This window comes from Acidocella sp. (genome assembly GCF_050253495.1).
Classification (GTDB): domain Bacteria; phylum Pseudomonadota; class Alphaproteobacteria; order Acetobacterales; family Acetobacteraceae; genus Acidocella.
The window spans coordinates 285,329-340,431 of the sequence record NZ_JBFWIX010000001.1; the positions used below are offsets into that span (position 1 = coordinate 285,329).

The following is a 55,103-nucleotide window of genomic DNA, read 5'->3' on the forward strand; positions in this document are numbered from 1 at the left end:
AGGCGCCATGACCGTGAAAGGCTGGTGCCCGGGCGCGTGGCGGCCCATGCGGGCGGAAGATGGGCTGATCCTGCGCATCCGCCCGCCCGGGGGGCGGTTGAACGCGGACCAGGCCTTGGGGCTGGCGGCGCTGGCGCGGGCCCATGGGCTGGCGCGGTTCAGCCTGACCTCGCGCGCGAATTTGCAACTGCGCGGCGTGGCGCTGGAACAGCATGCGCCGCTGCTGGACGGGCTGGCCGCGCTGGAATTGCTGGACGCGGATGAACGGCGCGAGCGCGCGCGGAATATAATCGTCACGCCCTTCTGGCGGGCGGGGGAGGGCACGCTGGAACTGGCCGGGGCGCTGGCGGACGCGTTGCCGGAGTTTCCGCCCCTGCCTGGAAAGTTCGGTTTTGCCGTCGATACCGGAGCGCGGCCCGTGCTGGGGGAGGTTTCCGCCGATATCAGGCTGGAACGCGATGCGGCGGGGCGGCTGCTGGTCCGGGCGGATGGCGCGGCGGCGGGCGAGATCGTGACGGAGGCGAGCGCCATTCCGGCCCTGCTGCGGCTGGCGCGCTGGTTTCTGGAGAGCGGCGGCGCGCCGGGCGGGCGCGGGCGGATGCGCGGGCACCTGGCCGCCGGGCACGGGCCACCCAGGGCGCAGGCGGCACCGGCCGAAGCGGCGGCGCCGGCTGTGCCGGGGCGTTGTGAAGGGGGAATGCTGGTGGGCTTCGCCTTCGGGGAGATGGATGGGAAGGCGCTGGCCAGGCTGGCGGAAATGGCGCCGGAGATCCGGCTGACACCCTGGCGGGCGGTGTTTCTGCCGGGCATGGAAACGCCGCCGGAAATGGCCGGGGCGATTCTGGACCCGGACGACCCGATGCGCCGGGTGTTCGCCTGCACGGGCGCGCCGCGTTGCGCCCAGGCCCATGCGCCGGTGCGGGGCTTGGCGGCGGGCCTGGCGGCGCATCTGCCCGCCGGGGCCAGCCTGCATGTATCCGGCTGCGGAAAAGGCTGCGCGCACCCGGCCCCCGCCGATTTCACGCTGGTGGCCGGGAGGGACGGCTTCACCCTGAACGGTGCCTCGACGGGACTTGACCCGGCGGAGCTGCTCCGCCACCCCGGCGAAATATTTGGAACCAAGTGATGCCGCATATCTATGAGACCGATGGCGCCGCCATCTACCGCCAGTCCTTCGCCACCATTCGGGCGGAGGCGGATCTGGCCCGTTTCACGCCGAACGAGGAAGGCGTGGTGGTGCGGATGATTCACGCGCTGGGGCTGGTGGGGCTGGAGGCGCATGTGCGCTTCACCCCCGGCATGGTGGACCAGGCACGCGCCGCCCTGGCGGAGGGGGCGCCAATTCTCTGCGATGCGCGGATGGTGAGCGAGGGCATTACCCGCCCGCGTTTGCCCGCCGCCAACCGCATCATCTGCACGCTGCACGAGGACTGCGTGCCGGAACTGGCGAAGCGGCGGGGCACCACGCGCAGCGCGGCGGCGCTGGAGCTGTGGCGGGCGCATCTAGGCGGGGCGGTGGTGGCCATCGGCAATGCGCCGACGGCTCTGTTTCATCTGCTGAATATGCTGGAAGACCCCGCCTGCCCGCGCCCGGCGGCGATTATCGGCTGCCCGGTGGGGTTTGTGGGGGCGGCTGAGTCCAAGGCGGCGTTGATGGCGGCTCCACCCTGCCCCGCCTTGGCGGTGGCGGGGCGGCTCGGCGGCTCGGCGGTGACGGTGGCGGCGGTGAATGCCATCGCCAGTGCGGCGGAATGAGCATGGGGCGGATTATCTGTGCCGGGCTGGGGCCGGGCGACCCGGAGCTGATGAGCCTGCGCGCCGCGCGGGCGGTGCGAGAAGCACGGCATGTGGCCTATTTCCGCAAGGCCGGACGGCGGGGGCAGGCCAGGCGGATCGTGGAGGGCATGCTGCACCCGGCTTGCGTGGAATATGCGATGGAATATCCCGTGACCACGGAACTGCCGGCCGACAGCGCTGAATATATTTCCGCGCTGAACGGGTTTTACGATGAGTGGGCGGCGCGGCTGAAGGCCCTGGCCGCGACCGAGGAGGTGGTGGTGCTGTGCGAGGGGGACCCGTTTTTCTACGGCTCGTTCATGCATCTGCATGTGCGCCTGCAAGGCCTGGTGGAGATGGAGGTGGTGCCGGGGATTACCGGCATGTCCGGCTGCTGGACGGCCACGGGCAAACCCATCACCTGGGGAAACGATATTCTGACCATTCTGCCGGGCACGCTGCCGGAGGATGAGCTGGCCAGGCGGATGCGCGAGAGCGATGCCTTCGTGGTGATGAAGACCGGGCGGAATCTGCCGAAGATCAAGCGCGCCCTGGCGAAGGCCGGGCGGCTGGAGCAGGCGATGCTGGTGGCCCACGGCACCACCCGCCAGGAGAGAGTTGCGCGCGTGACGGAGATCGCGGACGGCGACTGCCCCTATTTCGCGGTGGTGATGGCGCATGGCGGGGCCGGGCGGGCATGAGTGGCTGGCTGGCCATTGCCGGGCTGGGGCCGGGGGATGCGGCGCTGATCACGCCCGAGGTGAGCGCCGCGCTGGCCACCGCCACCGATGTGCTGGGCTATGCGCCCTATGTGGCGCGGGTGGCCGCACGGGAGGGGCTGAGCCTGCATGGCTCGGACAACCGGGAAGAGCTGGACCGCGCCCGCCATGCGCTGCGGCTGGCGGCGCGAGGGCGGCGGGCGGTGATTGTGTCCTCCGGCGACCCTGGCGTGTTCGCCATGGCGGCGGCTGTGTTCGAGGTGCTGGAAGAGCAGCCGGAATGGCTGGCGCTGGAGGTCCGGGTGCTGCCGGGGATCACCGCCATGCTGGCCGCGGCGGCGAAGGCGGGCGCGCCGCTGGGGCATGATTTCTGCGCGATCAATCTCTCCGACAATCTGAAGCCCTGGGCGGTGATCGAAAAACGGTTGCGGCTGGCGGCAAAAGCGGATTTCGCGATGGCGTTTTACAATCCGCGCTCCAGGGCCAGGCCGGATGGGTTCGCGAGGGTGCTGGATGTGCTGCGCGAAGAATGCGGGCCGGAGCGGCTGGTGATGTTCGCCCGGGCGGTGAGCACGAAGGATGAGCGGATGACCGCCGTGACGCTGGCCGAGGCGGTGCCGGAGATGGCGGATATGCGGACCGTCGTGCTGGTGGGAAACAGCCAGACCAGGGCAGCGGGACGGTTTATTTACACACCGCGCGCGGCGCCATGATGCAGCCAGCGCAACACCTCCTCCGGCGTGGCGGCGATCGGGCGGGCGGGCAAGGCCGGGCGGTCGATGAGGAACACGGGCAAATGCAGGGCACGGGCGGCGTCCAGCTTGGCGCGCGCGCCGTCTCCGCCCGCGTTCTTGGCAATGACGAGGGTGATGCGGTGCCGGCGCAGCAAGGCGCGGTCGCTCTCCAGGCTGAAGGGGCCGCGATCCAGCACATGCGCCGCATTGGGAAAGGGCAAGGGGGCGGTGGGCGCGTCGACCAGGCGGAGCAGGTAGAAAGGCTCTGGGCGGTGGGCGAAGACATCGAGATTTTGCTTGCCGATGGCGAGGAAGATGCGTTCGGGCTTTTCGGGCAAGGCGGCGGCGGCGTGTTCCAGGCTGGGAAAATTTCGCCAATGATCGCCAGGGCCGGGCGCCCAGGCGGGACGTTCGAGGGCGATGAGGGCGGTTGCGGTTTCAGCGCAGGCGGAGATGGCGTTGCGGCTGATTTGCGCGGCGAAAGGGTGCGTGGCGTCGATGAGATGGGTGATGGCGTTTGCACGCAGATACGCCGCCAGACCGGAGACGCCGCCAAAGCCGCCGATGCGGGTGGGCAAAGGCTGTGCCACCGGGGTTTGCGTGCGGCCCGCATAGGAGAAGATGGCGTCGATCCCGGCGGCGGCCAGGGCGCGCGCCATGCGGCTGGCTTCCGTGGTGCCGCCGAGCAACAGCACGCAAGGCGGTTGGGTTTGCATGTCTGGCGTTGTGGCGCGGCACGGGCGCGGGAGGCAAGGGCGTGACGCGCTGGCTGACGATCATCGGCATTGGCGAGGATGGGCTGGCGGGGCTTTCAGACGAGGCGAAGACGACCCTGGCGGAGGCTGAATTCATATTTGGCGGGGCGCGGCATCTGGCGCTGGCGCGGGTGGGCGCGCGCGGGCGGGCCTGGCCGGTGCCGTTTGACGTGGCGCCCTTGCTGGCCCGCAAGCCAGCACGGGTGGTGGCGCTGTGCTCGGGCGATCCGTTCTGGTTCGGGGCGGGGAGCGTGCTGGCCGAGGCGCTGGACGCGGCGGAATGGACGGCCCTGCCCTCGCCATCCAGCGTCTCCCTGGCCGCCGCGCGGCTGGGCTGGCGGCTGGAGCAGGTGGTGTGTTTGGGGCTGCATGCCGCGCCCTTCGCGCGGGCCAGGCGGCATCTGACCCACGGGGCGCGATTGATCTGCCTGCTGCGCGGGGCGGAGAGCGTGGCGCCGTTCGCGGCCTGGCTGGAGGCGATGGGGTTTGGCGCCTCGCGGCTTTGGCGGCTGGAGGCGCTGGGCGGCGCGCGCGAGCGGGTGCTGGCGGGGAGCGTGGCGGAATTCGCGAAGCTGGAGGAAGGCGCCGCGCCGGTGGCCGTGGCTGTGGAAGTGGCCGGGGCCTTGGGCCTGCCGCGCGCGCCGGGCCTGCCGGATGCGTTGTTCGCGCATGACGGGCAGATCACCAAACGGGCGGTGCGGGCGCTGACGGTCTCGGCATTGGGACCAAGGCCGGGCGAGCATCTCTGGGATATCGGGCTGGGGGCTGGCTCTGTTTCCATCGAGTGGCTGCTGGCAAGCGGCACCGGCCGGGCGAGCGGGGTTGAGGCGGAGGCGGCACGGGCGACACGGGCGCGAGACAATGCCGAGGCGTTTGGGGTGGAGGAGCGGTTTCATATTCTGCAAACGCGCGCGCCGGAAGGATTGGAGAGGCTGGACAGGCCGGATGCGATCTTCATCGGCGGCGGGGCCAGCCCGGCGGTACTGGAGCGGCTTTGGACCCTGGCCCCCGCCGGCACGCGGCTGGTGGCGAATGGGGTGACGCTGGAAAGCGAGGCGCTGTTCACGCATTGGGCGGCGCGGAAGGGCGGGGCGCTGCTGCGTCTGGAGATGGCCGAGGCGGCGCCGCTGGGGCGGATGCGCGGCTGGGTGCCGGCACGGCCGGTCATGCAATGGAGCGTGGTGCTGTGAGGGTGGCCGGGTTCGGGTTTCGCAACGGGGCGGGGGTGGAGTCACTGCGCGCGGCCCTGGCGGGAGCCAAGGTGGATGCCCTGGCCACGGCGGCGGACAAGGCGGCGTTTCCGGCCTTGCGGGAACTGGCGGCGGCGCTGGGGGTGGAGATTATCCCGGTGCCCATGGAAGAATTGACCTGGGTGGAAACATTGACGCAATCCGCGCGGGCCCTGGCGCGCTACGGGACAGGGAGCTTGGCCGAAGCCGCGGCTTTGTGCGCGGCGGGGCCGGGCGCCAGGCTGGTGGGGGCGCGCGGGGCCTCGCCCGACAGAATGGCCATGGTGGCGATTGCGGAAAGGAGCGGGGCATGACGGTGCATTTTATTGGCGCGGGACCGGGCGCGGCGGATCTTCTGACACTGCGCGGGCGGGATCTGATCGCCGCCTCGCCCGTGTGCCTGTATGCGGGCTCGCTGGTACCCGAGGGGGTGCTGGCGCATTGCCCGGCGGGGGCAAAAATCGTGAATACGGCGCCGCTGTCCCTGGATGAGATCATCGCCGAGATGATGGCGGCGAACGCACAAGGGCTGGATGTGGCGCGGCTGCATTCGGGGGATCTTTCCGTATGGTCCGCGATGGGAGAGCAGTTGCGGCGGCTGCGGGCGCTGGGCATCGGTTATGACGTGACGCCGGGCGTGCCCTCTTTCGCCGCCGCCGCCGCGCGCCTCGGGGCGGAGCTGACGCTTCCCGGCGTGGCGCAATCCTTGGTGCTGACGAGATTGGGCGGGCGCGCCTCGCCCATGCCGGAAGGGGAAAGCCTGGCCGCCTTCGCGGCAACGGGGGCGACATTGGCGCTGCATCTTTCCATTCATCGGCTGGCGGAGGTGGTGGCGGAACTCACGCCGTTTTATGGCGCGGACTGCCCGGTGGCGGTGATCTGGCGGGCCTCCTGGCCAGATGAGCTTGTGCTGCGCGGCACGCTGGAGACCATCGAGACGATGATGACGCCGGCGATTGACCGCACGGCGCTGATTCTGGTGGGGCGGGTGCTGGGGGCGGAAGAGTTCGAGCGCTCACGGCTTTATGCGGCGGATTACGACCGGCGCTACCGGCCCAGCGGCGCCAGCCCGCGTTTTCCCGCATGAAGGGATTGCTGGTGGCGGCCCCGGCCTCGGGAGCGGGGAAAACGACGGTGACGCTGGGGCTGGCGCGCGCCTGGACCAGACGGGGCGTGGCAGTGCGGCCGTTTAAATCCGGACCGGATTATATCGACCCGGCTTTTCTGGCGGCGGCGGCGCGGCGGAGCTGCTTCAATCTGGATAGCTGGGCGATGGGGCGGGCGGAGATCACGGCGCTGGTGGGGCACGGCCAGGGCGAGCTGGCGCTGGCGGAGGGCTCCATGGGATTGTTCGACGGCGTGGCGAAACAGGGCGCCACTGGCAGCGGCGCCTCGGCGGACATCGCGGCGCTGATGGGCTGGCCCGTGCTGCTGGTGCTGGATGTGCGCGGCCAGGCGCAAAGCGCGGCGGCGGTGGCCGCGGGCATGGCGAAGTTCCGCGCCGGCGTGGAGATTGCCGGGGTGGTGCTCAACCGGGTGGCGAGCGCCCGGCATGAGGCGCTATTGCGGGCAGGCATGGCAGAGGCGGGCCTGCCGGTGTTTGGCGCGTTGCCCAGGCAGGAGAGCGTGACCGTGCCGGAGCGGCATCTGGGACTGGTGCAGGCGGCGGAATTGCCCAGGCTGGAGGCGTTGTTGGAGAACGCGGCCGATCTGGCCAGCCGGTATTGCGACATTGAGGGGCTGCGCGCGGTGGCGGCGGGGCGCACGCTGGCGGCCACGATGGAGCATGCCAGACCGCCGGGACAGAGAATCGCGCTGGCGAAGGATGAAGCTTTTTCCTTCCTCTATCCGCATCTGCTCGCGGGCTGGCGCGCGGCGGGGGCGGAGATTTTGCCCTTCTCGCCGCTGGCGGATGAAGCGCCCGCGGGCGATGCGGACATATGCTGGCTGCCGGGGGGATACCCGGAACTACATGCCGGACGGCTGGCGGCGTCTCGAAACTTTCTGACGGGGCTTCGGGATTTTGCAAAGCTCAAGCCGGTGCATGGGGAATGCGGCGGCTATATGGTGCTGGGCGAAAGGCTGGTGGACGCGGCGGGCGCTGGCCATGAGATGGCGGGGTTGCTGCGGCTCAGCACATCTTTTGCGAAGCGCAGGATGCATCTGGGCTATCGGCGGGCCAGGCTGCTGGCCCCCATGCCAGGACATGAAGCCGCAAGCGTGCTGGCGGGACATGAATTTCATTATGCCACCATCCTGGAACAACGAGATACGCCCCTGGCCGAGGTATGGGATGCGGAAGGCCGTTTGGTGGCGGAGACGGGGTCGCGGCGCGCAAGCGTGACGGGGAGTTTTTTTCATCTGATCTCAGCGAGGCTGCCATGACGGCGCGGCTTTGCCTGATCGGGATGGGTACGGGGAATCCCGAGCATCTGACATTGGAAGCCGTGACGGCGATCAAAACGGCGGATGTGATCCTGATCCCCCGCAAGGGGGAGGACAAGGCGGAGCTGGCGGAGCTGCGGCAACGCATCTGCGCGGATATTCTGGGCGACGACACCGCAAGGCTGGTGGAGTTCGATGTGCCGGCGCGCGATACCGCCAACCCGGATTATCACGCCGGGGTGGAGGAATGGCACGACGCCATCGCCTCTTGCTGGAAACAAATTCTGGACCGGGACATGCCGCGCGGCGGCGTGGCGGCATTGCTGGTATGGGGCGATCCCTCGCTCTATGACAGCACCTTGCGGATCGCGGCGAGGCTGGAGCTGCCCGTGCGGGTGGTGCCTGGAATCACTTCGATCCAGGCGCTGACGGCGGCGCATGCAATGGTGCTGAACGAGATCGGCGCGCCGTTTCTGGTGACCACGGGACGGCGACTGCGCGAGGAAGGCTGGCCTCAAGGGGTGGAGACGCTGGTGGTGATGCTGGATGGCGGCTGCGCCTTCCAGACCCTGCCCCCGGAAGGCGTGGAGATTTGGTGGGGGGCGTATCTTGGCATGCGCGAGCAGATGGTTTTCGCCGGCCCATTGGCGGTGACGGGGCCTGAGATCGTGCAAGCGCGCGCGCAAGCGCGCGCGGCGCGGGGGTGGCTCATGGATATTTATATCCTGCGCCGTCCCCATGCTTCCGGAGACTGACCGCCCCGTCAACGCAGATATTTTTATCTCGCCAGAGTGGCGGCTCGGTAAACTTCACCGATCAGAGGACAGCACCTGATCGGGCCAAGGTTCATCCGCCTAGATTTCGAACTGTTCCGGCGGAGGCGGCCGTTTCACGCTCATCGCGCTGCCGGCGGAGGCGCTCATGATGCAGAGCATCGCCAGCCATTGCAGCCAGCTTAGACGTTCGCCCAGCACCGCGAACCCCGCGAGGGCGGCAATGGCGGGCGCGCCGCTGAGCAGGATTGAAAAAGCGCGCGAGGATAGACGCTTCATCGCCTCCATCTCTAGCGAATACGGCACAACGCTGGAAAGCAGCGCCACCGCCAGCGCAAGGCCCAGCACCCAGGGCCGCAGGGCGGCAAGATGCAGGGCGGACAAACCGGCCGGAAGCACCAGCAAGGCCGCCACCACCATGCCCCAACTCACCGCATCCGCCCCCAACACGCCGGAAACACGCTTACCGAAGACGATGTAAAGCGCCCAGCAGGCGGCCGCCGCGCAGGCGAACGCGACACCGAGAGGGTTCAACGGGGCCGAAACATGCAAGGGCAACAGCAGCAGCAACCCCACGACCAGCACGACCAGCCAAAGAAAATCCCGCGGGCGGCGTGAGGTCAGCAACACGATGAAAAGCGGGCCGGTGACCTCGATCCCCACGGCGATGCCAATGGGAATCCGCGCGAAAGCCTGGTAGATGGACAGGTTCATCAACCCCAGCATGGCGCCGTAAACCAGCAGGGCCGGGCGGGCGGAAGCGGGCGGCACACGGCGCCAGGGGCGGTGCAGAAAAGCCAGCAGGCAGGCGGCCAGCACCACGCGCAACACGGTAACACCGACCGGGCTGACGGCAATAAACAAGGATTTGGCACAAGCCGCGCCGAGATTGACCGAAATCTGCGAGGCCAGCACGGCTCCCACCCCCAATGGCAGGGGGCCTGGCTGTTTCATGCGGGCATCATCCGGCTTCGCGCATCGATCCGAAAGACAGGCCCCGGCCAGCGAGGATCCCGCGAACGGGCCAGCCAGACATGCCCTGAGGCCGTTTTATAAATCGGCTTCGAAGACGCGGTAGGTCTTGTAGGGCTTGGCGTCCAGGCTTTCGATCATCCGGCGCATTGGCATATTGTCTTCGAGAATCCATGACAGCTCGATATGGGTGTAGCCCATCTTCACCCCTTCCCGGCGGACCATGTCGATCATCAGATAGGGCATCAGGCTCCCGATCATGTCCTTGGCGGCGGAACGGCGCACGCCCATCAGCGGCACGCGCGCGGTTTTCACGCCTGAGACTTTCAGCCGCCAAAGCAGCTTGGCCCAGCCGAAAGGCAGGATCTTGCCGTCGAGCCCCTCGATCGCCTCGTTCAGATTGGGCAGGGCGATCATGAAGGCCACCGGCTCGCCGTCGCGCTCCACCAGGCTGGTCATGCGCGGGTCGAGCAGAGGCTTCAGCGATTTGGCGAGATAATCCGTCTCGGCCTCGGTCAGCGGCACGAAGCCCCAGTTCCGCGACCAGGCATCGTTGAAGATGGAGGTGACGTTCTTGATCTCCTCCTTGATGCGCTTCATGTCGAGCCGACGGACAGTCAGGCCCGGCGGCAAGGGGCGGGCGAGCAGGCGGCGCACGCTGTCGGGCAGCTCCACGCGCATATCGTAAAGATACGCGATGACATCCTTGGCCTTACGCATGCCCAGCGCCTCGAGCTGCTGGGCGACATAAGGCAGGTCATGCGGCATCAGCAGCATGGGCGGCGTGCCGAACCCGTCGATCAGCGCGCCGGTTTCCTCGTTGATGTTCAGGTTGAACGGGCCCAGCACGCGCTTCATGCCCCGGGCGCGCAGCCAGTTGGCGGCGGTTTCCAGCAGGAGCAGGAAAATATCGGGATCGTTCTCGGCGGCCAGCATGCCGAACATGCCCGGCTCATCGGGCCGCAGGGACTGGGCCAGCGTGTCGATCTGCGCGGAGATACGGCCGACATCGCGCCCATCGCGCACCGCCAGCCAGAACTGCGCTTGCGCATGACCGAAGAGAGGGTTCTTCGGACCGAGCGCTTCCTCACGCTCCATATGCAGGGGCGCGATATAGGCGGGATCGTCCTTATGCAGACGCTCAGGCAGCAGGATGAAACGCTTGAGGAGTTTCTTGTCCGTGACAGGGACGATCTGGATATTGCTCATCAATGGGCCTGCCTTGCTTGATCTTCCATCGCCGTGGGGGGCTTGTCGCGCGGGGGGGCGCCGGTGAGATCCATCACCCAGGGGTAACGTTTCGCCTCCTCCATGTCATAGCCGAGATTGAACACGCTCGGGCTTTTCGGGCAATCGCGCGAATGGGGAATGTAGGAATGAAAGAACCGGTCCGGCAGGAAGGAGACGATGCCGTAATTCACGTTCTCATTCTGGAAATGATGCAGCAGATGGTCGCGCTTGAGCGCCTGCACGAAACGGTTGCGCGGCTTGTAGTTCAGATGCTGGATGCAATGGAAAAACTCATACACACAGGTGGTGATCAACGCCACGCAGAAGCCGGCGGCGGCCCCCGTCCAGCCCGCCAGGGCGTAGCCGACGGGCGCGGTGATGATCAACATGGTGGGAACGGTGTTCAGCGGCGAGCCGAACAGCACCTCCAGCTTGTGCGGATCCTGGTGATGGTCGAAATGGATGCGTTTCCAGAGCGCGGCGCTCCAGCGCATGCGATAGAGCCAGCGGCCATGCAGGACAAAACGGTGCAGGCCATACCAGACCAGCGGGTAGATGATCAGCACCGCCAGGAAGGGCAGCGCGATCTGCGACCAGCGCCGCGCGGTGAACAACGCATAGGCGCCCGAAAGCAGGGCCAGCACAACATAAAGATTGATGGCCGGGTAGGTGAGATATGCCGCCCAGAGTTCGGGCAAGGTCATCCGCCCGAGATCGTAGGAACGGCCATGCCAGGCACGGCCCCAAACCAATTTTTTCGCCATGCCCTGTACCGCTCACGCTCCGGGAAATGATTGAAAACCTAGGAAAACAGCCGGTTTCCAGCAGTCTCCGGTGCATAGCATGGGGTGTCAGGCGCTGGCAAACAAGGACCGTTGGCAAACCAGGACGGGACGGGCCGGGCCTTCGCCCCTGCGTTTCGCCGCGCGCATGCCAGCCAAACGCCGGATCCTCGCGTGAGGGTACCCCCGACGACGAACAAACCGGCGCAAGCCGGCATGGGTGCATTTCAGGAACAGGACGCTAGCCGCGATGGACACGCGGCCAGCCCCACCCTTTCTTGCCCTTGCCCCGCATGAGCGCCAGCACGGCGTGATGGCCCCGCACGGCGATGGCGTGCGGCATCGGGGTGCCTCTTTGCCGCTCGCGCATCAGGGTCAGCAGGCCGGAGCCGATGATCAGCACCACCCCGGCCAGGGTCAGCGGGGTCACGCCGTCGTGGAACAGCAGATAGCCCAGCAGGATGGCCCACAGCATCTGGCTATATTGAATCGGGCCGACATAGGCCGCGGGAACACGGGTGGTGGCCGCCATCAGCAACAGATTGGCGAGTGCCGCCAGCAGCCCATAACCGGCCAGCAGCAGCCATTGACGGGTGTCCGGCCAGACGAAATGGGGCAGCATGACAATGCCGGGAATGACGATTCCCCCCAGCATGCCAGCCCCGAACAGGGAAATACGCTTCTCGCGCCCGCCCATGGCGCGGAAGGAAATGACGGAAACCGCCCCCCCGAACCCCGCGAACAACGCCCCCAGATGGCCGATCGATAAAGGCGTATAGCCTGGGCGCAATACCACCATCACGCCGATGAACCCTATGACGACAGCCCCCCAGCGCCAGACGCCGATTTGTTCCTTCAGGAAACATAGCGACATGACCGTCACGAAGGCGGGTTGCAGGAACATCAGCGCGAAGGCATTGGCCATTGGCAAATGCGTGAAGGCCGTCACGCTGCCAATGACCCCAAGCGCAAAGGCCACGAACCGCAGCAGCCACAGCTTGCGGTTCGCCGTGGCGAAAATATCCCGTAGCCGGTCGCCCGGCTGCAAGAGCCAGGGCAGCGCCACCAGCGCGCACAACGCGCCGAAGAAGGCCGATTCATAGGGCGGCAACGCGCCATCGATGAGCTTCACGCTGGCATCGCTGAAGGAAAAGGCGGTAAAGGCCGCGAAGGCGAACAAGATACCCTTGAGGCCTTCATCACGCCCGGCTTGGGGCAAGGAGACCGAAGGGGAAGATGCCTGCGCCATGTTCTGATGCCTCTCAGCTCCTGCGGCGGTACGGTTGAGGCTGGCGGAGGTCAGCCTCGTCACCGTCCCCGGCGCTGCTCTCTGAGAGCATCCCGCCCTACGGGCAAGATGGCAATCCCGCATGGCTGCATCGAGATCCAAGCACCCATCGCCCCCGTCCGCGCCCCGCGGTGGCCTTGGCGGCTAGTCGGCCGCGAACGATGCGGGCTTGCCCCTGGCAGCCGCCCATCGCGATTGCCCGGCGCCGAACACGCCGCCAAACGCCAAGCGCCGTTCGAGCATGACCGGCAAGATCACGGACGCCAGGATAACCGCTTGGATATAGTCCGGATGGGCCAGGGACCAAGGCGCCAGCCTGATGATCGCGCACCAAAGCAGCAGCAGGCCACCGCCCGTGCCGAACGCCACCAGCCGCGCCCTGACCGGCCGGGACGATGTGAGCGCGCGAATCAACAGCACCAGCGGCAAGGCCACGACCCAATCCAGCAGATAATGATACCCCATTCCGATCGTGATCATGAAGGTCACGGCGACATAAAGCGCGCCAAGGCACCGGTGCCAGAGCGGGGAGCGCCGAAGCGCCAGAAAACATAAAATCGTCCAGGTCGCATGCAGGGAGGGCATGGCGTTGCGGTCGGTGACACCACCATCCGCGAACAGGGTGAAGGCGTGCGGAGAGGCCAGGCTCGCCGGCAGATCGCCTGGAAAAGCCTTGCCAAAGAATGGCCCCGGCCCCACGGCGGGCAAAATGTAATATAACGCGAACCCAACCAAGGCCCCGACCGCGAATCTGACATACAGATTATCGGTTATCGACCAATCCGCATGACAAGCCTCGGAACTGGCGGCAAGGACAACCAGCAGGGTCAGGGAATCGTAAATGATCAGCAAGGTCACGAAAATGCCCGGCCAATGCAGGACCAGCCGGAACAGATTGTCCACGAGCGCGGGGCAGGCCAGCCCGGTCAATGCCTCGATCCGGTAAATCACCGGGTCGCAAACCTCCAACCGGGCATGGCTGACCCAGTATAAGGGCCCCACGACAAATTCACCGAAGGAATACAGGCCGATCGTGCCGGCAATATAAAAAACCGTGCGGCCGGCGGGTTTGTTTTGTTCAAATAATGTTCTGGCGGTGAAAAAAACAGCCACCGCGATAACGGCGAATGGCAGGCAGGAGAGAAACCTCACGATCAGCATGGCTGGTTTTCTCATAACCGCCTGGAACATATTTACGAAATAACAATAATTTGAAACCGCTTATCTTCGTATCGTGGCCATGCCCGATTCTCAGGACAGCGCATAAAAAAACGGCCCGGACAATGCCGGGCCGCCGCGAAGTTTGAAAAACGCGGTTCTTATGCCGCGAACTGGTTCATCGTGTTATGCGTGCCACCGGCCTTCAGCGCCGCATCGCCCGCGAAATATTCCTTATGGTCATCGCCGATGTCGGACCCGGCCATGTTCTGATGCTTCACGCAGGCGATGCCTTGACGGATCTCCTGACGCTGGACGTTCAGAACGTAACCCAGCATGCCGGCGGCGCCGAAATATTCCTTGGCCAAATTGTCGGTGGACAGGGCCGCGGTGTGGTAGGTCGGCAAGGTGATCAGGTGATGGAAGATCCCGGCGCGCCTCGCCGCATCCGCCTGGAAAGTACGGATCTTCTCATCGGCTTCCTGGCCAAGCGGGGTGGCGTCGTATTCGGCGCTCATCAGCCTGGCGCGATCATAGGCGGAAACATCCTTGCCCGCCTTGCTCCAGGCATCGAACACCTGCTGGCGGAAATTCAGCGTCCAGTTGAAGGACGGGGAATTGTTATAGGCCAGCTTGGCGTTGGGCCACACTTCGCGGATCTTGTCCATCATGCCGGCGATCTGCTCGACATGCGGCTTCTCGGTTTCGATCCAGAGCAGATCGGCGCCATTGTTCAGGGCGTTGATGCAATCCAGCACGCAGCGCTCCGCGCCGGTGCCGGGACGGAACTGGTACAGGTTGGAGGGCAGACGCTTCGGCTTCAGCAGCTTGCCGTTGCGGGTGATGACAACATCGCCATTGCCGACCTGGGAGGGATCGATCTCGTCGCAATCCAGGAAGGCGTTGTACTGATCGCCGATATCGCCCGGCTCGTTGGAAACGGCGATCTGCTTGGTCAGGCCAGCGCCCAGGCTGTCCGTGCGGGCGACGATGACGCCATCCTCAACCCCAAGCTCCATGAACGCATAACGCAATGCGCGGATCTTGGCGACGAAATCCTCGTGCGGGACGGTCACCTTGCCGTCCTGATGGCCGCATTGTTTTTCATCGGAGACCTGGTTTTCGATCTGCAGGGCGCAAGCGCCCGCCTCGATCATCTTCTTGGCCAGCAGATAGGTGGCTTCCGCATTGCCAAAGCCCGCATCGATGTCGGCGATGATGGGCACGACATGGGTTTCGAAATTGTCGATCTTGCCCTGGAGCTCCTTCTGCTTGGCCAGATCGCCGGCGGCGCGCGCCGCGTCCAGCTCCCGGAACAGGCCGCCCAGCTCACGCGCGTCGGCCTGACGCAGGAAGGTGTAGATCTCCTCGATCAACGCCGGCACGGAGGTTTTCTCGTGCATGGACTGGTCCGGAAGCGGACCGAACTCCGAACGCAGGGCCGCGACCATCCAGCCGGAGAGGTAGATGTAACGGCGCTTGGTGGAGCCGAAATGCTTCTTGATGGAGATCAGCTTCTGCTGCGCGATGAAGCCATGCCAGCAGCCGAGCGACTGGGTGTAGTTGGCGGGATCGGCATCGTAGGCGGCCATATCCTCACGCATGATCTTGGCGGTGTAGCGGGCTATGTCCAGCCCGGAGGTGAAGCGGTTCTGCAGCCGCATGCGGGCCACGGCCTCCGGGGAGATTCCATCCCAGGTGCCGCCCTTGGAGGCGATCAGTTCGCTCGTGCTACGAATGGTGTCTTGGTATGACATAGGACTTCTCCGCTAAACGTCCGGAAGGATTGTTACGTCATCCCAAATACACATTACCAAATTCTGAGTCAGAAAATTTTGTGAAAAAACAGGGTAAATATGTAAATATTTGCACCAAATTCGCTAGTGCAGCGTAAATGTTTTACAGCGCGACGAAATCAGCCGAAATCAGCCAGATCCTCGGGGGTATTGAGGTTGGCGAAGGGGTCGCGCGCCGCTGTAAAATTCACCGGCCTGGCACCGCATAAAGCCAGCGCGTCGCTCACCCTGTATTTGTGGTCCCGGCGCAGAAAATCCTCCAGTTCCGGCAGAAAGGAAACCGGCCAGAGCGCCGCCAAATGATGCTGCCGCCCGCCATGCAGCGCCACGGACGGGCCTGGCGAAAGCTCCTCCGCCAGGGTGAGGGGAAAAAAGGGCGTGTCCACCGGCATGGTGAGCAGCCAGCGCGCCTGTTGCGCCGCCGCCCACCGCAACCCCGCCGCCACCCCCGCCAGCGGGCCGCACGCGGCGAAGGCCGGCGCATCGGCCAGCACGGGCAGGCCATACCCGGCGAAGCGGGCGGGGTCGCCATTGGCGCTGATGGCAAGAGAAGCGGCCTGCGCACGCAAGCGGGCCAGCACATGCGCGATGAGCGGGCGGCCATGCAGAGTCACGAAGGCCTTGTCCACACCGCCCAGGCGCGTGGCCCTGCCCCCCGCCAGAATCAGCGCCGCGATGCTCATGTCAGGATAACACCCTGGGGCGAACGACGGGGATCGAACCCGCGACAACCGGTACCACAAACCGGCGCTCTACCAACTGAGCTACGTCCGCCACCCAGGGTGGGGCCACCTAGCGCGGTCACGCCAGCGCCGTCAATGGTCTTGCCGCCACCCAGCCTTCCAGACGCCGCAGGGCCTCCTCCAGAATCTCTTCGCGCTTGCAGAACGCGAAACGGACATACTGGCGCGGCGCCTCGCCCACGTAAAAGGCGGAAACCGGAATCGCCGCCACCCCAGCCCGCGCGGTGATCTCCTGGCAAAACGCCACATCGTCCCCCGCGAACCCCAAGGGCGAAACATCCGCGGTGATGAAATAGCTGCCCGCGCTGGCCAGGGTATGAAACCCAAGACGCCGCAACCCGGCATCCAACTGGTCGCGCCGCGTCTCCAGCGCGCTGGCCAGGCCCGCGAAATAATCGTCCGGCTTGGCCAGGCCGGCCGCCACGGCGCGCTGCAGGTTGGGCGCGGTGGTGAAGGTCAGATTCTGATGCGCCTTGGCCACCAGCCCCATCAGCGCGGCGGGGCCGGAAATATAACCCACCTTCCAGCCGGTGAGCGAAAAGGTCTTGCCGGCGCTGCCGATGCGCAAGCTACGCTCGGCCATGCCGGGCAGCGTGGCGAGCGGGATATGCCGGGCACCGGAAAACACCAGATGCTCATATACTTCGTCACACACCGCATACGCATCGTGCCGGCGCAACAGGTCCGCGATGAAGCCCAGCTCCTCCGGCGTGAAGACCTTGCCGGTCGGGTTCATCGGCGAGTTCAGCAGCAACGCCTTGGTTTTCGGCCCGAAGGCGGCCTCCAGCGCGGCGCGCGGCAATTCCCAATGCGGGGGTTGCAGCCGCACCAGCCTGGGCACGGCGCCCAGCAGCTTCACCACCGGCAGATAGGTGTCATAAAGCGGTTCGATCAACACCACCTCATCGCCAGGGTTGAGCAGCGCCATCAGACTGGCGGTGATCGCCTCCGTCGCGCCGGACGTCACGACGACCCCCGTGACCGGGTCGATCATCAACCCGTAAAAGCGCCCATTCGCCGCCGCCACGGCCTCGCGCAGTTCCGGCAAGCCGGTCAGGGGCGGGTACTGGTTGCGATGATCCAGCAGGGCCTCGGCCGCGATGCGCACGATGTCCGCCGGGCCTTCCGTGTCCGGGAAACCCTGGCCGAGATTGATGGCCTGGTGCCGCGCCGCGAGGGCGGACATGACCGTGAAAATGGTGGTGCCCGTGGCGGAAAGCAGGGAGTTGGCAGGTTTCACGGCGCGCATAAATCCTTAGTCGGCCGGTAGATTTTAACCGCCCAAAGGAAAGGCGGCAAGACTGCTTAAAAATTAGGCTGAAACCGCCGCCGCTTGAGCAAAGTCCCGTTTTGGATTTTGATAAAATTATCGCAACCACGGAACCGCGCGGAAAACCGTTCTGGCACGGCGCATGCAAGACGTGATTTGTCAGCCCGTTGGCTGACGCGCGCTTGCCCACCGGCTGCCCGGGGCGGGGTCACGAGTGTGCTGTCCGACGAACAAAGAGGAGGACGCGGGGCCCCGGGCCCGGCGTAAACCAGATGAAGAAGATCGAAGCGATCATCAAGCCGTTTAAGCTCGATGAGGTGAAGGAAGCCCTGCACGAGGTTGGGCTGCAGGGCATCACCGTCGTCGAGGCAAAGGGTTTCGGCCGCCAGAAGGGCCATACCGAATTGTATCGTGGCGCCGAATATGTGGTGGATTTTCTCCCCAAGGTGAAAATCGAGGTCGTCTGCGAGGACGCCGTGGTCGAACGCGCGGTCGAGGCGATCACCAATGCCGCCCGCACCGGTCGCATCGGCGACGGCAAGATCTTCATCTCCACCATCGAGGAAGCCATCCGCATCCGCACCGGCGAAAAGGGCGAAGCAGCGGTCTGATCGGGCATTGCCAAGCCGCCCGGCATGTTTAACATGCCGGGCGCTGCACGTTTGGGGCGGACGCATGGGGCGCTCCGTGGGCTTGAACGGGTACATTTTACTTAATAACGGGGAAAGAGCATGGCTAAGAAGGCCGAGGGCGGCGATGCCGTCGCCAAAGTTCTGAATATGATCAAGGAGAACGGGGTCGAGTATGTCGATCTGCGGTTCACCGATCCCAAGGGCAAGTGGCAGCACACGGCGCAGTATGTCTCCACCGTGGATGAGGACAGCCTGAAGAACGGCTTCATGTTCGACGGCTCCTCCATCGCCGGCTGGAAGGCGATCAACGAGTCCGACATGATCCTGCAGCCGGACCTGGACAGCGCGGTGCTGGACCCGTTCTCGGCCAAGCCGAGCCTGATCCTGTTCTGCGACATCATCGAGCCCGCGACCGGCCAGGGCTATGCCCGCGACCCGCGTTCCACCGCCAAGAAGGCCGAGGCCTATCTGAAATCCACCGGTATCGGCGACGCCGCCTTCCTGGGCGCCGAGGCTGAGTTCTTCGTGTTCGACAACGTGAAGTTCGGCACCGGCGGCAATTACGGCATCTATCAGCTCGACTCCATCGAAGGCCCCGGCTCCAGCCTGAAGGACTATCCGGAAGGCAATATGGGCCACCGGCCGACCGTGAAGGGTGGCTACTTCCCCGTGCCGCCCGTGGACAGCGAAAGCGACCTGCGCGCCGAAATGCTCTCCGCGATGGGTGAGATGGGCCTGCCGATCGAGAAGCATCACCATGAGGTGGCGCAGTCCCAGCATGAGCTGGGCACCAAGTTCGCCGCCCTGACCACGATGGCCGACCAGATGCAGATTTATAAGTACTGCGTCCATAATGTCGCCCATTCCTACGGCAAGACCGCGACCTTCATGCCCAAGCCGATCTATGGCGATAACGGCTCGGGCATGCACACCCATCTGTCCATCTGGAAGGCCGGCAAGCCGCTCTTCGCGGGCAATGGCTATGCGGACCTGTCCGAGACCTGCCTGTACGCCATCGGCGGCATCATCAAGCACGCCAAGGCGATCAACGCGTTCTCCAACCCGTCCACCAACTCCTATAAGCGCCTGATCCCCGGCTTCGAGGCACCGGTGCTGCTGGCCTATTCCGCCCGCAACCGCTCCGCCTCCTGCCGTATTCCCTACACCACCAGCCCGAAGGCGAAGCGCGTTGAGGTCCGGTTCCCCGATCCGACCTGCAACCCGTACCTCTCCTTCTCCGCGCTGCTGATGGCGGCGCTGGACGGCATCAAGAACAAGATCCACCCGGGCGACCCGATGGACAAGGATCTGTACGACCTGCCGCCGGAAGAGCTGAAGGACATCCCGACCGTTTGCGGCTCGCTGCGCGAGGCCCTGACCGCCCTGGAAGCCGACCATGAGTTCCTGCTCGCGGGCGACGTGTTCTCCAAGGAGCAGATCGAGAGCTATATCGAGCTGAAGTGGAAGGAAGTGTACAAATTCGAACACACCCCGCACCCGGTGGAATTCGAGATGTACTACTCCGTCTAATCGGCGGATTGCTTACGGAAACGGCGCCTGAGGGCGCCGTTTTTGTTTGTTGGGGACAAGCCGCGCGGGGCAGCCCCCGATCCACCGGCATTGCCATGGCCGGGACGGGGCTATAAGCCGCCGACGCAGCCATGGCATACAGCGTTAAGGAAATTTTCTACACCTTGCAGGGTGAGGGCCGGAATGCCGGCCGCGCCGCGGTATTTTGCCGCTTTGCCGGGTGCAACCTGTGGAGCGGCCGCGAGGCCGACCGTGAAACCGCCATTTGCCGGTTCTGCGATACGGATTTCATCGGCACGGACGGCGCGGATGGCGGGCGCTTCGCCGATGCGGCCGGGCTGGTGGGCGCCATCGAGGCCGCCTGGCCCTTTGCCAACCCGCAAGAGAAGCTGGTGGTGCTGACGGGCGGCGAGCCGCTTTTGCAACTGGACGACGCGCTGGTCGCGGCATTGCATGAAGCGGGATTTGAGATCGCGGTGGAGACCAACGGCACCATCGCGCCACCGGCGGGGATCGACTGGCTATGTGTCAGCCCCAAGGCCGGCGCGGCACTGGCGCTGGACACGGGCGATGAGTTGAAACTCGTCTTCCCGCAGGCGGGCGCGGAACCAGCGATGTTCGAGGGGCTCGGCTTCACGCATTTTCTGCTGCAACCGATGGACGGGCCGAACCAGGCCGCGAACACGCAAGCGGCGGTGGCCTTCTGCATGGCCAACCCGCGCTGGCGGCTTTCCTTGCAGACACATAAATTTCTGGGACTCCGCTGATGTACGAGCTGAGCAAGCAATTCATCTTCGATGCCGCGCATACGCTGGAGCGCAAGATCGAAACCGAATCCAGCCGCCGCATCCATGGTCATACTTATCTGGCGGAGGTGACAATCCGCGGCAGGGCCGACCCGGCCACCGGCATGGTGATGGATGTGGGGCTGCTGGGCCGAGTGCTGGAAACCACGCGCGATGCGCTGGATCATCATTTCCTGGACGAGGTGCCGGATCTCGGCCCCGCCACCATGGAAAATCTCTGCGCCTGGATCTGGCGACGCCTCGAACCCGCCTGCCCGGCTCTGTATCGTGTGACCGTCTCGCGCGCCTCCAATCAGGATCGCTGCGCCTATTTTGGACCGGAGGCCGCATGAGCCTGGACCCGAACGCCGCCCTGGTCCTGTTTTCCGGCGGGCAGGATTCCGCAACCTGCCTGGCCTGGGCGCTCTCGCGCTTCTCGCGGGTGGAAACACTGGGCTTCGATTATGGCCAGCGCCATGTGGTGGAATTGGCCGTGCGCCCTTCGCTTCTGGCCGACCTTGCCAGGCAGTTTCCGGCCTGGAGCGCGAAGCTGGGAAAGGATCATATGATCGATCTTTCCGTGCTCGGCCAGATCAGCGATACGGCCCTCACCAAGGATGCCGAGATCGCCATGCAGGAGAACGGGCTGCCCAACACCTTCGTGCCCGGACGGAACTTGCTGTTCTTCACCTTCGCCGCGGCCATCGCCTACCGGCGCGGGATCAAGCATATCGTCACCGGCGTATGCGAGACGGATTATTCCGGCTATCCGGATTGCCGGGACGATACGGTGAAGGCGCTGCAGGCGGCAATCAATCTCGGAATGGAAAGCCGCTTCGTGCTGCATACGCCGCTGATGTGGATCGACAAGGCGGCAACCTGGGCGCTGGCGCGGGAGCTGGGCGGCGAAACCCTGGTGGAGCTGATCCGCGTTGGCTCGCATAGCTGCTACCAAGGCACAAGGGAGACGTTGCATGACTGGGGCTATGGCTGCGGCGCCTGCCCGGCCTGCGAATTGCGCGCCCAGGGCTGGGAAAAATTCCGCGCCGCCTGAGGGCAAACCCGCCGTTTCAATGCGCCTGCAAATCCCGTCCTTCAGGTCAGACTTTCCGGCTTGGCGGGACGCCGTTTTTGAGTGCGGGGCGCATCGGGCGGCGGAACGGCTTGCGCGGCATCCAACCGCAACAACTGCAAAACCCTGAATCTGTCCGCGAGGCCGCCCATGAAGCCATAAACCACCAGGGCACGCAGAGGGATGACGATGGCGAAGACCAGCGCCGCCAGACAGATCGGCAACATCACCGCGAACCAGCCCCAGCGATGCAGCCGAGCCGTAACGTAAGGCGGGAACACGTAGCACAGCCAGCGGCGAGGCGGCTGGCCCATCGCCAAGGTTTTGCCGCGCTGCGCTTCAGACAGACGACCGAACATGTCCAACCCAGCCGAGCGCATCGCCTCCGCTGGCGCGCCTAAAGACGGACCGATCCGCTCCAGCGTCGCCTCCGGGTCAAACCAGGGCTCCCGGCGCAAGGCACGCAGCAGCAGCACAGCACAAATGCCTAGGGGAAGAAAAAATCCCTCAAACACCCATACGCAACCCTGATTGAGCGGCGGCTTCAAATGAAAATAGAGAAAAACATCCCACACGAGCGCACAGACATACGCCACCATGGCCGCATATGACATAACACGCATGAGCCGGATGGCCCAGATTTTACCAAATCTGGCAGGACCAATCACACCGCCCACCACGAGCAAACCCCAGATAAGCCCCGCGGAAAACAGGCCTTCAAACCATGCACTACCGATAGTGCCCGAGGACATAATGACCGGCACAAAAATTATATACATAGCTGGCGCAAAGGCCGCTAAAAACAAAAACCCCGCCAAGCCTGGTATGGCGGAAACAGGCGCGCCAGCTGAACGCTTGGTGGGAGCTTCCTGCATATGTGCCTCCTTATCGCGGCCGGATACGGGTCATGGCCAGATGAATGGATAGATATGACTGCATATCCGTCCATGGGTCGGCGCCGCGCGGCCTGAAAACCGTTTGCGGCCCGATATGCTGAAACGCCATCTCATGCGCATCGGGCATGACGGGGTAGACGGGCATCTGTGCGTGAATTCGGTTCCCAGATCGTGCCAGCCCGCCTCAATTTCGCCCCAGGCCCATCGCAGACCATGCGCGGCCTGCTTGGCGTGGGTTATAACATCGAGCTCCGCGCCAAAGGTCGCGCCTGGCGCGTTGATAGCTTCAATCGCCGCGCCGATCTTGGATGTGCGAAGTGTCTTAAGCGTATCGTCAAGTTTTGATTTCAGGTCGGTTTCGGCGCGCTTCGCGGCGTTGATCGCGCGTTGATAGCGCTGTTCCGTCGCCTGCAATGGCGGCTTAGCTCCATCAACACTGCGCTTTTGGATATAGTTGGAGAGCCGCTGTTCTGCCTTGCTTGCAATTTGCGCGCCCTTTTCCAACTCTTCGGCGGCCTCATTCCCCTCACGCAGGCCCGTCGCAACTTCTCTTATTCCTCCCGGCGGATTTACCACCATATCCGGCAAGCAAAGCAGTGGCGCGATCCATCCGCAAGCAGCAATGTAACAGCTGCTCCAGTTGCGATAAGATCCAAAGTACCGACGGTTGCAGCCCCTAGAAACACAATTGCACCGACACCCGTAAGAGCAGCCACGGCATCGAACCCAACAACAATGCCGTCCGTCTTCAAGGGATGCGCCTCGATGAACTCGTCGGCCGCCTTCACCCCTTCCTTCGTCGCCTTCCAGGCTTCCGAAAGCCGGAGGCAGCGGCATCCTCGAAACTCAGCAGCGCGCCCTTATGGGCAGGTTTGGTGGGCGGGGGCCTTACGGAGCCATGGGCATGCACGATCAGCACCGACACGTCGCCATCCTTGTCCGCGACACCCTGGCGCAAAAGCTTGGCGTCGCCGGGAGAGGCCCAGATGATCGCAGCGTCTGGATGGTTGATATGCTGCGCATAGGTAGCCAACGCAACCAGGGCTGGACCTTCGCTGCCGAAGGGCAACCAGGTGCTTACGCGTCCCGTGTCGCGATTATTGGTGCCCATCCTGCCCCTTCCCCGGCTTTCACGCTCCGGTCAAGGCTACCCGTATTATGCCTGGGCGAATAGCCGCCTTCGAAATGAAACCGCCCCCGCGCGATTTACCCTTGCCCTTTCCCGCCTCCGGGCGTACATAGCGCCAACAATTACCCGCTGTTTCACAGGGTGGCCTTAACGGGCCGCCTTTTTTGTTGGATTTGCCTTTGTCAGAAAACCGCCCGATCCATACCGGCCTTGAAGGCCGCATCGCCGACATGATCGTCGAGCCGCTGGAGGCCCAGGGCTATGAGCTGGTGCGCGTGCAGGTGATGGGCACCGAGACGCCGACCGTGCAGATCATGGCCGACCGCGCCGATGGCGGTGGCTTCACGCTGGAGGATTGCGAGAAAATCTCCCGCCTGCTCTCCGCCGTGCTGGACGTGGAAGACCCGATCGAAAGCGCCTGGACGCTGGAGGTGTCCTCCGCCGGGATCGACCGGCCGCTCACCCGCACCAAGGATTTCAACCATTACGCCGGGTTCGAGGCGCGCATCGAACTGAATTTCCCCGGCCCCGGCAACCGCAAGCGCTATACCGGCAAACTGGTGGGCGCCGATGCCGAAACCGCCAGGCTGCAACTGGAAAACGGCGAAACGGTCGAACTGCCCCGCGCCGAGATCAAGAAGGCCAAGCTCATGCTGACCGATGAGCTGATCGCCTTCACCACCCAACCCAAAGTGACAAACTAGAGGATCGCATGGACACCTCCGTCAACCGCCCGGAATTGCTGCTCGTCGCCGACGCCGTGGCACGGGAAAAGCAGATCGAACGCGAGGAAGTGCTGGAAGCGATGGAGCAGGCCATCCAGAAGGCCGGCCGCGCCAAGTACGGCCATGAAAAGGACATCCGCGCCGTCATCGACCGCAAGACCGGCGATGTCCGCCTCTCCCGCTGGACCGAGATCGTCGAGGCGGTGGAGAACGAGGAGACCCAGATCCCTGTCGCCATCGCCAAGAAATTCGCGCCCGAGAAAGAGGTGGGCGATTTTCTAGTGGACCCGCTCCCGCCGATCGATTTCGGCCGCATCGCCGCGCAGACCGCCAAGCAGGTGATCGTGCAGCGCGTGCGCGAATATGAGCGCTCCAAACAGTTCAACGAGTTCAAGGACCGTGTCGGCGAGATCATCAACGGCGTGGTCAAGCGCACCGAATACGGCAATCTGATGGTCGATCTCGGCCGGGCCGAGGCACTGCTGCGCCGCGATGAGTGCATCCCCCGCGAGAACCTGAAGAATGGCGACCGCGTGCGCGCCTATATCTACGATGTACGCGAGGAACCGCGCGGCCCGCAGATTTTTCTCTCCCGCACCCATCCCGGCTTCCTGGCCAAGCTGTTCGCGCAGGAAGTGCCCGAGATTTACGATGGCATCATCGAGATCAAGGCCGTGGCGCGCGATCCAGGCTCCCGCGCCAAGATGGCGGTGATCTCCCGCGACGCCTCCATCGACCCGGTGGGTGCCTGCGTGGGCATGCGCGGCTCGCGCGTGCAGGCGGTGGTGGCCGAGTTGCAGGGCGAGAAGATCGACATCATTCCCTGGTCCCCCAATGTCGCCACCTTCGTGGTGAACGCGCTGGCTCCGGCGGAAGTCTCCAAGGTGGTGATGGATGAGGAAGCCGGGCGCGTGGAAGTGGTGGTGCCGGACAGCCAGCTTTCCCTCGCCATCGGCCGGCGCGGCCAGAATGTGCGCCTGGCCTCGCAGCTCACCCGCTGGGACATCGACATTCTGACCGAGGCCGAGGAATCCGAACGCCGCCAGGAGGAATTCCGGCGCAAGACCGGCTTGTTCGTCGAGGCGCTGGATGTGGACGACGTGATCGCGGGGCTGCTGGTGCAGGAAGGCTTCGAGACCATCGACGATCTGGTGACCACGCCCCTGGAGGAAATCGCCACCATCGAGGGGTTCGACGAGAATGTCGCCACCGAACTCTCCCGCCGCGCCGCCACCTATCTGGAACGGCAGGCCGCCGAGCAGGAAGAGAAGCGCTTGGCGCTGGGCGTGACGGATGAGATCGCCGCCATCGAGACCTTCTCCGCCAAGGATCTGATCACGCTGGGCGAAAAGGGCGTGAAGACGCTGGACGATCTGGCCGATCTCGCCGGCGACGAGCTGGTGGAGATCCTTGGCGAGGACGTGATCAACGAGGAACAGGCCAACGAGATCATCATGGCCGCGCGGGCCCATTGGTTCGAGGAGGAGGGTGGCAACGAGGCCTGAACCCGAAACAATGCCGGACGACGAACCAGAGACCGGACCGCTCAGGCGCTGCCTGGTCAACAGAACGCAGGGTCGGCGCGAGGAGATGCTCCGCTTCGCCATGGCGCCTGACGGGAGCCTGGTTTTCGACCCGCGCGCAACCCTGCCCGGACGCGGGTTGTGGTTGAGCTCGGACGGCGATGTGGTAGAATTGGCGGTCAAGCGTGGCGCGTTTCCCCGTGCCGCGCGGGCTCCGCTGCAAGTGCCCAAGGATTTGCGCACCCAGGTGGAGACGGCTTTGGCAAAGCGTATCACCGAACTGCTGGGGCTTGCACGGCGGAGCGGCGCCGCCATCTCGGGGTTTGAGAAGGCGCGGGAGTGGCTGCAAACCGGCAGGGGCGGTCTGATTCTCCAGGCCGCCGACGGCAGCGCCGAGGAACGCGCCCGGTTCGCGGGGGGGCGGGCGCTTCCCCGCGTGACGGTGCTCTCCGCCGCCGCGCTGGGCCGGATCTTCGGCCGGGAGCAGACGGTGCATGTGGTTGTGGCACCGGGACGCCTGGCCGGAATGATCGAAATCGAGGCGCGGCGCCTGCAAGGTGTTGCGAACGGAAGAGTAAGCGGGCAGTAGAGCCCAACAAACAAGGCCGGGGTCAAATCCGGCCGCGATGTGAAGATTGGACCGGATTAGGCATGAGTGACGGCAACGACCAGAATGAAACCAAGGGCAGGCTCTCGCTGCGCCCCGCCGCGCGCGGCGACGCCGGGCATACCGTCGATGCCGGATCCGTGCGGCAGAGCTTCTCGCATGGCCGTTCCAAGGTCGTGCAGGTCGAGGTTCGCAAGAAGCGCGGGGGTAATGGCCCGGGGGCAAGCGCTCCCGCCGCCAGCGGCGCGGCGCCCGCGCCCGCCACACTCTCCCTGAAGCCGCAGGGCGAGCGCCCAGCCTCGCGTCCTCGCCAGGGAGGAGGCGGTGCCCAGCGCGCCCTGACCGCCGCCGAACTCGCCAACCGCCAGCGCGTGCTGGCCGCCGCCGCGAAAGCCGAGGCCGAACGCCGCGAGCAGGAAAAGATTTCCATCCTCTCCGCCGCCGAGGAAGCCCGGCGCAAGGCCGAGGAGGACGCCAAGCGCGCCGCCGAGGAAGAGGCCCAGCGCAAGGCGGAAGAAGACGAGGCGGCCGCCAAGGCGCAGCGCGAGGCGGAAGAAGCCGCCAAGGCAAAACTTGAAAGCGCGCCGCCCAAGCCCGCCGCCCAGGCCCCCCAGCCGGCGCGCCCGGCGGCCCCCGTGGCCGCGCGCCCGGCGGCGGCCCCCAACCGGCCCGCCGCCAACCAGGCGCCGCGCGGCACCTTGCAGCTCAAACCCGGCGGACGCACCGGAGCCGAGGAAGAAGAGGATGCGCCGCGCGGACCGCGCCGCCCCTCCACCCCGGCCCCCAGGCGCGGCATGCCCGCCGCGCCCGCCAAGAAGATCGGCGATGGCAACCGCCGTGCCGGGCGCATCGACGTGCAGGCCGCCATCGAGGGTGAGGACGAGAAGACCCGCTCCCTGGCCTCCGTGCGCCGCCAGCGCGAGCGTGAACGCCGCCAGGCCGAGCTGGAGAAGCTGCGCTCCGACGGCGTGAAGGTGGTGCGCGAGGTCGTGCTGCCTGAAACCATCACGGTGCAGGAGCTTGCCAACCGCATGGCCGCCCCCGGGCGCGACGTGGTGCGCGCGCTGATGAAGATGGGCGTGATGGCCACCATCACCCAGGCCATCGATGCCGACACGGCCGAGCTGATCATCACCGAATTCGGCCATAAGGTCCGCCGCGTGTCCGATTCGGACGTGGAGATCGGCCTGGCGGGCGAGGTGGACACGGATGACGAGCTGCTCCCGCGCCCGCCTGTCGTCACCATCATGGGTCATGTCGATCACGGCAAGACCAGCCTGCTGGACGCGCTGCGCCATACGGATGTGGCCGCCGGGGAAGCGGGTGGCATCACCCAGCATATCGGCGCCTATCAGATCACCCTGCCCGCGGGCCAGGCGATCACCTTCCTGGACACGCCTGGCCATGAGGCTTTCACCGCCATGCGTGCCCGCGGCGCCGCCGCCACGGACATCGTGGTGCTGGTGGTCGCCGCCGACGACGGCGTGATGCCGCAGACCATCGAGGCGATCAAACATGCCAAGGCGGCGGATGTGCCCATCATCGTGGCGATCAACAAGATCGACCGCCCCGGCGCCGACGCCAACCGTGTCCGCAACGAGCTGCTGCAATATGAGATCGTCACCGAAAGCATGGGCGGCGACACCATGGATGTCGAGGTTTCGGCGCTGAAGAAGACCAATCTCGACAAGCTGGAGGAGGCGATCCTGCTCCAGGCCGAGGTGCTGGAGCTGAAGGCCAACCCTGACCGCGCGGCCGAAGGGGCGATCATCGAATCGCGCCTGGATAAGGGACGCGGCCCGGTGGCCACGGTGCTCGTGCAGAAAGGCACGTTGCACCAGGGTGAGATTGTGGTGGCGGGCGCCCAGTGGGGCCGCGTGCGCGCCATGATCAACGACAAGGGGCAACAGCTCAAGGAAGCCGCGCCGTCCCTGCCGGTGGAGATCCTCGGCCTGTCCGGCGCGCCCACGGCGGGCGAACCTTTTGTCGTCGTCGAGAACGAGCAGCGCGCCCGCGAGATCACCGAGTACCGTGCCGCCAAGCTGCGTGAACGCCAGGTGGCGGCGCAGACCGCCATGCGCGGCACGATGGAGGAGATGCTCGCCCGCATCCAGGCCGGCGCGCAGAAGGAAGTCGCGGTTGTCATCAAGGCCGACGTACAGGGCTCCGCCGAGGCGATCGGCGTGGTGCTCGGCAAGCTCGGCAACGAGGAGGTGCGGGTTCGCGTCATCTATTCCGGTGTCGGCCAGATCACCGAAAGCGATGTGCAGCTCGCCAAGGCCTCCGACGGCCTCATCATCGCCTTCAATGTCCGCGCCAATGCGCAGGCCCGCGACTTGGCCAACCGCGAGGGCGTGGATGTCCGCTATTATTCGATCATTTACGAGGTGGCGGACGATGTCGAGAAACTGGTCAAGGGCAAACTGGCCCCGGTGCACCGAGAGAAGTTCCTGGGCTATGCGGAGATCCGCCAAGTGTTCAACATCACCAAGACCGGCAAGGTCGCGGGGTGTTATGTCACCGAAGGCGTGGTCAAGCGCGGCTGCGGTGTCCGCCTGCTGCGCGACAATGTGGTGATTCACCAAGGCGAGCTGTCGCAGCTCAAGCGCTTCAAGGACGATGTGAAGGAAGTGGCGCGCGGCTATGAGTGCGGCCTGTCCTTCGCGGGCTTCCAGGATCTGCGCGAGGGCGATGTGGTGGAATGCTATGAAACCGAAATCGTCGCGCCCTGAAACCGGTCCCAGCCAACGCCAGCTCCGCGTTGGCGAGGAGATCAGGCACCTCCTCTCCGAGGTGATGCTGCGGACCGAGTTCCACGATCCGGATCTCGCTCAGGCGCATCTCACCGTCTCGGAGGTGCGTATGTCTCCCGACCTCAAGCACGCCCTGGTGTTCGCCACCGTGCTGGGCCAGAAGGACATCCGGCCGCTGCTGCCGGCGCTAAAGCGCGTCGCCCCGTTCCTGCGGTCGCAGATCGCACCGCGTTTGGGGCTGCGCGTGACGCCGGATCTGAAATTCGTGGCCGATGAGGCGCTGGACGAGGCGACGAAGATCAACCGCCTCCTGCACAGCCCGGAAGTGGCGCGGGATCTTGGACCAGAGCAGGACTGACCAGCCGGCCACCAAGCTGATCGCCAGCCCGGACCAGGCGGCCAGGCTGCTGCGCGCCGGGGAGCTGGTGGCTTTCGGGACGGAAACGGTCTACGGGCTGGGGGCCGACGCCACCAATGCTCAGGCCGTGGCGCGTATCTACGAGGCCAAGGGACGGCCCAGCTTCAACCCGCTGATCTGCCATTTCCCCTCCGCCGAGGCCGCCTTCAGGCATGTGCGGCCGAATGATCTGGCCGAAAAACTCGCCCGAAAATTTTGGCCCGGCCCGCTGACGCTGGTGCTGCCGCGCCAGGCTGGCTGCCCGGTCTCGCAACTCGCGGGAGCGGGGCTGCCCACGCTGGCCGTGCGGGTGCCCGCCCATCCCACCGCGCGGGAGCTATTGACGCTGACGGGGCTGCCGATCGCCGCTCCGTCCGCCAACCGCTCGGGCCGTGTCTCGCCCACCCGGGCGGCGCATGTGCTGGCGGATCTGGAAGGGCGCATCGCCGCCGTGCTGGAATGCGGCCCCTGTCAGGTGGGGCTTGAATCCACCGTGCTGGACCTGTCCGGCGAAATGCCGGCATTGCTGCGCCCTGGCTTCATCACACGCGAAATGCTGGAGGCCGAGACCGGCCCGCTGGCCAGCGCCGCCACACCGGGCGCAAAGCCGGTGGCGCCGGGTATGCTGGCCTCGCATTACGCCCCCACCCTGCCCGTGCGGCTGAACGCCACCGCGCCGGGGCCCGAGGAGGCTTATCTGGCCTTTGGCCCGGCACCGGCGAAGGGGCTGATCTTCCAGCTTTCGGATCGCCAGAGCCTCACCGAAGCGGCCGCAAATTTATTCGAAGGGCTGCATTGGCTGGACGAACACGCCACCCGGCAGGGTTGTGCCGCCATCGCCGCCGCGCCCATTCCCTCCACCGGGCTGGGACTGGCCATCAACGACCGGCTCTCCCGCGCCGCCGCGCCGCGCGCCGCCCCCTTGGCAAAACCATTTCGATAAAATACCGAACAACCATCATGAAGCCAGTTCCGCCCAGCCCGTTCAGACCCGCCGCGCGCTTTTTATGGCAAATTTGTCATCGCTTCCGCGTTACACCAACCCAATTTCTGTCGTAATTTCAGCTTAGCCCATCACCAAGCCGCCGCCCCGTCCGGAGTGTGGCGCCTCATTCAAGACCGTCGATCAGGAGGATTCCCCTTTGGTAAAACCCTTGCGCAAGGCCGTTCTACCCGTTGCCGGCCTCGGTACGCGCTTTCTGCCAGCCACCAAGGCCATGCCGAAGGAAATGCTCCCCGTCGTCGACAAACCATTGATCCAGTACGCCGTGGACGAGGCGCGCGCCGCCGGGATCGACCAGTTCTGCATGGTCACCGGCCGTGGCAAGACCGCCCTGATCGACCATTTTGACATTGCCTTCGAGCTGGAGGCGACCCTGGCCGAGCGCAACAAGCGCGAAGCCCTGATCTTGCTGCGCGAGGAGGCCATGCCTCCCGGCGCCATCACCACCGTGCGCCAGCAAGTGCCGCTGGGGCTGGGCCATGCCATCTGGTGCGCCCGCACCTTCATTGGCGACGATCCCTTCGCCATCCTGCTGCCGGACGACCTGGTGCTGAGCCAGACCCCCTGCACCGAGCAGCTCGCCAAGGTTTACAACGAAACCGGCGGCAATGTGGTCGCCATTTCCGAAGTCCCGAAAGAACATACCAACCGCTACGGCATTCTGAAGACCGGCAAGATCGAGGGCGACCTGGTGGAAGTCACCGGGCTGGTCGAGAAGCCGAAACCGGAGGAGGCGCCCTCCAACCTCTCCATCATCGGCCGCTATGTGATGCTGCCGGAGGTCATCACCTATCTTTCCCGCATGGAGGCCGGCGCCGGCAACGAGGTGCAACTGACCGACGCCATGGCCAAGATGATCGGCGAAAAACCCTTCCATGGACTCAAATTCGAGGGGCAGCGCTTCGATTGCGGCGACAAGGCGGGGTTTCTGGAGGCGCAGATCGCCTTCTCCCTCGCGCGCCCGGATCTTAGCCCCGCCGTGCGCGGCTTCCTTAAGAAATACGTGAACGCGTAACCCTGATTTCCAAGAGGAATCGATGAAATTTTTCCACGAGTTTTCCGCCAGCAGCCTGCGGGAATATGACATTCGCGGCATTGTCGGGCAGACATTGGGCGAGGCCGACGCCTTTGCCATTGGCCGCGTGTTCGGCTCCATCGTCGCCGAGACCGGCGGCAAGAAGGTCGCGGTCGGGCGCGATGGCCGGCTTTCCTCCCCGATGCTGGCGCAAGCGCTGATCGCCGGCTTGAAGGCCTCCGGCATGGAGGTGACGGATATAGGCCAAGGGCCCACCCCGATGCTCTATTTCGCCTCCTTCACCGAACCGGCCGACGGCGCGGTGATGGTGACGGGCAGCCACAATCCGCCGAACTATAACGGCTTCAAGATGATGCTGAAGAACAAGCCCTTCTTCGGCCCGCAGATCCAGGATCTCGGTGCGCGCGCGGCCAAGGGCCAGGTGGTGCCCGAAGCCAAGGGCCGCGTGATCGAAAAAGACATCTCGGACGCTTATATCGCCCGGCTGCTGAAGGATTGGGACGGCACCCGCGACCTGAAGATCGTCTGGGACAATGGCAACGGCGCCGCCGGCAATGTGCTGAAGAAGCTGGTGGCCAAGCTGCCCGGCAAGCACAAGCTGCTCTATGCCGAGGTGGACGGGACCTTCCCCAACCATCACCCAGACCCAACCGTGCCGAAGAATCTGGAAGCGCTGATCGAGGCCGTGAAAACCGAAAACGCCGATGTGGGCGTGGCGTTCGACGGCGATGCGGACCGTATCGGCCTTGTGGACAATGAAGGCCATATCCTGTTCGGCGACCAGTTCCTGGTGCTGATGGCGCGCGACGTGCTGAAATCTCACCCTGGCGGCACCATCATCGCCGATGTGAAGGCAAGCCAGGTGCTTTTCGACGAGGTCAGGAAAGCCGGCGGCACCCCCTTGATGTGGAAAACCGGCCACTCGCTGATCAAGTCCAAGATGGCCGAGACCAAGGCACCTTTGGCTGGCGAAATGTCCGGCCACATCTTCTATAACGACAAATGGTACGGGTTCGACGACGCGCTTTACGCCGCCGTGCGCGTGCTGGGCGTGATCGCGCGCATGCAGGGCACTGTGGGCGAGTTCCGCGCTTCGCTGCCGCAAGTCCTCAACACGCCCGAGCTGCGGTTCGACTGCCCGGAAGAGCGCAAATTCGCCGTGGTGGCGGAAGTGGCCGCCCGGCTGAAGGAAAGCGGCGCGAACGTCTCGGACACGGACGGTGTGCGCGTGAAAACCGAGGATGGCTGGTGGCTGCTGCGCGCCTCCAACACCCAGGCGGTGCTGGTGGCGCGGGCGGAAGCCGGCTCCGAGGCTGGGCTGATACGGCTGAAATCGGCCCTGGCGGCGCAGCTTTCCGCCTCCGGCCTGGCGCCGGATTTCTCCGCGCCGTCGGCGGGACACTAAATCTTCAAACCCTGACGGATAACCTCGCCTGCCCGCGCGGGCGCGGTTTTACCGTTCAGGCATGCCGGGGCAAAAGCGAGGGCACGCGCGGCAATCTGGCCTTCAACTTGCCGAACCGGCCCACCCCCGCCAGGCGGCGGTCCAGGAAGGCAAGGGTTTTTTCCGAATCCATCGAGGCATCGCTCAGCCAGTAGAACAGCGTGGCGGAGAGCACCGCGCCCAGAATGGCCCGCTTGCTGTACCAGGACATGTCCGCGCTCTTGTCCCCGGCCGCGAACCATACCGCATCCGCCATGCGGGCGATGATCTTCGCCAGGCGCGGCGCATTGCCCGGCAGAACCAGCCACGCCATGGCGCGGCGCACCGCCTCCTTCTCACCGCTCATCAGGCTCAACCGTTCAGCCACCGCCGCGCGCACCCGCGCGGTCAGGCTGGATTCAGCCAAGCGCCCCCGGCAGGCGGCAATCATCCGCTCGTCGCCCAGCTCGAAATAAGCCCGGATCATCTCCGCCCGGCCGCCAGGAAAAGCCAAATCCGCCTCCGCCGGGTCACGCCCCAGGCCGGATAGCGCCATGCGCAGGGATTTCACGGTCCAGCCATCGAACCCCGCATTCTGCGCCAGCGCATCGATCAGCGCCGCCTTGTCTTCATCGATCTGCATTACAAAAGCTCCGGAGCATAACGGTCCAGTTCCTCATTATACCCGAATAGCCGGAAATCCTCCATCCGCATCGGGTATAGCACACCGTCCAGATGGTCCGTCTCGTGCTGGACTACCCGCGCGGCAAAGCCGGACAATGTTTCCGCGAAAGGCCGCCCGGCCTCATCCTGGCCGGACAGCCCGACCTGCCGCCAGCGCGGCACCGCGGCGCGCAGGCCGGGAATCGAAAGGCACCCCTCCCACCCCAGCACCTTACCCGCGGCCTCCACCGGCGTGATCACGGGGTTGATCACGGCGCGCACGGGGATCGCCGCCCCCTCCCCCGCGCGGCTGGCGGGCACATGAAACAGGAACAGCCTGAGCGGCGCATGCACCTGGGGCGCGGCCAACCCCACTCCACCCGCATCGGCCATCGTCTCCGCCATATCGCCGATCAATGCCTGGATTTCGGGTATAGCCACATCCGCCACCGGCGCGGCGGCGGCGAGCAGAACCGGGTGACCCATGCGGGCGATCTTCAGGAGCGACATATTTGCATGATTGCCCCAGTAGAAATGATTTGGCGAGCGGGGAATTTGTGCTATAGGCGCCCAGGCTTCGCGGGGACGGTCTTGTCGACCGTGGTCCGCGTTTGTTTTTGGCAATCTTTTTTGGAGTTGGCGACCAGGTGCAAGTTCTCGTCCGTGATAATAACGTCGATCAGGCGCTGAAGGCGCTCAAGAAGAAGCTGCAGCGTGAAGGCGTGTTCCGCGAGATGAAGCTCCGCCGCCATTATGAAAAGCCCTCCGAGCGCCGTGCGCGCGAGGCCGCTGAGGCTGTCCGCCGCGCCCGCAAGATGGAGCGCAAGCGGATTGAGCGCGAGGGGTTCTAAAACCCTTTTTCCCGCCTTCGGGCGGTCATCGCATCCAAATTGCCAGAATCAGCCGCAGCACCTTTGGTGTTTGCGGCTTTTTCCCGTTCGACCAGCCAGGCTCAGCCCTTCTGGATCACCAGTACATGGCTGCCATCCGGCTGTTCCAGCAGGTCCAGCAGCTCGTGCCCCTGGTCCGCCGCCGCGCGGGGCACGTTGCGCAGCGGGTCCTCCCCTTTCAGCTTCACCAGCAGAATCTGCCCTTGCTCCATCACGTCCAGCGCAAGTCTGGTACGCACATAGGTCATCGGACAAGTCTCCGCCGTGATGTCGATGGCCCTGTCATGGACAGGCAGGTCAGTTATCGGCATGGCACCCCCCGTAAAGGCTGGACCGGATCAAAAACTTGGGCCACAAGGCTCAACGATGAATATAAGCATCGAACGCCTGTGCATAGAGAACGGGCTGAAGATGACAGGCCCGCGCCGGGTGATTGCGCGGGTGTTGTCTGAGGCAACCGACCACCCGGATGTGGAAGAGCTGCATCGGCGGGCCAACCGTGTCGACAACCGGATCTCGCTGGCCACCGTCTACCGCACCGTGCGGCTGCTGGAGACCAAGGGCATTCTCTCCCGCCGCGACCTTGGCAGCCGCCGGGCGCGCTATGAGCCGAGTGGCGATGGCCACCATTTCCATCTGGTCGACAAGGAGTCCGGCAAGGTGATCGAATTCGAGGCGCCGGATGTTGAAAACGCATTGCGCAAGGTCGCCCAGGCGCATGGGCTGGAGATCGACGTGATCAAGATCGAATTATTCGGGCGGCGGCCCGAGTCATGAATCAGAATGTGATGCCAGAATTGCCGCGTTTCACCATAGGGAACCAAGCCCCGGGCTTTCCTGAGTTGCGGGCGGGCAATCTCGGCGTGCGCCTGGCCACCACGGCGGAAGAGCTGAACGCCGCTCAGGCGTTGCGCTACCGTGTCTTCTACGAAGAGATGGGGGCGAAGGCGGATGCTCCGACACGCGCCGCCAAGCTGGACCAGGATGAGTTCGACGCCATCGCCGATCATCTTCTGGTGGTGGACCATGATCTCGGCGAGGGCGCCGCAGGCGTGGTCGGCACTTACCGGCTCATCCGGCAGGAGGCGGCGGAAGCCTTCGGGCGCTTCTATTCAGAAAGCGAATACGATATCTCCGCCCTGAAAACCTTCCCCGGCCGCAAGCTGGAACTGGGGCGCAGCTGTACCGCCACCGCCTATCGCAACCGCATGGTGATGCAACTGCTCTGGCGCGGCATTGCGGCTTATGTATTCCATTATGGGATCGAGCTGATGTTCGGCTGCGCCTCGCTGACGGGCACCGAGCCGGACCGGCTGGCCGAGGAGCTGACCTACCTCTCCCTGCATCACAGCGCCCCGGAGACGATCCGCCCGAGAGCCTTGCCGGAGCGCTATGTGGAGATGCGCCGCCTGCCGCCCGAGACGATCGACCCGAAACGGGCATTGATGCGCCTGCCGCCGCTGATTAAAGGCTATCTGAGACTCGGCGGCTTCGTGGGGGATGGCGCGGTGATCGATAACCAGTTCAATACGACGGATATCGCCATCATCGTGCAAACCGACCTGGTGACCGAGAAATATTACCGCCACTATGAGCGCGAAGCCCGCTGAACACGGGACTGCGAGCCAGAGCCCCGGCGCAACCGGGACTTGAAGGGACTGGACTATGGCCGAAGACGATCTGAACACGCCTGAATCACTGCTGCCCTACGATGAATGGACGCAGGATGCGCTGCGGCATGTGGTGGTGAGCGCGCTGCGCCATGTGGCGGCCGAAGGGCTGCCCGGCGGGCACCATTTCTATATCACCTTCAAGACCGCCTTTCCCGGCGTCTCCATCCCCGACCGGCTAAAAGCCCAGTACCCGGATGAAATGACCATCGTCCTGCAGCACCAGTTCCATTCCCTGCATGTGGACGAAGCCGCCACCTCCATGTCCGTGGGGCTGAGCTTCTCCGGCATTCCGACCACGCTGACGATCCCCCTTGCCGCCGTCACCAGCTTCGCCGACCCGGAAGTCCGCTTCGGGCTGCAGTTCCATGTGGACGTGCCCGAGCCGGTGACCACCGCCGATATTCCGGCCCCCCAAGGCGACGACGTGCCCGCGCGCCCCACCGATCAGCCCGCCGATGTGGTGAGCCTGGATGCTTTCCGCCGCCGTCAGAAAGACTGAAAATCATGAACGCACCCCTGAAACGTAGCCCAGGCTTCAATTTTTCGCCCATGTTCCCGCTGGGCGAGGATGACACGACATACCGCAAGCTCGATATCGAAGGCGTTTCCACCATCGAGGTCGAGGGTCGGACAATCCTGAAGATCTCCGAGGGCACGCTCTCCGAGCTGGCCTTCCAGGCTTATCACGACGTGTCCCACCTGCTGCGCCCGGCGCATCTGCGGCAGCTCGCCAATATTCTGAAAGACCCCGAGGCCAGCGAGAATGACCGCTATGTGGCCATGGAGTTCCTGAAGAACGCCGCCATCGCCGCCAAGGGGATCCTGCCCATGTGCCAAGATACAGGCACGGCGCTGGTGTTCGGCAAGAAGGGCCAGCGCGTCTGGGTCGAGGGCAATGAGGAGGAGGCTTTCTCCTGGGGTGTGGCGCGTACCTATACCGAGACCAATCTGCGCTATTCGCAGATGGCGCCGCTGACCATGTTCGACGAGAAGAACACCGGCAACAACCTGCCGGTGCAGTTCGACATCATGGCTTCCCCCGGCGACTACCACCCGGATGAGTTCAGCCTGCAATTCATCGCCAAGGGCGGCGGATCGGCCAACAAGACCTATCTGTTCCAGGAGACCCGCGCGGTTCTGACACCGGAAAAGATCTACGCCTTCCTGGAAGCCAAGATCAAAACGCTCGGCACCGCCGCATGCCCGCCTTACCATCTGGCGATCGTGATCGGCGGGACCTCGGCGGAGCTGAACCTGAAAACGGTCAAGCTCGCCTCCACCAAATATTACGACCATCTGCCCACCAGCGGCGACGCCACCGGCCATGCCTTCCGCGACCTGGAGATGGAGCGGCAAGTGCTGGAGATCTCCCGCAAGATCGGCATCGGCGCGCAGTTTGGCGGCAAATATTTCTGCCACGATGTGCGGGTGATCCGCCTGCCCCGGCATGGCGCGTCCCTGCCCATCGGCATCGGCGTCTCCTGCTCGGCGGACCGGCAGATCAAGGCCAAGATCACGCCGCAAGGTGTGTTCCTGGAACAGCTTGAGACCAACCCGGCCAAATATCTGCCGGAAATCACGGATGAGCATCTGGGTGGCGATGTGGTCGCCATCGACCTCAACCGGCCGATGCAGGAGATTCTGGGGGAGCTTTCCAAGCACCCGGTCAAAACCCGCGTGGCGCTGACCGGCACCATCGTGGTGGCGCGCGACATCGCCCACGCCAAGCTGCAGGAGCGGCTGAACCGTGGCGAGGGCATGCCGGACTACATGAAGAACCATCCGGTCTATTATGCCGGCCCGGCCAAAACGCCGGAGGGCATGCCGACCGGCAGCTTCGGCCCCACCACCGCCGGGCGCATGGACAGCTATGTGGATGCCTTCCAGGAAGCCGGCGGCTCCATGGTGATGCTGGCCAAGGGCAACCGCTCCAAGGCCGTGACGGAGGCCTGCCACAAACATGGCGGCTTCTATCTCGGCTCCATCGGCGGCCCGGCCGCGGTGCTGGCACAGAACAACATCACCAAGGTCGAGGTTCTGGAATATCCGGAGCTTGGCATGGAAGCCGTGTGGAAGATCGAGGTGAAGGATTTCCCGGCCTTTATCGTGGTCGACGACAAGGGCAATGATTTCTTCGCCGGTCTTGCGTAACCGGCCATGAAATTCACCGTCGACCGCATCGACCATGTGGTGATGGTCTGCCGTGACCTGAACGTCACGGCGGGCTGGTATCAGCGTGTGCTGGGCATGGAGCGCGAGGAGTATGGCGGCAAGAACCGCACGGCGCTGCGCTTCGGCGCGCAGAAGATCAACCTCCACGAAATTGGGCATGAGGTGATCCCGCATGCGCAGATGGCCCAGCCCGGCACGCTGGACCTCTGCTTCGTGGTCGCGGTGCGGCCGGAAGATGTGGTGGGGCACCTGCATGGCTGCGGCGTGTCCATCGAGCGCGGGCCGGTTTCGCGCATCGGGGCCCTGGGCGACATCATGTCCATCTATTGCCGCGACCCGGACGGTAATCTGATCGAGCTGGCATCCTATCTGGGGGCCTGATGCAGCTTTCAGAGTTCGGCTATGAGTTGCCGCCGGAGCGGATCGCCACCGCCCCGGCGCGCCCGCGTGATTCCGCCCGGTTGCTGCATGTGGCGGCGGATGGGCTGCGCGACCATATCGTGCGTGATCTCCCCAGCCTGCTGCGCCCGGACGATTTGCTGGTGGTCAACGATACCAAGGTGATCCCCGCCCAGCTCACAGCCAGGCGTGGCGAGGCGAAGATCGGCATCACGCTGGACCGGCGGCTGGATGACGGCGCTTGGCATGTGCTGCTGCGCAATTCCAGGCGCGTGAGGCAGGGCGACGTGCTGGTGATCGACCCCGCTTTCTCCGCCACCGTGGTGGAGATGGAAGCGGGCGGCGCCGCGATTTTGCGTTTCACGGCGGATGATTTTTACGCTGCCCTCGCCCGTTCCGGCGCGCTGGCCCTGCCACCTTACATCGCCCGGCCGGACGGCATTACCGAGCAGGATAAAAGCGACTACCAGACCCTGTTCGCCGCGCATGAGGGGGCTGTCGCGGCACCCACCGCGGGGCTGCATTTCACTCCGGCGCTGCTGGAGACGCTGCGGACGCGCGGCATCGAGATGGCGAAGGTGACCCTGCATGTCGGCGCTGGGACATTTCTGCCCGTGCGGGTGGAAAACATCGAAGAGCATAAGATGCATGCCGAGCGCGGCACCATCACGGAAGATACCGCCCGGCGCATCAACGCGGCCAAGGCGGCGGGGCGGCGGATCATCCCCATCGGCACCACCGCGCTGCGCCTGCTGGAATCCGCCGCCACGGCGCAGGGCATGCTGAAGCCGTTTGATTCCGAGACGGAGATTTTCATCTATCCCGGCTATCGTTTCAGGATCGCCGATGCGCTGTTCACCAATTTCCACCTGCCGCATTCCACCCTGCTGATGCTGGTGAGCGCCTTCGCGGGCACAGAGCGGATCAAATCCGCCTATGCGCACGCCGTTACGAGCGGCTACCGGTTCTATTCCTATGGCGATGCGTGCTTGCTTGAAAAGCAGGGTGAATCATAACTGGGCGAAGCCGAGCCTGCTGGCCGCGGCATATCTTGCCTGTCTTGATCGGTTTGGGGGCCATGGGCCGCTCTACCCTCTGAATAGCTACCTGGTTTAACTAGCATGGCCAAAACCCCGTCTCATGAGATCATCTGGCACTTTCCAGCCAACCCCGCTAATTCCCTTCCATGACCACCCCAGAATTCTCCTTCATCCTGGCGGGCCAGGACGGCCATGCCCGCGCCGGATTGCTCACCACCGCCCATGGCGAAGTGCCGACCCCCACCTTCATGGCCGTGGGCACGGCCGGCACGGTGAAGGCCATGACAGCGGACGCCGTGCGCGCCACGGGTGCGAAGATCGTGCTCGGCAACACCTATCATCTCATGCTGCGCCCCACGGCGGAACGCGTGGCGAGGCTCGGCGGGTTACACAAGATGATGGACTGGCCAGGCCCCATCCTTACGGATTCTGGCGGGTTCCAGATCATGTCGCTCGCCAAGCTGCGCAAGCTGGAGGAAAAGGGCGTTACCTTTCGTTCGCATATCGACGGCGCCGCTTATGAATTGACGCCTGAGCGCTCCACGGAGATCCAGCATCTGCTGGATTCCACCATCACGATGCAGTTGGATGAATGCACCAAATTTCCCGCCACCCATCAGGAGGCGAAGGACTCGATGGAACTTTCCATCCGCTGGGCCAAACGCTCGCGCGATGCATTTACGAAGCGCCCCGGCTATGGGCAGTTCGGCATCATGCAAGGCAATGTCTATGAGGATCTGCGGCGCCATTCCGCCGAGGGGCTGGTGGAGCTGGATTTCGAGGGTTACGCCATTGGCGGGCTGGCCGTGGGGGAAGGCCAGGAGATGATGTTCTCCGTGCTGGATTACTGCACCGATTTCCTGCCCGCGAACAAGCCGCGCTACCTCATGGGCGTTGGCACACCGGACGATCTGCTAGGCGCCGTGGCGCGCGGGGTGGATATGTTCGATTGCGTGATGCCCACCCGCGCGGGACGCACCGCGCGGGCCTTCACCTCCAACGGCATTTTCAATATGCGCAATGCCCGCTTTCAGGACGATGCGCGCCCGCTGGATGAAAACTGCACCTGCCTTTGCTGTACACGCCACACGCGGGCTTATCTGCACCATCTCTTCCGCTGCGAGGAAATGCTGGGGCCGATGCTGCTCACCACCCATAACCTGACCTATTATCAGACCGTGATGCAGGGGGCGCGGACGGCGATTCTGGACAAGGACTATGGCGCCTATTGCGCCGATATACGGGGCAACTGGCGGAGAGGACCAGACGCATGAGCACAGACGAGCGTTATGCCGGGTTGCAACAGCTTGGCACCAAGACCGAAATGCCCGCCAGCCCGGACCAGGCGGTGCTGGAGCGCGTGCCCGCCAAAACCGGCGGCAAGAACGCGATGGTGCGTTTCGTCTGCCCGGAATTCACCTCCCTCTGCCCGATGACAGGTCAGCCGGATTTCGGTCATATCGTCATCGACTATATTCCCGATGAATGGTTGGTGGAGAGCAAATCGCTGAAGCTGTTCTTGCAGTCCTTCCGTAACCATGGCGGATTTCATGAAGCCTGCTCCTTGATGATCGCGGACCGGCTGGTGGAATTGCTCTCCCCGAAATGGCTGCGCCTGGGCGCCTATTGGTATCCACGCGGCGGGATTCCCATCGACGTGTTCTGGCAAACCGGCAAACCGCCCGAAGATGCCTGGATCCCCGACCAGGGCGTTCCCCCTTACCGTGGCCGGGGCTGATTTAAAAAACCAGATCGCGGCGAAGGCGGCGGAACTGGGCTTTGCCACCACGGGCTTCACCCGCGCCAGCCTGCCACCCGAGCGTCTGGCCTGGCTGCAGGATTTCCTGGCACAAGGCCGGCATGGCGGCATGGGCTGGATGGCCGAACGCGTGGACCAACGCGCCCACCCGCAAGTCTTGTGGCCAGAGGCGTTGAGCGTGATCTCCCTGGGGTTTTCCTACGCGCCGGAAGGCAATGCGCTGGATAATCTAACCAAGCCGAAAGTCGGGAATATTTCAGTCTATGCCCGCAACCGGGATTATCATGACATCGTTAAGGGCAAGCTGAAGCACCTCGCCCAGTTCATCGCCACGCGCGGCGAGGGCGTGAAGGTGTTCGTGGACACAGCGCCCGTCATGGAAAAACCACTCGCTGAGCAGGCCGGGCTAGGCTGGCAGGGCAAGCATACCAATCTCGTCTCCCGTTCGCACGGTTCCTGGTTGTTCCTGGGAGAAATCTATACCACCCTGGAGTTGGCGCCGGACGCGCCGGAGCGCGACCATTGCGGCAGTTGCACCGCCTGCCAAACCGCCTGCCCCACCCAGGCCTTTCCAGCACCTTATAAGCTCGATGCGCGGCGCTGCATCTCCTACCTCACCATCGAACATGACGGGCCGATCCCGCGAGAGTTTCGTGCCGGCATCGGCAACCGCATCTATGGCTGCGACGATTGCCTGGCCGTCTGCCCCTGGAACAAATTCGCCCGGGCCGGGCAAGAGTTGAAGCTGGCGGCACGGCCGGATTTAACAGCACCCGTGCTGGCCGAACTGGCGGTGCTGGATGATGCCGGATTTCGGCGGAAATTTGCAGGATCACCGATCAAACGCATCGGGCGGAACAGGTTGGTGCGGAACGTGGCGGTTGCGATTGGAAATAGTGGAGAGGTGGGGTTACTGCCGGTGGCGGAACAATTGGCGGCGGATGACGACACCGTGGTAGCCGAAGCAGGGAGATGGGCCATGAAGAAGCTAGGCATCCGCTTGAGCCCAATCTCTTCCTGGAATAATCCTTTTCATAAACTCATCAAATAACGGTACCGTGAACGCTGTATCACCGTGTGTTGGGCTCCAAATCATCCCTTTTGCAATTAAGCTGCTTCGAATCGGCCCTAATGAAGACGTTGCGCGCCCCAGTTCCTCCGCAATATCTCCCGATCTGTGCGGACCAGTTCCCAACTCAGCCATTGCGCGCAAGTATTGCTTCTCTTTTGGGGTAAGCCGATCAAATCTAACCCTAAAGAAACTCTCGTCTAAAGCCGCAATTGTCTGATTAGAGGCATCGTTCACGTCATTGATAGAGATCGGGCTCTGTCGTGCAACATCCCATGCATGCTTTCCCCATTCTTGAAGAAAATATGGATAACCTTTTGTTTTATCCACAATCGATTCCACTGCATCGGCATTTATTTCTGCACCTTCATCCTTGATGGGTTTCACGATGGCCTCGGTTGCATCGGAAGAACTTAGCGCGCCAATCTCTGGAAAATCGAATAGACGTTCAGCATATGATTTTGCTTCTCCCATTTTGCCGCGCAGCTGGGGCAATCCAGCACCGATGGCAGTTATAGGCAGTTGCTTTTGCGAACAACGATGCAAGGCTGAAATAAACGCCGCCAGTTGCTCCTCCTTTACGTACTGAAGCTCATCAATGTAAATCGCGACAATTGTATTTGCCGCTTTTGCAGCGAGCCCTACTTGTTCCAGCAGCATGCTTAAGTCGCCTTCGAGTTCACCATTATCCGCAAGACCCGGCTCTGGATCATAGTCAAAGCCAACTTCTATATCGTTATAGGTCATCTTTAACTTGCTGGCGAAGCCGACCAACGCCCTCAAACCTCGAATTGCGTAATCCTCCGCCTTCGCTAGGCGGCTCAAGCGAAGCAAACCCAATCTCAATTGTGGCGCTAGCATCGCTGGCAATGAACGACCTTCAGGCGCTTCTATCCGCACGGAAACGACCCCTTCGCTCTCTGCATCCCTCATCATCTGGTCTAGAAGCACAGTTTTTCCGACGCCACGAAGCCCAACAAGCATCATACTTTTAGCCGGCCGGCCTATGCGGAGACGCCCTAAACACTGACGCATTTTTTCACGGACGCTATCTCGTCCGGCAAGTTCCGGGGGAGGAGTGCCTGCGCCAGGCGCAAAGGGATTGCGTATCGGGTCCATAATTGTATCTACTTTAGGAAATTTATCTTATGAACATAAATTCAATAATATTTGTACATTTTGTCAAGCACAACTTCACGCACGCCCCCTGAAACCGCAAACTCTGCTTAACGAGGAACTGACAGGCTGTTTTATCCGCCGCATACTCGCGGGGTGCCTACCCCCACCTCTCCGTCTCCCGAAACCTTCCCTTCCCCCCGCAAACCGGCTAAATCCCCGCTATGAGCTGGCTTACCGAATTCGTCCGTCCCAAAATCCGCACCTTGCTGGGCCGCCAGGAAGTGCCGGATAATCTGTGGCATCAATGCCCCGCCTGCCAGCAGATGATCTTCCATACGGAGCTGGCGGCCAATAAGAAGGTCTGCCCGCATTGCGGCCACCATATGCGCGCCACCGCGCAGGAGCGTCTGGCCTGGACGTTCGATGATGGCGAATTCACCCGGATCGAGCTGCCGAAAGCCGTGCACGACCCGCTGAAATTCCGCGACCAGAAGCGTTATACGGACCGGCTGAAGGAAGGGCGGGACAAAACCAAGCAGGACGACGCCATTCTGGTGGCCCATGGCATGGTGGGCGGGGCCAACACGGTCGTGGCCGCCATGTCCTTCGAGTTCATGGGCGGCTCCATGGGCTCCGCCGTGGGCGAGGGGCTGGTGGCCGCCGCGCGCCTAGCCGTGCTGCAGAACGCCCCGCTTATCGTCTACACCGCTTCCGGCGGCGCGCGGATGCAGGAAGGCGCCATCAGCCTGATGCAGATGCCGCGCTCCATCATCGCCAGCCAGATGGTGAAGGAAGCCGGGCTGCCCTATATCGTGGTGCTGACGGACCCGACCACGGGTGGTGTCACCGCCTCCTTCGCCATGCTGGGCGATATTCAGATCGCCGAACCGGGCACGCTCATCGGCTTTGCCGGGGCACGCGTGATCGAGCAGACCGTGCGCGAAAAACTGCCCGAGGGCTTCCAGCGCGCTGAATATCTGCATGAGCATGGCATTATCGACATGGTCGTGAAGCGCGGCGAACTGACCGAGACGCTGGCGCGAATCATATCCCTGGCCACCGCCAACAAGAAGGCCGCTTGACCAACGAGCTTCAACACGAGGCCGGGGCCACGGGGGCCCGGCTAAAGGTGAGCGCCGCGCTGGAACGGCTGCACAAGCTGTATCCACGCATGATCGATTTGAAAATCGACCGGCTGGAACGGCTGCTGGCGGATCTCGGATCGCCTGAAAAACGTCTCCCGCCGGTGATCCACGTGGCGGGCACCAATGGCAAGGGCTCCGTCTGCGCGCTGGCGCGCGCCAGCGCCGAGGCGGCGGGGCTAAAGGCGCATGTATTCACCTCCCCGCATCTGGTACGGTTCAATGAACGGATCAGGCTGGCCGGTGTGCTGGCCACGGATGAGCAACTGGCCGAGGCGCTGGATGCAATCGAGTCCGTCAACAAAGCCAACCAGATCACGGTGTTCGAGGCGATCACCGCCACGGCCTTCTGGCTGTTCGCGCGGGTGCCCGCGGATCTCTGCCTCGTCGAGGTTGGGCTGGGCGGGCGGATGGACGCCACCAATGTCATCTCCCCCGCCGCCTGCGCGATTACGTCCATCTCGCTCGACCATCAGGATTTTCTGGGTGACACGCTGGAACTGATCGCGGGAGAGAAGGCTGGGATCATCAAGCCTGGCATCCCGGTCGTCACCGGCTATCAGCCTGCCTCGGTGCTGGCGCGCATCGCCGCCGAAGCCGCGCAGAAAGGGGCACCGCATCTGCGCCGGGGGCTGGAATGGGCGGTGGAGCCAACCGCCGCCGGCATGACATATGATGGCATCGCCCTGCCCCACCCGGCTCTGACCGGCCCGCATCAGATTGAGAATGCGGGCATCGCCCTCACCGCCTTGCGCGCCGCCGGGTTCAAACTTACGCCGGATGCCATGGCGGCGGGCATGCGCGCGGCCACATGGCCCGCCCGGCTGCAAAGGCTGCGCGGACCGCTTACGGCACTGCTGCCCCCGGGCTCCGAATTATGGCTGGATGGCGCCCACAATCCTGGCGGGGCGGAAACCCTGGCCCGGCAACTGCGGGATTGGGGCACGCCCACAACCGTGATTCTGGGCATGAAGCAATCCAAGGATGTCGCGGAGTTCATCCGCATTGTCGCCCCGCATGCCGCCGCGCTTTACGCCGTGGCGGAACCCGAGCAGCATCTGGCCTTGCCTGTGGCGCAGATCATCGCGGCATCCGGCGGTCTCGCCCTGCCAGGGCCGGATCTGCGCGGCGCATTGGCGCAAATCGCCGCGCCCACCCGCGTGCTGGTCTGCGGCAGCCTTTATCTGGCGGGAGAGGTTTTGAAACTGGACGAAGCGGTGATGGCCTAGCGCTTGCCGCTTGTCATGAAATTGTCTCACACACGGGTTCGTAGCGTTTGCTACAGAGCGCCGGTGCCATCAGGAGCCGTCATGAAGCTGACCCGCCGCCAATTCACAGCCACCAGCGCCGTTCTGGGCACCGGCATGGCACTGACCCGCCCGGCCAGCGCCGAGGATGGATCGATTTCCTTCCTGCTCGTCGGGGATTGGGGGCGGCATGGCCATCATCACCAGCGCGCCGTGGCCCGCCAGATGGCCCGCACCGCGCACGAGATCGGCAGCCTGCACACCGTCTCGGTCGGCGATAATTTCTACGAAAACGGAGTGGAGTCGGTCACCGACCCGCAATGGCAAAGCTCATTCGAACACGTCTATACCGAAGCCTCCCTGCAAACGCCCTGGAAGGCCATTCTCGGCAATCATGATTACCGGGGCAATGTGCAGGCCCAGTTGGATTACACCCGGCACAGCCAACGCTGGCAGATGCCCGCGCGCTATTACATGGAAACCACCGCCCTGCCCGGCGGCGCCATGGCCGCGTTTTATTATCTGGATACCTCACCCTTCATCAAAAAATACCATGGCACCCGCGTCGCGGTGGATGGGCAGAACAGCCAGGAACAGCTCGACTGGCTGGACGCGAAACTCACCGCCTCGAAAGCGGAATGGAACATCGTGATCGGCCATCATCCCATCTATACCGCGCAATCGGACATGGACGGATACGACCACGACCAGCCGGATTTGATCGCGCGGCTGAATCCCATTCTGCGCAAGCATCATGTGCCCATCTATATTTGTGGGCACGACCATATTCTACAGGCGGTGCGGATGGAGGGCATCTGCTATGTCTGCACGGGCGCCGGATCAGAAACCTACCGGCCGGAGCCCGCCATTCGCGGCGGCTTCGCCTCGGGCGCGCATGGTTTCATGGTGGCACGGCTTTCCGGCGGGCAATTGGACTATTCGCTGGTGGATGAGCGCGGCGCCGCGCTTTATTCCCAGTCCATCGTGCGGATGTAAGCGCGCCTATAGATCCACGCCTGAATAAGACCCGTTGATCGATTTATTGATCAACGGGAAATCCGCGAGGATGGAGGTGGTGGTGGCATATTCCAGAAGCGGCCAATGCAGGGTGCTGGCATCCGCCACGAAGGCGTCCTGGATCTGTCCGTTATCGATTTTCAGCCAATGCCAGACAGGGCCGCGGAAACTCTCCGCCACACCCAGCCCCATGCCGCTGCCCGCGGGTGGGGCCAGCACCACCGGACCGTCGGGCAACAAATCCAGAATTTGGCGGATCAGCCGGATGCTCTCGGGAATTTCCTCAAGCCGGATCTTGATCCGCGCCGCCACGTCGCCATCCTGTTCCACCGGCACGGAAAGACCGAACTCAGCATAGGGCGGATAGCCTGGCTCCATCCGCGCGTCGCGATATTGGCCAGAGGCGCGCCCCACATAGCCACCCGCATTATAGGCCGCGGCCAGTTCCGGCGGAACGATGCCCGTGCCCACCACCCGGTCCTGCAAACTGGCATAATCCTCGAACACACGCCTCAGGCTGGGCAGTTCCCGCTCCAGCATGTCGAGGGCAAAGTCCAGGGCTTCATCTCCCCCCTCGGTCAGATCGCCCGCGACACCGCCGGGCACCACCACGTCCATCATCAATCGATGACCGAAGGCCGCCTGGGCGGCCATGCAAAACCGCTCCCGCGCCAGGGCAAAACGGGAATCCAGAAACGCAAACCCCGCATCCCCGGCGATGGCGCCAATATCGCTGACATGGTTGGCGAGGCGCTCGATCTCCGCCATCAGCGCGCGCAGATACTGGGCCCGCTCCGGCACTTGCATATCCAGGGCCGCCTCCGCCGCGCGGGCAAAGGCGATGGAGTGGGAAACAGTGGAATCGCCCGAGATCCGCGCCGCGTAACGCGCCGCCTGGCGGGGAGATTTGCCGCGCATCAACTTGAGCGTGCCCTTATGCGCGTAGCCGAGCCGCGCCTCCAGCTTCAACACCCGCTCGCCCACCACGGAGAAACGGAAATGCCCCGGCTCGATGATTCCGGCATGAACTGGCCCGACCGCCACCTGATGCACGCCTTCTATGTCCGGCGCCTTGAATTCGGGCCAGGCGGCGCGGCCATCGGGTTCGCGGAAATGCTCCACCGCCGTACGCGTCTCGTTAAAGCCAATCGCGCTGTGGCCGTTCAGATCCTTGGCCAAACGCTGGAACCAGTTGGCCCCCGGGTAAGGCAGGGCTGGATAGGCACCATCGCGCAGCGCCACCGCCACCAGCTCATCAGGCTCGTAAAGCGCGTAAGCATGGGCGCCATCCGTCCAGAGCGCAATGAAATTCCCCTGATGGGCGGCCCACGCCTCGGGAGACAACAGCTTCATTGCAGGGCCTCCGCCGCGCCGGAGAGCAAATGCACCAGCGGCACCGGCATGGCAAAGGCCAGCAGGAATATAAAGACCAGGTGCAACGTGACCAGATTGATGCTCCAACCGGCTTTTTGAGGTTTTTCATGTGGCGCCGGGGCGAATAGCAACGGGCCGATATTGCGCAGGATGGCCACCGCGCAGAGCCCCAGACCCAGACCCAATGGCAGGGACATATAAGGATTCACCTGAATGGTCTGGCTGACGATGATGAATTCGCTGGCGAACAATCCCGAGGGCGGCAAGCCGGTGAGCGCGAAGATGCAGCCGCCCAGCACCCAGCCCACATATTTATTGACATGCAGAATGCCACGCAGATGCGAAAAACCGTAATTGCCCGGCGCGGCGGAGCCCCGCAGGCCAGCGGCACGGATCAACGCCAAAAACAGGCCGGATTTCAGCAGCGTGTGCAACAGCATATGCAGCAACCCGCCAAAAATCGCCGCCGGGCCGCCGATGCCGAAGGCAAACACCATGATGCCCGATTGTTCGATGGAGGAAAAACCAAAGAAACGCCGCGCATCGCGCCGCCGCGAAAAGGAGAAGGCCGCCAGAAACAAGGAGGCCAGCCCCAGGGTCAATAGAAACGCGCCCGGCGATGTGGCGCTGCCCCCGGCGCGGATATTGGCTTGCATCAAATGGCTGAAACGCAAAATCGCCAGCAGCGCCACATTCACCAGCAAGCCGGACAAGGCCGTGGTCAATGGCGCGGGGCCCTCGGCATAGGCATCCGGCAGCCAGCCATGCAGCGGCACCAAGGCGGCCTTGGTGCCGTAACCGAACAGGATGAACAGAAAAGCCAGGGTCAGCAGCGCGCCATCCATATGGGCGGCATGGGCGGACAAAGCGGTCAGGCTCATCGCCGCCAAGCCAGGCCCCAGGGCGGGTTGCGCGGCCAGATAGACCAGCATGGTGCCAAACAAGGCAATACCGATGCCCACGCCGCCGAGAATGAAATATTTCCAGGCCGCCTCCAGCGCCGTGGGCGTGCGCGAAAGGCTCACCCCCAATGTCAGGGCGATGGTGCCGCCTTCCATCGCCGCCCAGAGCAAGCCGATATTATCCGCGTAAAGGCCCAGCAGCACCGCCCCCAGCACGATCTGGAACAGGGCATGATAGATGCGCCAGCGCCCGCGTGTCATGCGCGCCTCATCGCCCGCCACATAGCCGATATTGGCCAGCGCGGTGGTGAGGCCGGCGAACCCGGACACCGCCCCGAAGAGAGCCCCCAGGGGATCCGCCGCCACCAATCCACTGCCGCCATGCCAAAAGACCGCCAGGGTGAGCGCGAACAACACCGCGCTGGCCAGCGCATTGACGATGGCCCCCAGGCGCGGGCCACCCACCAGCCCCAGGACCAGCGCCGCCGCAAACGGCCAGACAATGGCGACCAGCGCGAAATTCACCGCCCCCGCCTTTCAATTTCCTCAAGCCCGGACAAATCCAGCGTGTCGAAATGCTCGCGGATGCGCAGCAGGAACACGCCCACCACCAGAAAAGCCAGCAGCACCAGTAACGCCACCGAAAATTCCGCCACGAAGGGCATTCCCGGCATGCCGATGGCCGCCAGCACCAAACCGTTCTCCATGGACAGAAAGCCGATGATCTGTGCCAGCGCGTTGCGCCGCACCGTCATCAGCAGCAATCCCAGCAACACGACGGACAGGGCGATGGCGATATCCTCCCGCGTCAGGGACAAGGAGCTTTCCGTCGTCGGCAGGGTCACCAGCACCGCCACGCCGATCAATCCCAGACCGAGAATCATGGAAAGCGCCATCGGCATCGCCGTCTCCACGGCGCGAACCATGTTGAAACGCAGCACGATCTCCCGCAGCCCCATCGGCAGCACCACCGCCTTGAGGGCCAGTGTGATCAGGCCGGTCAGATAAAGCGCCATCTCATGCTGGGCATAGCCCTGCCAGAAGGCGGCGGCGGACAGCACCAGCGCCTCGGCCTGGTAGAGCGTGACCATCGCCGCCAAACGCCTCTGAGAGAGTTGCAGAAACGCGCAAAGCAGGATGATGCCGCCCAGAAGATGCGCGAGGGAGAAGGTAAGGGTCATGCCCCGATCCTCGCCGCGACGAACAGAAACACGCTGGCCAGCATGCCGAGCAGCAAGGCCGCGCCCAGGAAATCCGGCACGCGGAACACGCGCATTTTAGCGCGGGACACCTCGAACACCGACAGCGCCACCGCCATAAACAGCAACTTCAGTCCCCAGAGCGCCAACCCACCGGGCCAAGACAGCACATCCGCCGCGCGGGCCATGCCAAAAGGCAGGAAAATACCACCGATGAGGTTCATCCAGGCGATGAGCCGCAGCATGCCGGCATATTCCAGCAACGCCAGCAGGCGGCCTGAATATTCCAGCACCATCGCCTCATGCACCATGGCGAGTTCAAGATGGCCGGACGGATTGTCGGTGGGGATACGCCCGCTCTCGGTCAAGGCCACGGCGAGCATGGCCGCCAACGCGAAACCGAGCGAGACGGAAATGCCGATATGCGCCGTGCGAAAGGTCTGCGCGATGCCATCCAGCCCCGTATGCCCCGCCAGCAGGGCAAAGGCCAACAGCAAGACCAGCAAGGCGCCCTCGGCGAAAACGCCGAACAAAGCCTCACGCGCGGCCCCCGCGCCACCAAAGCCAAACCCCGTTTCCAGCCCGCCCAGCATGGTGGCGGCGCGGGCAATGCCGAACAGGCCGATAATGGTGACATAATCCGCGGCCGGGGCGGTGAGCATGCCGGTGGCGAAACCGGGAATGAGCATGGTGGCCACCGCCAGCGCCAGAAAGGCTGCAAGCGGCCAATACCCGAACAGATCGGTCGCGGTATCCGGCACCAGGCTGCTCTTGCGCAAAAGCTTAGCGAGGTTGCGGTAAGGCTGCGTGAGAGGTGCGCCCCGCCGCCCCAGGAGCCAGGCGCGCAGCTTGTTGACGAGCCCCAAGATCAGCGGCGCCGCCAGAAAGCAAAGCACGATATGCAAGGCGGTGGCGATGAGCGCGAGAACGATGCTCAGCACGGCTACCCCCCCTGCCCCAGACCGAGCGCCAGCAGAAACAACACCAGCACCATGAAGACGAAGGCCAGACGTTCACGGATCGTGGCGCGGCGCACGCGCTCGGCCAGCCGCACCAGGCGCATCCGTAACCGGGCCAGGGGCGAGAGCAGAAATCGTTCGGCGGGGTCGGTCATCGTCGCGCCCAGCAGTCCGCCGCCCAGCACGCGCATGACCGGCTCGGCGAAGCCCGTGGCGCTGGACTGGGTATGCGGATCACCAAAGGGCAACCAGGCGGGCGGGCGGCCGAAGCCGCCATTCCAGGCCGGAACCTCCCGCAAGCCGCGTACCCCCCAGCGCACCTGCACGAACCCCGCCGCCAGGGCCGCCAGCAGGGCCAACAGCAGCAGAACCAGGGGCTCATAGGTCAGCACGGGCGGCCGTGCTTGCGGTGCGAGCAGGAGAATCACCGGATTCATCAGATCCAGGATCAACCGCGGCACCAGCGCAATGGGAATCGCCAGCAGCGCCAGCAGCGCCATCGCCAGAAGCGGACCGCGCCGCGCATCCTCCGCGGCGGCGGCGTGCAAGCTGCGCGGCCGTCCCAAAAACCCCATGCCAATGAACCGTACCGCCGCCGACAAGGCCAGGGCCGCGCCGATGCCCAAGGCCGCCAGCAAGGCTGAAAATCCGATGCGCGCCAGAATGCCGCCAGTGGCCGCCGCGCCGATCACCGCGTGAAACAGCAAGAATTCCGGCGCGAACCCAGGTCCCAGCGGCAAGGCCGCCATGCCCACGACACCCAGCAGCATCAACACGCCCAGCCTTGGCATGCCGCGCATCAACCCGCCCAGCCAGTTCAGGGAGGTCGTGCCCACCGCATGCTTGACTTCCCCCGCGCCGATGAACAGCAGCGGCTTGAACACCCCATGCGCCACGGCGCAGAGCAAGGCCGCCTGCAAGGCAAGGCCGGTCAGCTCATCATCGCCCATCGCCTTGGCCCGCAGCGCCAGCCCCAAACCGACCGCGATCAACCCGACATGCTCGACGGTGGAGCAGGCCAGGGCGGTTTTCAGCTCGACCTCCAGAAAGGCGCGCAACGAACCGATGAGCACGGACAAGGCGCCGGCCGCCACCAGAACCTCTCCCCACCAGGGTTGCTGGGCCGAGGCCAGATTCACGAAGGCATAGCGAATGAGCACATAGAGCGCCACTTTCACCATACCGCCGGACATCAAGGCCGATACCCCCGCCGGCGGCGCCGGGTGCGCGCGCGGCAGCCAGCTATGCAGCGGGGCCAGCCCCGCCTTGGCACCAGCCCCCAGCGCCACCAGCACAAAGGCCAGCGAGGAGGCCGGCAAAAACATCGCCGGGATCAGGCAGGCGCCAGAAAAAATAGCTATCCCGCCATAAAGCGTCGCGGGTTTACGGTCGCCTTGCAGCACCAGCAACCAGGAGGCGGCACTCATCAGCTCGAAACCGAAAATCATGGTGAAGGCGTCGCCCGCCAACAGAGTCAACACCATGCCGAGCACAAACACCCAGAAGCTGATGGAAGAGCGCATGCCAGACAGCGCGGCCGCCAGCACCTGCGGCAGCAGAATGCAACCGAACAGCACAGACAGGGCATCGAGCCGCAGATGCATTCCCTGCCCTGGCAAACCGAAGATCAAGCCAATGGAATCACCCACGATTTCCACCTAGCAAACCGCCCACCGCGCCGCCAACCTCCAACCGCTCCACATCCAAAAGAAAAGGCTCTCCCAGCAAATGGGAGAGCCTTGATTCTTGGCCTCGAAAACCCGCTTACTTCAGCAGATCGGCCACGGCGGCCTGTTCTTCCAGCAGCTCGTTCAGCGTGTGCTGAACACGGCCCTTGGAGAATTCGTCCATCTCGATACCCTTCACGCGGGTATATTTGCCGTTCTCACAGGTGCAGGGCACGCCGAACATCACGTCCTTGGGCACGCCATAATCGCCATCGGAGGGAATGCCCATGGAGACCCAGCGGCCATTGGAGCCCAGCACCCAGTCGCGCACATGGTCGATGGCGGCATTGGCGGCGGACGCGGCGGAAGACAGGCCGCGCGCCTCAATGATGGCCGCACCGCGCTTACCGACGGCGGAGAGGTATGTATCCTTGTACCAGGCCTCGTCGTTGATGATTTCGGGCATCTTCTTACCGGCGCCGGTGGCGTTGCGGTAATCGGCATACATGGTGGGGGAGTGATTGCCCCACACGGCGACCTTCTCGATGTCCTTCACCGCCACGCCGGACTTCTCGGCCAGCATGGAAACGGCGCGGTTATGGTCCAGGCGCAGCATCGCGGTGAAGTTCTCCTTCGGCAGATCCGGGGCGGACTTCATGGCGATATACGCGTTGGTGTTGGCCGGGTTGCCAACCACGAGCACTTTCACGTCGCGCTTGGCGACATCGTTCAGCGCCTTGCCCTGGACCTTGAAGATCTCGGCATTGGCGGCCAGCAGGTCGCGGCGCTCCATGCCGGGGCCACGGGGGCGCGAGCCAATCAGGATGGCGATGTCGGCATCCTTGAACGCCACGCGCGGGTCATCGCTCGGGGTCACGCTTTGCAGCAGCGGGAAGGCGCAGTCATTCAGCTCCATAATGACGCCGTTCAGCGCCTTCTGGGCCTGGGGCAGGTCCAGGAGATTCAGGATTACCGGCGTATCCTTGCCGAGCAGATCGCCATTGGCGATACGGAACAGAATGGCATAGCCGATCTGGCCAGCGGCGCCGGTCACGGCAACGCGCACGGGGGTTTTCATCTCTTGTGTCTCCTTCTTTGAGGGCAGGTTTCCCATAGAACCTTGACCCGCCCCGTCAAGCCCCGTTCCGGTCAACCCACGATCAAGGAAATCGGCGATTCGGCGCTGACCACCCCCCTCGGCACGCCAGGCAGGGAATCACCGTCCGCCTGGGTCAAAATACCGGTATTGGAAGAGGCGAATTCCACATGGCTGCCGCTGATGACACGCACCCCCGGACAACGCGGCAACAGCCCCAAGGGCAGCGCCGCGCCGGACAGCAAGGCGGACAAGGCCCCCGATTTTTCGAACAGCACGACCTGAAAGCCCGGAGTTTCCGGATGCGCCTGCGGTGCCAGCAGATAGGGCCCGCCATAAAGCCGCCCCTTGCTGACCACGACGCTGGCGGCCTGATGCGCCACCCCATCCACGCTCAAACGCACCGGCGGGAAATCATAGGCCACGGCCTCCCAGAGCGACTGCCAGACATAAGCCCCCTTGCCGATGGCGCGCTTGAGCATGGGCCGCACGCCATTGACCACCGCGCCATCGAACCCCAACCCCAGCATCTGCACGAACACATGGCTGCCTCCCGGCAATTGCGCGACACCCGGCCACAACCGCTTACAGCGCT

59 protein-coding genes and 1 tRNA gene (2 of these 60 running past the window's edge) are annotated in these 55,103 nt (G+C 64.2%); 36 read left to right on the forward strand and 24 right to left on the reverse strand.

What is annotated here, in order from left to right; all coding sequences use genetic code 11:
* The 5 genes in view from cobN to cobJ are tightly spaced (at most 2 nt apart) and all read left to right on the forward strand, a layout consistent with a single transcriptional unit that may run on beyond the window.
* A protein-coding gene (gene cobN, locus AB7D48_RS01315) for a cobaltochelatase subunit CobN (protein ID WP_427975401.1) crosses the window boundary here: on the forward strand, positions 1–11 show its 3' portion. Its footprint begins 3,238 nt before the window's first position; 11 of the gene's 3,249 nt are visible here — the last part of the coding sequence; its start codon lies off the left edge, out of view; its stop codon occupies positions 9–11.
* Positions 8–1,126 (forward strand): precorrin-3B synthase, encoded by a 1,119-nt coding sequence (gene cobG, locus AB7D48_RS01320; RefSeq protein WP_427975402.1) that lies wholly within the window; start codon positions 8–10, stop codon positions 1,124–1,126. The genes cobN and cobG overlap by 4 nt, the downstream gene beginning before the upstream one ends.
* A complete protein-coding gene (locus AB7D48_RS01325) occupies positions 1,126–1,755 on the forward strand; it encodes a precorrin-8X methylmutase (protein WP_427975403.1) in 630 nt (209 codons plus the stop codon). Before cobG ends, AB7D48_RS01325 begins: the two co-directional genes overlap by 1 nt.
* Before the next feature lie 2 nt (positions 1,756–1,757).
* The gene (locus tag AB7D48_RS01330; protein WP_427975404.1) at positions 1,758–2,477 is read left to right on the forward strand and encodes a precorrin-2 C(20)-methyltransferase; all 720 of its coding nucleotides are present in this window, start codon (positions 1,758–1,760) and stop codon (positions 2,475–2,477) included.
* A complete protein-coding gene (gene cobJ, locus AB7D48_RS01335) occupies positions 2,474–3,208 on the forward strand; it encodes a precorrin-3B C(17)-methyltransferase (protein WP_427975406.1) in 735 nt (244 codons plus the stop codon). Before AB7D48_RS01330 ends, cobJ begins: the two co-directional genes overlap by 4 nt.
* Here cobJ and AB7D48_RS01340 read toward each other — a convergent pair.
* Complete coding sequence (locus tag AB7D48_RS01340) at positions 3,184–3,945, reverse strand: cobalt-precorrin-6A reductase (protein WP_427975408.1); 762 nt, start codon at positions 3,943–3,945, stop codon at positions 3,184–3,186. The genes cobJ and AB7D48_RS01340 overlap by 25 nt on opposite strands.
* A gap of 41 nt (positions 3,946–3,986) precedes the next feature.
* Here AB7D48_RS01340 and cbiE point away from each other — a divergent pair, with 41 nt between their 5' ends.
* Genes cbiE through cobF form a run of 5 tightly spaced genes read left to right on the forward strand, consistent with a single transcriptional unit; the run spans position 3,987 to position 8,353 of the window.
* The gene (gene cbiE, locus AB7D48_RS01345) at positions 3,987–5,174 is read left to right on the forward strand and encodes a precorrin-6y C5,15-methyltransferase (decarboxylating) subunit CbiE (protein WP_427975410.1); all 1,188 of its coding nucleotides are present in this window, start codon (positions 3,987–3,989) and stop codon (positions 5,172–5,174) included.
* Positions 5,156–5,527, forward strand: coding sequence for a cobalamin biosynthesis protein (locus tag AB7D48_RS01350; protein WP_427975412.1), 372 nt, complete (start codon positions 5,156–5,158; stop codon positions 5,525–5,527). Before cbiE ends, AB7D48_RS01350 begins: the two co-directional genes overlap by 19 nt.
* Positions 5,524–6,300, forward strand: a complete 777-nt coding sequence (gene cobM / locus AB7D48_RS01355; protein WP_427975414.1) for a precorrin-4 C(11)-methyltransferase — start codon at positions 5,524–5,526, stop codon at positions 6,298–6,300. Before AB7D48_RS01350 ends, cobM begins: the two co-directional genes overlap by 4 nt.
* Entirely contained in the window at positions 6,297–7,598 is a 1,302-nt protein-coding gene (locus tag AB7D48_RS01360; protein ID WP_427975415.1) for a cobyrinate a,c-diamide synthase, read from the forward strand. The genes cobM and AB7D48_RS01360 overlap by 4 nt, the downstream gene beginning before the upstream one ends.
* A complete protein-coding gene (gene cobF, locus AB7D48_RS01365; RefSeq protein ID WP_427975417.1) occupies positions 7,595–8,353 on the forward strand; it encodes a precorrin-6A synthase (deacetylating) in 759 nt (252 codons plus the stop codon). Before AB7D48_RS01360 ends, cobF begins: the two co-directional genes overlap by 4 nt.
* Positions 8,354–8,452: 99 nt before the next feature.
* Here the strand turns inward: cobF and AB7D48_RS01370 are convergent, their stop codons facing one another.
* The 9 genes from AB7D48_RS01370 to AB7D48_RS01410 form a co-directional block, all read right to left on the reverse strand.
* On the reverse strand, positions 8,453–9,325 hold the full coding sequence (locus tag AB7D48_RS01370; RefSeq protein ID WP_427975418.1) for an EamA family transporter: 873 nt from the start codon (positions 9,323–9,325) through the stop codon (positions 8,453–8,455).
* 96 nt (positions 9,326–9,421) lie between these two features.
* On the reverse strand, positions 9,422–10,552 hold the full coding sequence (locus AB7D48_RS01375; RefSeq protein WP_427975419.1) for a dATP pyrophosphohydrolase: 1,131 nt from the start codon (positions 10,550–10,552) through the stop codon (positions 9,422–9,424).
* A complete protein-coding gene (locus AB7D48_RS01380) occupies positions 10,552–11,337 on the reverse strand; it encodes a sterol desaturase family protein (RefSeq protein ID WP_427975420.1) in 786 nt (261 codons plus the stop codon). Before AB7D48_RS01380 ends, AB7D48_RS01375 begins: the two co-directional genes overlap by 1 nt.
* A 259-nt stretch (positions 11,338–11,596) precedes the next feature.
* Positions 11,597–12,667: a DMT family transporter gene (locus AB7D48_RS01385; RefSeq protein WP_427975422.1), complete on the reverse strand. Its 1,071-nt coding sequence runs from the start codon at positions 12,665–12,667 to the stop codon at positions 11,597–11,599.
* 120 nt (positions 12,668–12,787) lie between these two features.
* Positions 12,788–13,819 carry a phosphatase PAP2 family protein gene (locus tag AB7D48_RS01390; RefSeq protein WP_427975423.1) on the reverse strand — a complete coding sequence of 344 codons (1,032 nt, stop codon included), beginning with the start codon at positions 13,817–13,819 and terminating at the stop codon, positions 12,788–12,790.
* A gap of 143 nt (positions 13,820–13,962) precedes the next feature.
* Positions 13,963–15,558 carry an isocitrate lyase gene (locus AB7D48_RS01395; RefSeq protein WP_427975425.1) on the reverse strand — a complete coding sequence of 532 codons (1,596 nt, stop codon included), beginning with the start codon at positions 15,556–15,558 and terminating at the stop codon, positions 13,963–13,965.
* Between the two features lie 158 nt (positions 15,559–15,716).
* Entirely contained in the window at positions 15,717–16,280 is a 564-nt protein-coding gene (gene mobA / locus AB7D48_RS01400) for a molybdenum cofactor guanylyltransferase MobA (RefSeq protein ID WP_427975427.1), read from the reverse strand.
* Between the two features lie 15 nt (positions 16,281–16,295).
* Positions 16,296–16,371, reverse strand: a tRNA-His gene (locus AB7D48_RS01405).
* Between the two features lie 27 nt (positions 16,372–16,398).
* Positions 16,399–17,589 (reverse strand): aminotransferase, encoded by a 1,191-nt coding sequence (locus AB7D48_RS01410; RefSeq protein ID WP_427975428.1) that lies wholly within the window; start codon positions 17,587–17,589, stop codon positions 16,399–16,401.
* A 293-nt stretch (positions 17,590–17,882) separates the two neighbouring features.
* On the opposite strand from AB7D48_RS01410, the gene AB7D48_RS01415 reads away from it, so the two are divergent.
* The 5 genes from AB7D48_RS01415 to queC all read left to right on the forward strand — a co-directional run bounded on the left by AB7D48_RS01415 (position 17,883) and on the right by queC (position 21,611).
* Positions 17,883–18,221, forward strand: a complete 339-nt coding sequence (locus AB7D48_RS01415; protein ID WP_427975429.1) for a P-II family nitrogen regulator — start codon at positions 17,883–17,885, stop codon at positions 18,219–18,221.
* A gap of 120 nt (positions 18,222–18,341) precedes the next feature.
* Positions 18,342–19,772, forward strand: coding sequence for a type I glutamate--ammonia ligase (glnA, locus tag AB7D48_RS01420; RefSeq protein WP_427975430.1), 1,431 nt, complete (start codon positions 18,342–18,344; stop codon positions 19,770–19,772).
* A gap of 131 nt (positions 19,773–19,903) precedes the next feature.
* Positions 19,904–20,539, forward strand: coding sequence for a 7-carboxy-7-deazaguanine synthase (queE, locus tag AB7D48_RS01425; RefSeq protein ID WP_427975432.1), 636 nt, complete (start codon positions 19,904–19,906; stop codon positions 20,537–20,539).
* Positions 20,539–20,910: a 6-pyruvoyl trahydropterin synthase family protein gene (locus AB7D48_RS01430; RefSeq protein WP_427975434.1), complete on the forward strand. Its 372-nt coding sequence runs from the start codon at positions 20,539–20,541 to the stop codon at positions 20,908–20,910. Before queE ends, AB7D48_RS01430 begins: the two co-directional genes overlap by 1 nt.
* On the forward strand, positions 20,907–21,611 hold the full coding sequence (gene queC / locus AB7D48_RS01435) for a 7-cyano-7-deazaguanine synthase QueC (RefSeq protein WP_427975436.1): 705 nt from the start codon (positions 20,907–20,909) through the stop codon (positions 21,609–21,611). Before AB7D48_RS01430 ends, queC begins: the two co-directional genes overlap by 4 nt.
* Before the next feature lie 41 nt (positions 21,612–21,652).
* Here the strand turns inward: queC and AB7D48_RS01440 are convergent, their stop codons facing one another.
* The 3 genes from AB7D48_RS01440 to AB7D48_RS01450 form a co-directional block, all read right to left on the reverse strand.
* The gene (locus AB7D48_RS01440; protein ID WP_427975438.1) at positions 21,653–22,447 is read right to left on the reverse strand and encodes a hypothetical protein; all 795 of its coding nucleotides are present in this window, start codon (positions 22,445–22,447) and stop codon (positions 21,653–21,655) included.
* Between the two features lie 87 nt (positions 22,448–22,534).
* On the reverse strand, positions 22,535–23,113 hold the full coding sequence (locus tag AB7D48_RS01445) for a hypothetical protein (protein ID WP_427975439.1): 579 nt from the start codon (positions 23,111–23,113) through the stop codon (positions 22,535–22,537).
* Between the two features lie 196 nt (positions 23,114–23,309).
* The gene (locus AB7D48_RS01450; protein ID WP_427975441.1) at positions 23,310–23,636 is read right to left on the reverse strand and encodes a hypothetical protein; all 327 of its coding nucleotides are present in this window, start codon (positions 23,634–23,636) and stop codon (positions 23,310–23,312) included.
* Between the two features lie 197 nt (positions 23,637–23,833).
* Between AB7D48_RS01450 and rimP the strand changes: the two genes are divergently transcribed.
* From rimP to pgmG, 8 genes are all read left to right on the forward strand, one after another.
* Positions 23,834–24,358, forward strand: coding sequence for a ribosome maturation factor RimP (rimP, locus tag AB7D48_RS01455; RefSeq protein ID WP_427975443.1), 525 nt, complete (start codon positions 23,834–23,836; stop codon positions 24,356–24,358).
* Positions 24,359–24,366: 8 nt separating this feature from the next.
* Positions 24,367–25,884 (forward strand): transcription termination factor NusA, encoded by a 1,518-nt coding sequence (gene nusA / locus AB7D48_RS01460; protein WP_427975445.1) that lies wholly within the window; start codon positions 24,367–24,369, stop codon positions 25,882–25,884.
* A gap of 10 nt (positions 25,885–25,894) precedes the next feature.
* A complete protein-coding gene (locus AB7D48_RS01465; RefSeq protein WP_427975446.1) occupies positions 25,895–26,491 on the forward strand; it encodes an RNA-binding protein in 597 nt (198 codons plus the stop codon).
* Between the two features lie 62 nt (positions 26,492–26,553).
* Positions 26,554–29,241 (forward strand): translation initiation factor IF-2, encoded by a 2,688-nt coding sequence (infB, locus tag AB7D48_RS01470; RefSeq protein WP_427975448.1) that lies wholly within the window; start codon positions 26,554–26,556, stop codon positions 29,239–29,241.
* Positions 29,216–29,620: a 30S ribosome-binding factor RbfA gene (rbfA, locus tag AB7D48_RS01475; RefSeq protein WP_427975450.1), complete on the forward strand. Its 405-nt coding sequence runs from the start codon at positions 29,216–29,218 to the stop codon at positions 29,618–29,620. The genes infB and rbfA overlap by 26 nt, the downstream gene beginning before the upstream one ends.
* Positions 29,601–30,602 (forward strand): L-threonylcarbamoyladenylate synthase, encoded by a 1,002-nt coding sequence (locus AB7D48_RS01480; protein WP_427975452.1) that lies wholly within the window; start codon positions 29,601–29,603, stop codon positions 30,600–30,602. Before rbfA ends, AB7D48_RS01480 begins: the two co-directional genes overlap by 20 nt.
* Before the next feature lie 199 nt (positions 30,603–30,801).
* Positions 30,802–31,677, forward strand: coding sequence for a UTP--glucose-1-phosphate uridylyltransferase GalU (gene galU, locus AB7D48_RS01485; protein WP_427975454.1), 876 nt, complete (start codon positions 30,802–30,804; stop codon positions 31,675–31,677).
* 22 nt (positions 31,678–31,699) lie between these two features.
* On the forward strand, positions 31,700–33,103 hold the full coding sequence (gene pgmG / locus AB7D48_RS01490; RefSeq protein WP_427975456.1) for a phosphoglucomutase/phosphomannomutase PgmG: 1,404 nt from the start codon (positions 31,700–31,702) through the stop codon (positions 33,101–33,103).
* Between the two features lie 55 nt (positions 33,104–33,158).
* On the opposite strand, the gene AB7D48_RS01495 is transcribed toward pgmG, so the two are convergent.
* The gene (locus AB7D48_RS01495; protein WP_427975457.1) at positions 33,159–33,764 is read right to left on the reverse strand and encodes a COQ9 family protein; all 606 of its coding nucleotides are present in this window, start codon (positions 33,762–33,764) and stop codon (positions 33,159–33,161) included.
* Positions 33,764–34,294 carry a peptide deformylase gene (gene def / locus AB7D48_RS01500; RefSeq protein ID WP_427975459.1) on the reverse strand — a complete coding sequence of 177 codons (531 nt, stop codon included), beginning with the start codon at positions 34,292–34,294 and terminating at the stop codon, positions 33,764–33,766. The genes AB7D48_RS01495 and def overlap by 1 nt, the downstream gene beginning before the upstream one ends.
* 137 nt (positions 34,295–34,431) lie before the next feature.
* Between def and rpsU the strand changes: the two genes are divergently transcribed.
* Positions 34,432–34,635, forward strand: coding sequence for a 30S ribosomal protein S21 (gene rpsU, locus AB7D48_RS01505; RefSeq protein WP_007421557.1), 204 nt, complete (start codon positions 34,432–34,434; stop codon positions 34,633–34,635).
* Positions 34,636–34,736: 101 nt separating this feature from the next.
* On the opposite strand, the gene AB7D48_RS01510 is transcribed toward rpsU, so the two are convergent.
* Entirely contained in the window at positions 34,737–34,985 is a 249-nt protein-coding gene (locus AB7D48_RS01510; RefSeq protein WP_427975461.1) for a sulfurtransferase TusA family protein, read from the reverse strand.
* Between the two features lie 55 nt (positions 34,986–35,040).
* On the opposite strand from AB7D48_RS01510, the gene AB7D48_RS01515 reads away from it, so the two are divergent.
* The 9 genes from AB7D48_RS01515 to queG all read left to right on the forward strand — a co-directional run bounded on the left by AB7D48_RS01515 (position 35,041) and on the right by queG (position 42,768).
* A complete protein-coding gene (locus tag AB7D48_RS01515; protein WP_427975463.1) occupies positions 35,041–35,451 on the forward strand; it encodes a Fur family transcriptional regulator in 411 nt (136 codons plus the stop codon).
* Positions 35,448–36,284 carry a GNAT family N-acetyltransferase gene (locus tag AB7D48_RS01520; RefSeq protein ID WP_427975465.1) on the forward strand — a complete coding sequence of 279 codons (837 nt, stop codon included), beginning with the start codon at positions 35,448–35,450 and terminating at the stop codon, positions 36,282–36,284. Before AB7D48_RS01515 ends, AB7D48_RS01520 begins: the two co-directional genes overlap by 4 nt.
* 55 nt (positions 36,285–36,339) lie before the next feature.
* Positions 36,340–36,846 (forward strand): SspB family protein, encoded by a 507-nt coding sequence (locus AB7D48_RS01525; RefSeq protein ID WP_427975467.1) that lies wholly within the window; start codon positions 36,340–36,342, stop codon positions 36,844–36,846.
* Positions 36,847–36,851: 5 nt separating this feature from the next.
* Positions 36,852–38,498 (forward strand): fumarate hydratase, encoded by a 1,647-nt coding sequence (locus AB7D48_RS01530; protein WP_427975469.1) that lies wholly within the window; start codon positions 36,852–36,854, stop codon positions 38,496–38,498.
* A 6-nt stretch (positions 38,499–38,504) separates the two neighbouring features.
* Entirely contained in the window at positions 38,505–38,900 is a 396-nt protein-coding gene (locus AB7D48_RS01535) for a VOC family protein (protein ID WP_427975470.1), read from the forward strand.
* On the forward strand, positions 38,900–39,934 hold the full coding sequence (queA, locus tag AB7D48_RS01540; protein ID WP_427975471.1) for a tRNA preQ1(34) S-adenosylmethionine ribosyltransferase-isomerase QueA: 1,035 nt from the start codon (positions 38,900–38,902) through the stop codon (positions 39,932–39,934). The genes AB7D48_RS01535 and queA overlap by 1 nt, the downstream gene beginning before the upstream one ends.
* Positions 39,935–40,104: 170 nt before the next feature.
* A complete protein-coding gene (tgt, locus tag AB7D48_RS01545; RefSeq protein WP_427975472.1) occupies positions 40,105–41,232 on the forward strand; it encodes a tRNA guanosine(34) transglycosylase Tgt in 1,128 nt (375 codons plus the stop codon).
* A complete protein-coding gene (queF, locus tag AB7D48_RS01550) occupies positions 41,229–41,696 on the forward strand; it encodes a preQ(1) synthase (protein ID WP_427975473.1) in 468 nt (155 codons plus the stop codon). The genes tgt and queF overlap by 4 nt, the downstream gene beginning before the upstream one ends.
* Complete coding sequence (queG, locus tag AB7D48_RS01555; protein ID WP_427975474.1) at positions 41,647–42,768, forward strand: tRNA epoxyqueuosine(34) reductase QueG; 1,122 nt, start codon at positions 41,647–41,649, stop codon at positions 42,766–42,768. The genes queF and queG overlap by 50 nt, the downstream gene beginning before the upstream one ends.
* Here the strand turns inward: queG and AB7D48_RS01560 are convergent.
* Positions 42,706–43,905: an ATP-binding protein gene (locus tag AB7D48_RS01560; RefSeq protein WP_427975476.1), complete on the reverse strand. Its 1,200-nt coding sequence runs from the start codon at positions 43,903–43,905 to the stop codon at positions 42,706–42,708. The two genes, queG and AB7D48_RS01560, sit on opposite strands and share 63 nt — an antisense overlap.
* Before the next feature lie 221 nt (positions 43,906–44,126).
* On the opposite strand from AB7D48_RS01560, the gene accD reads away from it, so the two are divergent.
* The 3 genes from accD to AB7D48_RS01575 all read left to right on the forward strand — a co-directional run bounded on the left by accD (position 44,127) and on the right by AB7D48_RS01575 (position 47,290).
* Positions 44,127–44,987 (forward strand): acetyl-CoA carboxylase, carboxyltransferase subunit beta, encoded by an 861-nt coding sequence (gene accD, locus AB7D48_RS01565; protein WP_427975478.1) that lies wholly within the window; start codon positions 44,127–44,129, stop codon positions 44,985–44,987.
* Positions 44,984–46,276: a bifunctional folylpolyglutamate synthase/dihydrofolate synthase gene (locus AB7D48_RS01570; protein ID WP_427975480.1), complete on the forward strand. Its 1,293-nt coding sequence runs from the start codon at positions 44,984–44,986 to the stop codon at positions 46,274–46,276. The genes accD and AB7D48_RS01570 overlap by 4 nt, the downstream gene beginning before the upstream one ends.
* Before the next feature lie 81 nt (positions 46,277–46,357).
* Positions 46,358–47,290 carry a purple acid phosphatase family protein gene (locus AB7D48_RS01575; RefSeq protein WP_427975482.1) on the forward strand — a complete coding sequence of 311 codons (933 nt, stop codon included), beginning with the start codon at positions 46,358–46,360 and terminating at the stop codon, positions 47,288–47,290.
* A 6-nt stretch (positions 47,291–47,296) separates the two neighbouring features.
* Here the strand turns inward: AB7D48_RS01575 and AB7D48_RS01580 are convergent, their stop codons facing one another.
* From AB7D48_RS01580 to AB7D48_RS01610, 7 genes are all read right to left on the reverse strand, one after another.
* On the reverse strand, positions 47,297–48,664 hold the full coding sequence (locus AB7D48_RS01580; RefSeq protein ID WP_427975483.1) for a nickel-dependent hydrogenase large subunit: 1,368 nt from the start codon (positions 48,662–48,664) through the stop codon (positions 47,297–47,299).
* Complete coding sequence (locus tag AB7D48_RS01585; protein WP_427975485.1) at positions 48,661–50,112, reverse strand: proton-conducting transporter membrane subunit; 1,452 nt, start codon at positions 50,110–50,112, stop codon at positions 48,661–48,663. The genes AB7D48_RS01580 and AB7D48_RS01585 overlap by 4 nt, the downstream gene beginning before the upstream one ends.
* Positions 50,109–50,768 carry a hydrogenase-4 component E gene (locus AB7D48_RS01590; RefSeq protein WP_427975486.1) on the reverse strand — a complete coding sequence of 220 codons (660 nt, stop codon included), beginning with the start codon at positions 50,766–50,768 and terminating at the stop codon, positions 50,109–50,111. The genes AB7D48_RS01585 and AB7D48_RS01590 overlap by 4 nt, the downstream gene beginning before the upstream one ends.
* Positions 50,765–51,727, reverse strand: a complete 963-nt coding sequence (locus tag AB7D48_RS01595; RefSeq protein WP_427975487.1) for a respiratory chain complex I subunit 1 family protein — start codon at positions 51,725–51,727, stop codon at positions 50,765–50,767. The genes AB7D48_RS01590 and AB7D48_RS01595 overlap by 4 nt, the downstream gene beginning before the upstream one ends.
* Before the next feature lie 2 nt (positions 51,728–51,729).
* Positions 51,730–53,394, reverse strand: a complete 1,665-nt coding sequence (locus tag AB7D48_RS01600) for a proton-conducting transporter membrane subunit (RefSeq protein WP_427975488.1) — start codon at positions 53,392–53,394, stop codon at positions 51,730–51,732.
* A 115-nt stretch (positions 53,395–53,509) separates the two neighbouring features.
* Entirely contained in the window at positions 53,510–54,490 is a 981-nt protein-coding gene (locus AB7D48_RS01605; RefSeq protein ID WP_427975489.1) for a malate dehydrogenase, read from the reverse strand.
* Positions 54,491–54,561: 71 nt separating this feature from the next.
* On the reverse strand, positions 54,562–55,103 hold the 3' portion of the coding sequence (locus AB7D48_RS01610) for a diacylglycerol/lipid kinase family protein (RefSeq protein WP_427975490.1). Its footprint extends 331 nt past the window's final position; 542 of the gene's 873 nt are visible here — the last part of the coding sequence; its start codon lies beyond the right edge, outside the window; it ends in the stop codon at positions 54,562–54,564.

Excerpts from the sequence above, each read along its gene's own strand:
- AB7D48_RS01450 (WP_427975441.1), bottom strand. The coding sequence starts at position 23,636 with ATGGGCACCAATAATCGCGACACGGGACGCGTAAGCACCTGGTTGCCC.
- glnA (WP_427975430.1), top strand. The coding sequence starts at position 18,342 with ATGGCTAAGAAGGCCGAGGGCGGCGATGCCGTCGCCAAAGTTCTGAAT.
- cobJ (WP_427975406.1), top strand. The coding sequence starts at position 2,474 with ATGAGTGGCTGGCTGGCCATTGCCGGGCTGGGGCCGGGGGATGCGGCG.
- AB7D48_RS01330 (WP_427975404.1), top strand. The coding sequence starts at position 1,758 with ATGGGGCGGATTATCTGTGCCGGGCTGGGGCCGGGCGACCCGGAGCTG.
- AB7D48_RS01340 (WP_427975408.1), bottom strand. The coding sequence starts at position 3,945 with ATGCAAACCCAACCGCCTTGCGTGCTGTTGCTCGGCGGCACCACGGAA.
- pgmG (WP_427975456.1), top strand. The coding sequence starts at position 31,700 with ATGAAATTTTTCCACGAGTTTTCCGCCAGCAGCCTGCGGGAATATGAC.
- AB7D48_RS01590 (WP_427975486.1), bottom strand. The coding sequence starts at position 50,768 with ATGACCCTTACCTTCTCCCTCGCGCATCTTCTGGGCGGCATCATCCTG.
- AB7D48_RS01325 (WP_427975403.1), top strand. The coding sequence starts at position 1,126 with ATGCCGCATATCTATGAGACCGATGGCGCCGCCATCTACCGCCAGTCC.
- AB7D48_RS01390 (WP_427975423.1), bottom strand. The coding sequence starts at position 13,819 with ATGAGAAAACCAGCCATGCTGATCGTGAGGTTTCTCTCCTGCCTGCCA.
- nusA (WP_427975445.1), top strand. The coding sequence starts at position 24,367 with ATGGACACCTCCGTCAACCGCCCGGAATTGCTGCTCGTCGCCGACGCC.
- tgt (WP_427975472.1), top strand. The coding sequence starts at position 40,105 with ATGACCACCCCAGAATTCTCCTTCATCCTGGCGGGCCAGGACGGCCAT.
- queG (WP_427975474.1), top strand. The coding sequence starts at position 41,647 with ATGCCTGGATCCCCGACCAGGGCGTTCCCCCTTACCGTGGCCGGGGCT.
- queC (WP_427975436.1), top strand. The coding sequence starts at position 20,907 with ATGAGCCTGGACCCGAACGCCGCCCTGGTCCTGTTTTCCGGCGGGCAG.
- AB7D48_RS01535 (WP_427975470.1), top strand. The coding sequence starts at position 38,505 with ATGAAATTCACCGTCGACCGCATCGACCATGTGGTGATGGTCTGCCGT.
- AB7D48_RS01510 (WP_427975461.1), bottom strand. The coding sequence starts at position 34,985 with ATGCCGATAACTGACCTGCCTGTCCATGACAGGGCCATCGACATCACG.
- AB7D48_RS01410 (WP_427975428.1), bottom strand. The coding sequence starts at position 17,589 with ATGCGCGCCGTGAAACCTGCCAACTCCCTGCTTTCCGCCACGGGCACC.
- AB7D48_RS01430 (WP_427975434.1), top strand. The coding sequence starts at position 20,539 with ATGTACGAGCTGAGCAAGCAATTCATCTTCGATGCCGCGCATACGCTG.
- AB7D48_RS01375 (WP_427975419.1), bottom strand. The coding sequence starts at position 10,552 with ATGAGCAATATCCAGATCGTCCCTGTCACGGACAAGAAACTCCTCAAG.
- AB7D48_RS01515 (WP_427975463.1), top strand. The coding sequence starts at position 35,041 with ATGAATATAAGCATCGAACGCCTGTGCATAGAGAACGGGCTGAAGATG.
- queE (WP_427975432.1), top strand. The coding sequence starts at position 19,904 with ATGGCATACAGCGTTAAGGAAATTTTCTACACCTTGCAGGGTGAGGGC.
- accD (WP_427975478.1), top strand. The coding sequence starts at position 44,127 with ATGAGCTGGCTTACCGAATTCGTCCGTCCCAAAATCCGCACCTTGCTG.
- AB7D48_RS01530 (WP_427975469.1), top strand. The coding sequence starts at position 36,852 with ATGAACGCACCCCTGAAACGTAGCCCAGGCTTCAATTTTTCGCCCATG.
- AB7D48_RS01360 (WP_427975415.1), top strand. The coding sequence starts at position 6,297 with ATGAAGGGATTGCTGGTGGCGGCCCCGGCCTCGGGAGCGGGGAAAACG.
- queA (WP_427975471.1), top strand. The coding sequence starts at position 38,900 with ATGCAGCTTTCAGAGTTCGGCTATGAGTTGCCGCCGGAGCGGATCGCC.
- AB7D48_RS01525 (WP_427975467.1), top strand. The coding sequence starts at position 36,340 with ATGGCCGAAGACGATCTGAACACGCCTGAATCACTGCTGCCCTACGAT.
- AB7D48_RS01580 (WP_427975483.1), bottom strand. The coding sequence starts at position 48,664 with ATGAAGCTGTTGTCTCCCGAGGCGTGGGCCGCCCATCAGGGGAATTTC.
- AB7D48_RS01415 (WP_427975429.1), top strand. The coding sequence starts at position 17,883 with ATGAAGAAGATCGAAGCGATCATCAAGCCGTTTAAGCTCGATGAGGTG.
- AB7D48_RS01575 (WP_427975482.1), top strand. The coding sequence starts at position 46,358 with ATGAAGCTGACCCGCCGCCAATTCACAGCCACCAGCGCCGTTCTGGGC.
- queF (WP_427975473.1), top strand. The coding sequence starts at position 41,229 with ATGAGCACAGACGAGCGTTATGCCGGGTTGCAACAGCTTGGCACCAAG.
- mobA (WP_427975427.1), bottom strand. The coding sequence starts at position 16,280 with ATGAGCATCGCGGCGCTGATTCTGGCGGGGGGCAGGGCCACGCGCCTG.
- cobM (WP_427975414.1), top strand. The coding sequence starts at position 5,524 with ATGACGGTGCATTTTATTGGCGCGGGACCGGGCGCGGCGGATCTTCTG.
- rbfA (WP_427975450.1), top strand. The coding sequence starts at position 29,216 with ATGAAACCGAAATCGTCGCGCCCTGAAACCGGTCCCAGCCAACGCCAG.
- AB7D48_RS01560 (WP_427975476.1), bottom strand. The coding sequence starts at position 43,905 with ATGGACCCGATACGCAATCCCTTTGCGCCTGGCGCAGGCACTCCTCCC.
- AB7D48_RS01495 (WP_427975457.1), bottom strand. The coding sequence starts at position 33,764 with ATGCAGATCGATGAAGACAAGGCGGCGCTGATCGATGCGCTGGCGCAG.
- cobF (WP_427975417.1), top strand. The coding sequence starts at position 7,595 with ATGACGGCGCGGCTTTGCCTGATCGGGATGGGTACGGGGAATCCCGAG.
- AB7D48_RS01605 (WP_427975489.1), bottom strand. The coding sequence starts at position 54,490 with ATGAAAACCCCCGTGCGCGTTGCCGTGACCGGCGCCGCTGGCCAGATC.
- cobG (WP_427975402.1), top strand. The coding sequence starts at position 8 with ATGACCGTGAAAGGCTGGTGCCCGGGCGCGTGGCGGCCCATGCGGGCG.
- def (WP_427975459.1), bottom strand. The coding sequence starts at position 34,294 with ATGTCGCTCCTGAAGATCGCCCGCATGGGTCACCCGGTTCTGCTCGCC.
- AB7D48_RS01395 (WP_427975425.1), bottom strand. The coding sequence starts at position 15,558 with ATGTCATACCAAGACACCATTCGTAGCACGAGCGAACTGATCGCCTCC.
- AB7D48_RS01465 (WP_427975446.1), top strand. The coding sequence starts at position 25,895 with ATGCCGGACGACGAACCAGAGACCGGACCGCTCAGGCGCTGCCTGGTC.
- AB7D48_RS01520 (WP_427975465.1), top strand. The coding sequence starts at position 35,448 with ATGAATCAGAATGTGATGCCAGAATTGCCGCGTTTCACCATAGGGAAC.
- infB (WP_427975448.1), top strand. The coding sequence starts at position 26,554 with ATGAGTGACGGCAACGACCAGAATGAAACCAAGGGCAGGCTCTCGCTG.
- AB7D48_RS01370 (WP_427975418.1), bottom strand. The coding sequence starts at position 9,325 with ATGAAACAGCCAGGCCCCCTGCCATTGGGGGTGGGAGCCGTGCTGGCC.
- AB7D48_RS01380 (WP_427975420.1), bottom strand. The coding sequence starts at position 11,337 with ATGGCGAAAAAATTGGTTTGGGGCCGTGCCTGGCATGGCCGTTCCTAC.
- AB7D48_RS01350 (WP_427975412.1), top strand. The coding sequence starts at position 5,156 with ATGGAGCGTGGTGCTGTGAGGGTGGCCGGGTTCGGGTTTCGCAACGGG.